General features: G+C 69.4%; 59 protein-coding genes and 3 pseudogenes (1 of these 62 cut by a window edge). 24 read left to right on the top strand and 38 right to left on the bottom strand.

Annotation, left to right across the window (positions count from 1 at the left end; translation table 11 throughout):
• The 5 genes from IH50_RS0116475 to IH50_RS39800 form a co-directional block, all read right to left on the bottom strand.
• A protein-coding gene (locus IH50_RS0116475) for a TylF/MycF/NovP-related O-methyltransferase (RefSeq protein ID WP_030861975.1) crosses the window boundary here: on the bottom strand, positions 1-276 show its 5' portion. The gene continues 411 nt to the left of window position 1, outside the view; only the first 276 of its 687 coding nucleotides appear in the window; the start codon lies at positions 274-276; its stop codon lies beyond the left edge, outside the window.
• Between the two features lie 2 nt (positions 277-278).
• Positions 279-749 (bottom strand): NUDIX domain-containing protein, encoded by a 471-nt coding sequence (locus IH50_RS0116470; RefSeq protein ID WP_030861973.1) that lies wholly within the window; start codon positions 747-749, stop codon positions 279-281.
• A gap of 110 nt (positions 750-859) precedes the next feature.
• Positions 860-1735: an isocitrate lyase/phosphoenolpyruvate mutase family protein gene (locus tag IH50_RS0116465; RefSeq protein WP_234328174.1), complete on the bottom strand. Its 876-nt coding sequence runs from the start codon at positions 1733-1735 to the stop codon at positions 860-862.
• Entirely contained in the window at positions 1732-2403 is a 672-nt protein-coding gene (locus IH50_RS0116460; RefSeq protein WP_030861968.1) for a dTMP kinase, read from the bottom strand. Before IH50_RS0116460 ends, IH50_RS0116465 begins: the two co-directional genes overlap by 4 nt.
• A gap of 4 nt (positions 2404-2407) precedes the next feature.
• Positions 2408-3646, bottom strand: a complete 1239-nt coding sequence (locus IH50_RS39800; protein WP_158801250.1) for an ATP-binding protein — start codon at positions 3644-3646, stop codon at positions 2408-2410.
• A gap of 399 nt (positions 3647-4045) precedes the next feature.
• On the opposite strand from IH50_RS39800, the gene IH50_RS0116440 reads away from it, so the two are divergent.
• The 3 genes from IH50_RS0116440 to IH50_RS0116430 all read left to right on the top strand — a co-directional run bounded on the left by IH50_RS0116440 (position 4046) and on the right by IH50_RS0116430 (position 7353).
• Positions 4046-5359, top strand: a complete 1314-nt coding sequence (locus IH50_RS0116440; protein ID WP_030861962.1) for a hypothetical protein — start codon at positions 4046-4048, stop codon at positions 5357-5359.
• Between the two features lie 26 nt (positions 5360-5385).
• Entirely contained in the window at positions 5386-5943 is a 558-nt protein-coding gene (locus tag IH50_RS38785; protein WP_051767335.1) for a GNAT family N-acetyltransferase, read from the top strand.
• A gap of 396 nt (positions 5944-6339) precedes the next feature.
• Positions 6340-7353: an NAD(P)H-dependent glycerol-3-phosphate dehydrogenase gene (locus IH50_RS0116430; RefSeq protein WP_030861959.1), complete on the top strand. Its 1014-nt coding sequence runs from the start codon at positions 6340-6342 to the stop codon at positions 7351-7353.
• A 135-nt stretch (positions 7354-7488) separates the two neighbouring features.
• Here the strand turns inward: IH50_RS0116430 and IH50_RS0116425 are convergent, their stop codons facing one another.
• From IH50_RS0116425 to IH50_RS0116410, 4 genes are all read right to left on the bottom strand, one after another.
• On the bottom strand, positions 7489-8082 hold the full coding sequence (locus tag IH50_RS0116425) for a hypothetical protein (RefSeq protein WP_030861957.1): 594 nt from the start codon (positions 8080-8082) through the stop codon (positions 7489-7491).
• Entirely contained in the window at positions 8072-9271 is a 1200-nt protein-coding gene (locus IH50_RS0116420) for an MAB_1171c family putative transporter (protein ID WP_030861955.1), read from the bottom strand. The genes IH50_RS0116425 and IH50_RS0116420 overlap by 11 nt, the downstream gene beginning before the upstream one ends.
• Positions 9268-9822, bottom strand: a complete 555-nt coding sequence (locus tag IH50_RS0116415) for a hypothetical protein (RefSeq protein WP_030861952.1) — start codon at positions 9820-9822, stop codon at positions 9268-9270. The genes IH50_RS0116420 and IH50_RS0116415 overlap by 4 nt, the downstream gene beginning before the upstream one ends.
• Before the next feature lie 180 nt (positions 9823-10002).
• Positions 10003-10455: a helix-turn-helix domain-containing protein gene (locus tag IH50_RS0116410; RefSeq protein WP_030861950.1), complete on the bottom strand. Its 453-nt coding sequence runs from the start codon at positions 10453-10455 to the stop codon at positions 10003-10005.
• A gap of 686 nt (positions 10456-11141) precedes the next feature.
• On the opposite strand from IH50_RS0116410, the gene IH50_RS0116405 reads away from it, so the two are divergent.
• The 12 genes and pseudogenes from IH50_RS0116405 to IH50_RS0116350 all read left to right on the top strand — a co-directional run bounded on the left by IH50_RS0116405 (position 11142) and on the right by IH50_RS0116350 (position 22258).
• Entirely contained in the window at positions 11142-12038 is an 897-nt protein-coding gene (locus IH50_RS0116405) for a DNA-binding protein (protein ID WP_030861947.1), read from the top strand.
• Between the two features lie 2 nt (positions 12039-12040).
• A complete protein-coding gene (locus IH50_RS0116400) occupies positions 12041-12754 on the top strand; it encodes a hypothetical protein (protein ID WP_030861945.1) in 714 nt (237 codons plus the stop codon).
• 158 nt (positions 12755-12912) lie between these two features.
• Positions 12913-13554, top strand: coding sequence for a WhiB family transcriptional regulator (locus IH50_RS0116395; protein ID WP_030861944.1), 642 nt, complete (start codon positions 12913-12915; stop codon positions 13552-13554).
• Positions 13551-15109: pseudogene (locus tag IH50_RS37755) on the top strand (hypothetical protein). The gene IH50_RS0116395 and the pseudogene IH50_RS37755 overlap by 4 nt, the downstream one beginning before the upstream one ends.
• Positions 15106-15297, top strand: coding sequence for a hypothetical protein (locus tag IH50_RS0116385; RefSeq protein WP_030861942.1), 192 nt, complete (start codon positions 15106-15108; stop codon positions 15295-15297). Before IH50_RS37755 ends, IH50_RS0116385 begins: the two are co-directional and overlap by 4 nt.
• Positions 15298-15615: 318 nt before the next feature.
• The gene (locus tag IH50_RS38780; protein ID WP_234328173.1) at positions 15616-16227 is read left to right on the top strand and encodes a plasmid mobilization protein; all 612 of its coding nucleotides are present in this window, start codon (positions 15616-15618) and stop codon (positions 16225-16227) included.
• A 14-nt stretch (positions 16228-16241) separates the two neighbouring features.
• A complete protein-coding gene (locus IH50_RS0116375) occupies positions 16242-17975 on the top strand; it encodes a relaxase/mobilization nuclease domain-containing protein (RefSeq protein ID WP_030861938.1) in 1734 nt (577 codons plus the stop codon).
• Positions 17976-18192: 217 nt separating this feature from the next.
• A complete protein-coding gene (locus IH50_RS0116370) occupies positions 18193-18636 on the top strand; it encodes a hypothetical protein (RefSeq protein ID WP_030861937.1) in 444 nt (147 codons plus the stop codon).
• A gap of 79 nt (positions 18637-18715) precedes the next feature.
• Positions 18716-19342: a hypothetical protein gene (locus IH50_RS0116365; RefSeq protein ID WP_030861935.1), complete on the top strand. Its 627-nt coding sequence runs from the start codon at positions 18716-18718 to the stop codon at positions 19340-19342.
• Positions 19343-19487: 145 nt separating this feature from the next.
• On the top strand, positions 19488-21086 hold the full coding sequence (gene istA, locus IH50_RS0116360) for an IS21 family transposase (protein WP_030861933.1): 1599 nt from the start codon (positions 19488-19490) through the stop codon (positions 21084-21086).
• Positions 21083-21847, top strand: a complete 765-nt coding sequence (gene istB / locus IH50_RS0116355; protein ID WP_030861931.1) for an IS21-like element helper ATPase IstB — start codon at positions 21083-21085, stop codon at positions 21845-21847. Before istA ends, istB begins: the two co-directional genes overlap by 4 nt.
• Positions 21848-21883: 36 nt before the next feature.
• On the top strand, positions 21884-22258 hold the full coding sequence (locus IH50_RS0116350; protein WP_030861929.1) for a hypothetical protein: 375 nt from the start codon (positions 21884-21886) through the stop codon (positions 22256-22258).
• A gap of 264 nt (positions 22259-22522) precedes the next feature.
• Here IH50_RS0116350 and IH50_RS41660 read toward each other — a convergent pair whose 3' ends face one another.
• From IH50_RS41660 to IH50_RS0116325, 5 genes and pseudogenes are all read right to left on the bottom strand, one after another.
• Positions 22523-22684: a hypothetical protein gene (locus IH50_RS41660; RefSeq protein ID WP_158801248.1), complete on the bottom strand. Its 162-nt coding sequence runs from the start codon at positions 22682-22684 to the stop codon at positions 22523-22525.
• 362 nt (positions 22685-23046) lie between these two features.
• Positions 23047-23865 carry a DUF317 domain-containing protein gene (locus IH50_RS0116340; protein ID WP_030861927.1) on the bottom strand — a complete coding sequence of 273 codons (819 nt, stop codon included), beginning with the start codon at positions 23863-23865 and terminating at the stop codon, positions 23047-23049.
• Positions 23866-23880: 15 nt separating this feature from the next.
• On the bottom strand, positions 23881-24171 hold the full coding sequence (locus IH50_RS0116335; protein ID WP_030861925.1) for a hypothetical protein: 291 nt from the start codon (positions 24169-24171) through the stop codon (positions 23881-23883).
• A gap of 101 nt (positions 24172-24272) precedes the next feature.
• Positions 24273-24536: pseudogene (locus IH50_RS37745) on the bottom strand (DUF317 domain-containing protein); the annotation flags it as partial.
• A 191-nt stretch (positions 24537-24727) separates the two neighbouring features.
• Complete coding sequence (locus IH50_RS0116325; RefSeq protein WP_030861920.1) at positions 24728-25969, bottom strand: IS4 family transposase; 1242 nt, start codon at positions 25967-25969, stop codon at positions 24728-24730.
• A 759-nt stretch (positions 25970-26728) separates the two neighbouring features.
• Here IH50_RS0116325 and IH50_RS0116315 point away from each other — a divergent pair.
• The gene (locus tag IH50_RS0116315) at positions 26729-28669 is read left to right on the top strand and encodes a hypothetical protein (protein WP_030861917.1); all 1941 of its coding nucleotides are present in this window, start codon (positions 26729-26731) and stop codon (positions 28667-28669) included.
• On the opposite strand, the gene IH50_RS38775 is transcribed toward IH50_RS0116315, so the two are convergent.
• The 23 genes from IH50_RS38775 to IH50_RS0116200 form a co-directional block, all read right to left on the bottom strand.
• Positions 28664-31849 carry a tetratricopeptide repeat protein gene (locus IH50_RS38775; protein WP_030861915.1) on the bottom strand — a complete coding sequence of 1062 codons (3186 nt, stop codon included), beginning with the start codon at positions 31847-31849 and terminating at the stop codon, positions 28664-28666. The two genes, IH50_RS0116315 and IH50_RS38775, sit on opposite strands and share 6 nt — an antisense overlap.
• 20 nt (positions 31850-31869) lie before the next feature.
• Positions 31870-32193 (bottom strand): hypothetical protein, encoded by a 324-nt coding sequence (locus IH50_RS0116305; protein ID WP_030861913.1) that lies wholly within the window; start codon positions 32191-32193, stop codon positions 31870-31872.
• Between the two features lie 766 nt (positions 32194-32959).
• On the bottom strand, positions 32960-33463 hold the full coding sequence (locus tag IH50_RS38770) for a hypothetical protein (protein WP_158801244.1): 504 nt from the start codon (positions 33461-33463) through the stop codon (positions 32960-32962).
• A 334-nt stretch (positions 33464-33797) separates the two neighbouring features.
• Positions 33798-34820: an MSCRAMM family protein gene (locus IH50_RS0116295; protein WP_030861908.1), complete on the bottom strand. Its 1023-nt coding sequence runs from the start codon at positions 34818-34820 to the stop codon at positions 33798-33800.
• 30 nt (positions 34821-34850) lie between these two features.
• Positions 34851-35651: a DUF317 domain-containing protein gene (locus IH50_RS0116290; protein WP_030861906.1), complete on the bottom strand. Its 801-nt coding sequence runs from the start codon at positions 35649-35651 to the stop codon at positions 34851-34853.
• A gap of 54 nt (positions 35652-35705) precedes the next feature.
• The gene (locus tag IH50_RS0116285; RefSeq protein WP_030861904.1) at positions 35706-36185 is read right to left on the bottom strand and encodes a hypothetical protein; all 480 of its coding nucleotides are present in this window, start codon (positions 36183-36185) and stop codon (positions 35706-35708) included.
• Positions 36186-36214: 29 nt separating this feature from the next.
• On the bottom strand, positions 36215-37081 hold the full coding sequence (locus IH50_RS0116280) for a DUF317 domain-containing protein (RefSeq protein ID WP_030861902.1): 867 nt from the start codon (positions 37079-37081) through the stop codon (positions 36215-36217).
• A gap of 28 nt (positions 37082-37109) precedes the next feature.
• Positions 37110-37739 carry an HAD family hydrolase gene (locus IH50_RS0116275; RefSeq protein WP_030861901.1) on the bottom strand — a complete coding sequence of 210 codons (630 nt, stop codon included), beginning with the start codon at positions 37737-37739 and terminating at the stop codon, positions 37110-37112.
• A complete protein-coding gene (locus IH50_RS0116270) occupies positions 37736-38887 on the bottom strand; it encodes an MFS transporter (RefSeq protein ID WP_030861898.1) in 1152 nt (383 codons plus the stop codon). Before IH50_RS0116270 ends, IH50_RS0116275 begins: the two co-directional genes overlap by 4 nt.
• Positions 38884-40128, bottom strand: a complete 1245-nt coding sequence (locus IH50_RS0116265) for an ATP-grasp domain-containing protein (protein WP_037872476.1) — start codon at positions 40126-40128, stop codon at positions 38884-38886. The genes IH50_RS0116270 and IH50_RS0116265 overlap by 4 nt, the downstream gene beginning before the upstream one ends.
• Positions 40129-40177: 49 nt before the next feature.
• Entirely contained in the window at positions 40178-40480 is a 303-nt protein-coding gene (locus IH50_RS0116260; protein WP_030861895.1) for a hypothetical protein, read from the bottom strand.
• Between the two features lie 26 nt (positions 40481-40506).
• A complete protein-coding gene (locus IH50_RS0116255) occupies positions 40507-41742 on the bottom strand; it encodes an MFS transporter (protein WP_030861893.1) in 1236 nt (411 codons plus the stop codon).
• A complete protein-coding gene (locus tag IH50_RS0116250; RefSeq protein WP_030861891.1) occupies positions 41739-42254 on the bottom strand; it encodes a hypothetical protein in 516 nt (171 codons plus the stop codon). The genes IH50_RS0116255 and IH50_RS0116250 overlap by 4 nt, the downstream gene beginning before the upstream one ends.
• The gene (locus IH50_RS0116245; RefSeq protein ID WP_030861889.1) at positions 42251-43093 is read right to left on the bottom strand and encodes a winged helix-turn-helix transcriptional regulator; all 843 of its coding nucleotides are present in this window, start codon (positions 43091-43093) and stop codon (positions 42251-42253) included. Before IH50_RS0116245 ends, IH50_RS0116250 begins: the two co-directional genes overlap by 4 nt.
• Before the next feature lie 43 nt (positions 43094-43136).
• On the bottom strand, positions 43137-43550 hold the full coding sequence (locus tag IH50_RS0116240) for a hypothetical protein (RefSeq protein WP_030861888.1): 414 nt from the start codon (positions 43548-43550) through the stop codon (positions 43137-43139).
• A gap of 10 nt (positions 43551-43560) precedes the next feature.
• Positions 43561-44004, bottom strand: a complete 444-nt coding sequence (locus IH50_RS0116235; RefSeq protein WP_030861886.1) for a hypothetical protein — start codon at positions 44002-44004, stop codon at positions 43561-43563.
• Positions 44001-44483: a hypothetical protein gene (locus IH50_RS0116230; protein WP_030861884.1), complete on the bottom strand. Its 483-nt coding sequence runs from the start codon at positions 44481-44483 to the stop codon at positions 44001-44003. Before IH50_RS0116230 ends, IH50_RS0116235 begins: the two co-directional genes overlap by 4 nt.
• A 97-nt stretch (positions 44484-44580) precedes the next feature.
• Positions 44581-44901, bottom strand: a complete 321-nt coding sequence (locus IH50_RS0116225; RefSeq protein ID WP_030861883.1) for an SH3 domain-containing protein — start codon at positions 44899-44901, stop codon at positions 44581-44583.
• Positions 44902-45081: 180 nt separating this feature from the next.
• Entirely contained in the window at positions 45082-45822 is a 741-nt protein-coding gene (locus IH50_RS0116220) for a hypothetical protein (protein ID WP_030861882.1), read from the bottom strand.
• 17 nt (positions 45823-45839) lie between these two features.
• Complete coding sequence (locus IH50_RS0116215) at positions 45840-46538, bottom strand: hypothetical protein (protein ID WP_030861881.1); 699 nt, start codon at positions 46536-46538, stop codon at positions 45840-45842.
• A gap of 18 nt (positions 46539-46556) precedes the next feature.
• The gene (locus IH50_RS0116210) at positions 46557-47042 is read right to left on the bottom strand and encodes a hypothetical protein (RefSeq protein WP_030861879.1); all 486 of its coding nucleotides are present in this window, start codon (positions 47040-47042) and stop codon (positions 46557-46559) included.
• On the bottom strand, positions 47039-47590 hold the full coding sequence (locus IH50_RS0116205) for a DUF4913 domain-containing protein (RefSeq protein ID WP_030861877.1): 552 nt from the start codon (positions 47588-47590) through the stop codon (positions 47039-47041). Before IH50_RS0116205 ends, IH50_RS0116210 begins: the two co-directional genes overlap by 4 nt.
• Positions 47591-47838: 248 nt before the next feature.
• Positions 47839-48594 (bottom strand): DNA-methyltransferase, encoded by a 756-nt coding sequence (locus IH50_RS0116200; RefSeq protein WP_030861875.1) that lies wholly within the window; start codon positions 48592-48594, stop codon positions 47839-47841.
• A 513-nt stretch (positions 48595-49107) separates the two neighbouring features.
• Here IH50_RS0116200 and IH50_RS0116195 point away from each other — a divergent pair.
• From IH50_RS0116195 to IH50_RS39790, 8 genes are all read left to right on the top strand, one after another.
• Positions 49108-50241 carry a C40 family peptidase gene (locus IH50_RS0116195; protein WP_030861873.1) on the top strand — a complete coding sequence of 378 codons (1134 nt, stop codon included), beginning with the start codon at positions 49108-49110 and terminating at the stop codon, positions 50239-50241.
• Positions 50242-50364: 123 nt separating this feature from the next.
• Positions 50365-50679 (top strand): DUF6112 family protein, encoded by a 315-nt coding sequence (locus tag IH50_RS0116190; RefSeq protein ID WP_011031268.1) that lies wholly within the window; start codon positions 50365-50367, stop codon positions 50677-50679.
• Positions 50679-51371, top strand: a complete 693-nt coding sequence (locus IH50_RS0116185) for a hypothetical protein (protein WP_030861870.1) — start codon at positions 50679-50681, stop codon at positions 51369-51371. Before IH50_RS0116190 ends, IH50_RS0116185 begins: the two co-directional genes overlap by 1 nt.
• A gap of 36 nt (positions 51372-51407) precedes the next feature.
• The gene (locus tag IH50_RS0116180) at positions 51408-52796 is read left to right on the top strand and encodes an SCO6881 family protein (RefSeq protein WP_030861869.1); all 1389 of its coding nucleotides are present in this window, start codon (positions 51408-51410) and stop codon (positions 52794-52796) included.
• Positions 52797-52876: 80 nt separating this feature from the next.
• The gene (locus IH50_RS0116175) at positions 52877-54349 is read left to right on the top strand and encodes an SCO6880 family protein (RefSeq protein WP_030861867.1); all 1473 of its coding nucleotides are present in this window, start codon (positions 52877-52879) and stop codon (positions 54347-54349) included.
• A gap of 99 nt (positions 54350-54448) precedes the next feature.
• A complete protein-coding gene (locus IH50_RS0116170) occupies positions 54449-54910 on the top strand; it encodes a DUF6238 family protein (RefSeq protein WP_030861865.1) in 462 nt (153 codons plus the stop codon).
• Positions 54911-54938: 28 nt separating this feature from the next.
• The gene (locus tag IH50_RS0116165; protein WP_030861863.1) at positions 54939-56453 is read left to right on the top strand and encodes a VirB4 family type IV secretion system protein; all 1515 of its coding nucleotides are present in this window, start codon (positions 54939-54941) and stop codon (positions 56451-56453) included.
• 53 nt (positions 56454-56506) lie between these two features.
• Positions 56507-56770: a ParB N-terminal domain-containing protein gene (locus tag IH50_RS39790; protein ID WP_324617146.1), complete on the top strand. Its 264-nt coding sequence runs from the start codon at positions 56507-56509 to the stop codon at positions 56768-56770.
• Here IH50_RS39790 and IH50_RS40960 read toward each other — a convergent pair.
• Positions 56767-56889: pseudogene (locus IH50_RS40960) on the bottom strand (IS5/IS1182 family transposase); the annotation flags it as partial. The gene IH50_RS39790 and the pseudogene IH50_RS40960 sit on opposite strands and share 4 nt — an antisense overlap.
• Between the last annotated feature and the right edge of the window lie 100 nt (positions 56890-56989).

Raw genomic sequence — 56989 nt, 5'->3', positions numbered from 1 at the left:
TTCGCTGCGTTCGGGCAGTCCCTGGAAGGAGTCGTAGACATGGACGGGGCGTTCGTGCTGTGCGGTGGCGTCCAGCACGGCCCGCATCCACAAGGCCATGGCACCCTGGTAGCAGCCGAGTTCCACGACGGCTCCGGCAACCTGACGGGTGGCGAGGTGTTCCAGTTCGGTGCGGATGGCGGGCAGCCGGTCCGCGTCCACGGTGTCGCCGTGGTGATCGAGGAGCCAGTCGCGCAGTTCGGCGAGGTTCAGCACGGAAGCGGGGCGGGAGTGCATGGTCACCACCGGTCCACGAGGACGTCGCGGTCGGCCGGGTCCCCGGCAAGCGCGTTGAGCAGTTGCTGGTTGACACGCGGCAGCAGGTACTTGTCCCCGAACTCCTCGAGTGGCACCCATTCGAAGCCGACTTGGATCGGGTCCGGCGGGTCGGACTTGCGCGGCGCGGTGTCCTCGTCGAGGAGCTCGGCGAGGAAGTTGTGCTGGGTCTTGTGGACGGTGCCGAATTCGTCGTTGTACTGCTCGGGGACGTACTCGACGACGAACAGCAGCCGTGAGGTGCGCACCCGGAGCCCGGTCTCGTCCTTGACCTTGCGCACCACGGCGTCGCGCAGCGGCTCGCCGGCCTTCGCCTTGCCGCCGGGCAGGTTGTAGTGGAAGCCGGAGTGGTCGTCGTACGACATGAGCAGGATGCGGCCTTGATGGACGATCGCGGCCTTGACCGACACGCTGATGCGGGGCAGGGCTGTCATGGCGCGGTGTGTTCCTTCCCTCGTCGAGCCCGCCGCGGCCGGTGCCCGGCGGATGCTGGTGGTGCGGGGTTGGAGCGGGACGAAGTCCGTGAAGCAGGGCCCGGCGGCATCTACAGGCAGGCGCGGGCAGCCGGGTCGGCGACCTGCAGCAGGTCGGCGACGTCGCTGAGCGGGATGCCGTCGGCGGTGAAGGAGCCGGTGGCGGAGAAGGAGGCTGCGACCTGGCGCATCGCGGCGAGCGCGGCGCGGGAGAGTTGGTTGGCGTAGATGGCCAGCGCGAAGCCGGCCTCGCCGAGCCGCTGGGGTGCCAGGTGCGGGAACGCGGTGGGCACGGTCACCAGAGGCACGGCGCCCGTCCAGGCGGCGCCGGTGGCCAGGGCCTGGCGGCCGGTGGTGTCCTTGGAGTGGATCAGGATCGCGTCCGCTCCGGCCTGCTCGTACGCGCGGGTCCGGCTGATGGCCTCCGGCAGATCGGTGCCGCAGATCAGGGCCTCGGTCCGCGCGATGAGCAGCATCTCGTGCCCGGCTGCGGCCCGCATCACCGCCAACTGTTCCTGCATCAGCACGGGTTTGGCGAGCTCCTGGGTGCGGTGCAGGGCGAACGAGTTGGTCTTGGGATAGGCACTGTCCTCCAGGCACAGGGCTGCGGCCCCGGCGTGGGCGAGGTCGTCCGCGAAGCGTCGGGCGGTGGCGACCTGGCCGCCGGCGTTGTCGACGTCGACGATGACCGGCAGCGGCGCGGTGCGGGTGAGGGCCCGTACGACGTCGGTCAGGTCGCGGGGGCCGAGCACATTCTCGTCCGGCAGGCCCAGGGCCGTGGAGACTTCCAGGCCCGACACCCACAGGGCATCGAACCCGGCCTCCACGGCGACCTTGGCCGCCACCGCGCTCGCGGCGCCGACGGCGCGCAGGGGCGTGCGGGCTAACCGGGCCTGGGCGAGGCGGTCCTTCAGCGCGGATATGTCCACGTCCGTGTGCGTGCTCACTGGGCTCCTTCGGACAGTTCGGGGAGCAGGCCACGCTGGTCGAGGGCCTGCCAGGCGGTGTGCAGGACGGTGGCGCGGTCCTGGGCGGCGTCGATACGGACCACCGGGCCCAGGGCCGGGTAGGCGGCGGGTTCGGCGGTGACCGTCTGGTAGACCTCCCGGACGCGGGCCTGGATGTCCAGGACGTCCCAGTCCGGGCGGGTGGCGTCGCCCGAGCGGGCGGCGGCCCGCTCCATGGCGGCCTCGGGTGAGATGTCGAGGACCAGCGTGAGGTCGGGGATGACGCCGAGGTGTTCGGCGAGGTGGGGATAGGTCTCCTTCGGGCTCCGGTCGTGCTTGACCGCGAAGAAGGCGAGTTCGGACAGCAGCCACCGGTCCGCGATCACCGGGCGCGCCGGCAGCGACGGCGCGATCAGTCGGGTGGCGGTGGCCTGCTTGTCCGCGGCGAGCGCGGCCAGATAGCGGTACTGGTTGTCGGCGGACGGCTGGTACTTGCCCTCGACCAGGTCGGCGGCCACCGATGCGTCGAGGAAGTTGGTGGTCAGCACCGCGAGCGGGGTGACCCGGTACAGGCCCTCGAAGAGGCGGAAGAGCCCCTTGCGCAAGGTGGTCTTGCCGGTGCCGTCCAGGCCCTCGACGACGATGAACGGGTTGCGCGCGTTCTGCATCGGCTCACTCCACCTGCCCGGCGCCGGTGCCTCCGGCGTACTTCGCGAACCGGCCGCGCCAGGGGATCGACGTGGTCACCAGGTCCACGAGCCGCAGCTCGCCCAGCTCCTCCAGGAGCGCCGGCAGCTTCGGCTCGATGACGATTCCTTCGGTGACGGCCCGGCAGTACGCGAGCCGGACCGCTTCCTCACTCGCGTCGTGCCGCAGCTGGTGGGCGAGGACGCGTTGAGCGGTGCCGAGTGCGACGACGCGGACCGCCTGGCGCAGTGTGTCCGGGCCGACGGTGTCCTTGATGGGCGTGAGGCTGCTGTGGTGCACGCCGAGGTGCCGGATGGCGGCGAAGGCGCCGACCCACCAGGCCGAGGCGGCGGTGACCGCCCGCACGGCGCCGCGCAGCGCGTCGTCGGTGACGCCGGGCAGAAGCAGGGCGTGGACGTCCTCGGCGGCGCCGGCCAAGGGGCTGACCGCGGCGTCGGACCGGCCGTGCTCGGCGGGCAGATCTACCCAGGCACTCAAGCCAGCCGCGTCGATGAGCGCCAAGGTCTGTGCGGTGGGCACCTCGGCAGGACGGGCGACCAAGGCAGAAGCCCGGATGCCGGTCCCCGCTGTGTGCGTGGTGAGTTGCTCGCGCAGCTGCGGCAGGTGCAGGGCGAGGCGCTGGACGTGAAGGCCGTCAGCGAGTACCTCCCACGACTCGTAGAGCGTAGGCGGGGGCGGCGGGGAGGGCTGCACGAGGTCTCCTTGGAATGGCACAGGTGCGGGGTGTACGGGCATCGTGGCCACGGGCCGAGGCAGGTTACCGGCCTCGCAGGGCTGTTCCGGGTCGGCGGCACGATCGTGCTGAGCCGGTTCGGCGCCAGGGGCCGGCAGGCAGGCCCATGTCACCGAGCCGCAGCGATCGACATCGGGCCGTCGGCCCCAGCGCAGGCACAGAGCCTCGACGATCTCCAGGCCGCGGCCGTCCTCAGCGTCCGGGCCCGGCCGCGCGGCTACCAGCTCACCGTGCGGCTGTGGGTCGAAGACCTCCACATGCAGCAGCGCGTGCTGGCGGCGCAGGCGCAGACGAATCCGCTTGGCCTGTGCGTGCTGCACCGCGTTGGTGAACAGCTCTGAGACGACCACCTCGGCCGCCTCGACGGCGTCCACCTCCACGGACCAGGCCGTCGCGGTGCGCCGCAGGAACCGACGGGCACATCCGGCCATCTTCGCGGTGCCTTCCAGCGTCGTCTCACGGGAAGTCACCGGCTGTGCCGGTCGCGGGTGAGCATCGGTCGGCTCGGGGCGTCGGGTCACGGTGACGCTCATCTCGGCGCCTTCGGGCGCAGGATCACGGACACGGGCATGTGGGGGTCCTTCGTCGGCATGGGGGCGACCGCGACGGTGCGCGGCCGGTGCTTCAAGGACACCGCCACGCTGAACCAGTGCCCAGGTCTTCCAACGGCCCCTCGCCGTCCGGGAACCGGCCCTCGATCGGCCTTTTAGCGGCCTTCTCACCGGTCATCGGCCTTTTGATCAGGCCGACGGCTCCCATCGGATGCAGGCCGCCACTACGGTGGGTGAACACACGTGAGGACTCCCGCCGGGGGACGTATGAGCGAGGCAGCACGCGGTAACCGCCACCTCAAGCGGGAGCGCCGACGCATGCACCTGACACAGGAGCAGAACGCCGAGAAGCTCACCAAGCTCGCCGCGGCGATGTACGAGACGGGCGAACTGACGAAGCGCACGTCCGTCAGCCCCCGGCAGTTCCGCCGCTGGGAGAGCGATACTCCTCCGTGGCCCCACCCCGACCACCGCAAACTCTTAGAACGCTTCTACGACAGACCGATTCACGAGCTCGGCTTCAGCCCGACCGGAGACACCGCCCCGAGCACTCTCGCCGTCACCGAGCCGGTCCCGCCTGTCATCCGCACGGAATTCGAGACCCACGATCCAGTGAACCGCCGCCAACTCTTCGCCACCGGAGCCGCCGCGCTCGGCTCCGCTGCCGGCGCCGGCCTGCCCTGGCTCTCCCCCACCGCCTCGGCAGCACCAGGCGATGACGAGCTGCGGGTCAGCCACGACGACGTGGAAAACCTCCGCTCCGCCGCACACGACCTCGACGCCCTCGACCAGCAGTTCGGCAGCGACCGGCTGTGGCGCGGCGCCCGCAACCAGCTCCTGTGGCTCCACCACCTCATCGACCACGGCACCTACAGCGAACCCATCGGCCTGGAACTCCATGCGATTGCTGGCCAGTTGACGACCTCGCTCGGGTGGTTCTGCTACGACGCCGACCGGCAGACCGAGGCCCGCGTCTTCTTCTCCGAAGCCCTCAACACCGCGATGCTCGACGGCGACGACGCCCTCGCCACCCGCACCCTGTCCAACATGGCCCGCCAGTCCGTCGACCTCGGCAAAGCCCGCGAAGCGATCCGCTTCTCCCGCATCGCCCAGGCCCACGCCACCGAGTGGTCCGCGCCGCCCCGCGTCGCGGCACTGCTGGCCATCCGAGAGGCCCAGGGGCACGCTCGCCTCGGCGACGAGATCTCCGCGGGCAACGCCATCAAGCGGGCCTGGAACCACTTCGAACACGGCACCAGCCAGCGCGATCCCGACTGGACCGGCTTCCTCAACGAGGCCGAACTCACCTGTCTGGAAGGCATGTGCCGCCTCGACCTCGGACAGCACCGGCAGTCCGTCAAACTCCTGGACCGCTCGGCGCAACTCCAGGACATCGCGCGCTCCCGCAACCGCGGCATGTGCCTGGCCCGCCTCGCCTACGCCGCCCTCCAAGGCCACGACCTCGACCACAGCGTCCACGCGGTCGACGAGTCCCTGCAGCTGATCGAAGGCGGTATGACCTCCACCCGCAACATCAAGCAGCTCACCCTCGTCCGCAACGGCCTGAGCCTACACAAAGCCCACCAGCCCGCCCGCGAGATGGCCGAGCGTCTCACCGCATACACCGCGTAAGCACCCGATGAAGGGAACCCAACACCGTGGCGGATATCGACCTCGCTCTCCAGCACTACGGCGGGGACGCGGCCAAGGCGATCGCCGACGAACTAATCGACACGTACGCCGAGATCTATAACGTCCCGCCGTACGCGGACGATCCGTTCTTCTCAGTCGCCTCCTACGCGGACCGGCTGCATGCCGCGTTCACCATGACGGGCTTCGAAACCGTCACGGCACGCCTCGACGGGCAGCTGATCGGCTACGTCCACGGCGTTACCCTATCCGCCGACAAGCCCTGGTGGACCTCCCTCGGCGACGCTCGGCCAGCCGACGCACAAGCCGCCGCCAAGGCCAAAGAGATCTTCTGGCTCCGTGAACTCATGGTCCGCCCCGCCCACGCCAACCACGGTGTTGGCCGCCGCCTCCACGACGCCGTCATCGCCGGCCGCCGCGACCAGCCCTGGACCACCCTCACCTGCATCATCGACAACGAGCCGGCGCACGGTGCGTATCTCCGCTGGGGCTACCAGATCATGGGACGCATCAAGCACGCCCCCGAATCCCCCGTGTACGACGCGATGCTCCTCCGCCCCGCCTGATCGCTGGAACACCTGCCGCCTGCGTACAGCCGCAGGCGGCAGCATCGCCATGCCCGCCGCCCATAACGCTTGAGCAGTATCTCTCCAGTGCGACTTCACAGAATCGGTCTCGTGGCGCCGAGCAGGATCTCTGCGATCGGCGTCCAGGTGCAGCAGCGGCGGTCGAGGTCCTGGTGCACGTGGACAGCTACGAGACGGCTGATGGTGATCTCGACGCACTTTGACCATTCTCGGGGAGGCACACGAGATGCTCCCCACCCTCTCCGGCCGCCGGGCTGTCCTGCTCACTCGGCGCCGCCCCACTGCGAGCCCGGAGACATCGGGCACAATCGATAGGGTGGCCGGACCCGACTGCTGCCCCGGCGGCAGGCCCACCCCTCTTGGAAGGACCCCGCAGTGAGCCAGCACCGTCTCGCCCGCGCGGCGGTGTTCTCTGCCGGATCCTGGGGCACCGCCGTTGCCAAGATCATGGCCGACGCGGGCAGCGACGTGACCGTGCACGCCCGTCGTGGCGAGATCGCCGACGCGATCAACCGCGGGCACCGCAACCCCGGCTACTTCCCGGACGTGGACCTGCCCCCGACGCTGACGGCCACGACCGACCCGGCCACCGCCCTGGACGGTGCGGATTTCCTCGTACTGTCCATCCCTGCGCAGTCCCTTCGGGAAAGCCTCGCCTTGTGGACGCCGCACATCGGACGCGACACCGTGATCGTGTCGCTGATGAAGGGCATCGAACGCGACACCGACCTGCGGGCGAGCGAGGTCATCACCGAGGTGACCGGCATCCCCGCCGAGCGGGTGGCCGTGCTGTCGGGGCCGAACCTCGCCCGCGAAATCATGGCCGGACAACCCGCCGCCGCGACCGTCGCCTGCCCCGACGAAGCCACCGCTATCCGCGTCCAGCAGGCGTGCCACACCAGCTACTTCAGGCCCTACACCAGCACCGACGTGACCGGCTGCGAGCTCGGCGGCGCGGTGAAAAACGTCATCGCGCTCGCCGTCGGCATCGCCTCAGGCATGGGCCTGGGCCACAACGCGCAGGCCATGCTGATCACCCGTGGCCTCGCGGAAACCACCCGGCTGGCCGTGGCGCTGGGCGCGCACCCCGCCACCCTCGCAGGACTGGCCGGCCTCGGCGACCTCGTCGCCACCTGCTCATCCCCGCTCTCCCGCAACCGTACCTTCGGCAATCACCTCGGCAAAGGGCTCAGCGTCGAAGAAGCGATCGCCGCCACCCGGCAGACCACCGAGGGTGTCAAGAGCGCCGAGGCGATTCTCGGCTTGGCGCAGGCCCACGGCGTCGACATGCCGATCACCTACGTCGTCACGGCACTGTTGAGTGGCAAAGTCACGCTGGAGCAGGCCACGGCCGCGCTGATGCAGCGTCCGCCCAAGCCCGAGCGCTGACCCTGACGGCTCCGCGACCACGGGGTCGCACCCCACCATTAAGCTCCCCAACCACGGATGTCGTGCCCGCGTCAGTAATGTCCGCCGCTGAGATCACTGTCTCGGCAGCTCCCTCAGCTACGCCCCGAAGTCGGATCAGCGCGCCAGGTGGAAGACGGCCGCCGCGACGATGGTGCCGAGGATGGTGCCTGCGATCACCTGGTTGCGCGTGTGGTCGCGCAATTCAACGCGGGACCATCCGACGACGATGACCAGAAGGAAGCCGAGGGCCATCCACGGGCCGTAGGTCTGCACGAGCATCGCGCAGGCGCCTGCGGACACGGCCTGGTGAACGGAGATCTTCCAGGCGAAGGTGATTGCGGTGAGGATCGCGAGCGTCACCAGCATCGAGACTATGAGGCCAACCATGGTGCGCGGCGCCCCCGCAACGAGCATCAGGACGATGCCGGTGGCTACTGAGAGCAGAATGACGGCCATCACGACAAGCCGTGCCGGCTTCTCCCCGACATGTCTGTCGCCCCAGTGGCCCTTGCGGATGCCGGACTTGATGAAGGCGATCGGGATGGCGGCGGCGAAAAGGGCGCCGACCACTCCCCAGGCAACGCCTGTCCATTGCGCGGTGTGCCAACCGACCAGCAGGGTGACAGCGATGATCCAGTTCTTCGGCTCGAGCCAGTCCGTAATGCGGCGCGCCAGCCGCGACTCGCTGGGGCGGACATCAGTTGTCATGTGAGGAGATCCTTTCCGAATCGCCCTGCCCGTGGGAAATAGTCGACTGCTCTTGCCGGACGAATTCCGAAACGATTGGAGAGGAGAGGTATGCATCGGCAACGGTACGCAACCATGACAGTTCACTCACTCTGTCCCGCCCAGTGACGCCGAGGGATGGGTATTCAACTCCCCTCAAACGTTCCCCATTTCGGGCGCTCTGGACGGCTGCACGCAACCAACAGGCTTCCGCGACTGCGTCAGAGTGTTGCGCATCGACCCCTTTCTGGCGGACGAACTTCCGAGCCTTTGCGTGTGTGTCGACTGACACGTACTCGCGAAGCGCCAGGCAGGCATCCTCGATCTCGATGACGCACCGCTCCAGCCGGAAGGGGACGCGCCTTCTACGCACGGAGGTCGCCAGCACCACGTACGGGGCTGCTTCCGTGAGTTGTGCCCACAGGGGCCGCAGCCTGCGCAGGGTGCTCCACGCCGCGACGTACTCAACGGCGACGGAGAGAGGAGGCAAGCAAACGCCGAGCGCGACCGACAGGACCGTGGCCTGCTTGAGCGTCGTGGAGAGAAGGTTCTCCAAGCCTGGGTAGTTGGTGCCCGAGACAAGCTGAACCGTCACAAAGACGATGCGTTGGAGGGCGTACAGGCTTCCGAGTAGGGTTCCCAAGCCCAGAAATCCGAGGCCGGCCTTCCCAAGAAGGGTTCGGCTGTGACGTACGCCGCCGAGGAACAGCCACGTAGCTACAACCATGGCGATGCCGATGTAGAGCGTGAAGACCGCCATGTAGAGGACAGGGAAGAGGGCGCCACGGCCCTCTCCGAGCCTGACCGGCCCTCCCGGCGTCCAGTTGGCCAAGGCGTAGAAGGCGAGCATGAGGGGCAGCGTCACGCCGGCTGCCACCAATCGGGTGCGCCGTGCCAGGCCCTGTGGTCGAACGACTGCGATGACGAAGTCGAGCAGGTACGCCGCCGAGGTAACGCCGAGCACGTGTTTCAGCAGCGGCGACAGTCTGGCGTCTGTACCGACGGCGGCATCGACTGCCTCTTTGACCTGCGGAACCTCGAACGTCATGGCAGCCGCGAGAGTCGCCAGGGTCAGCGCCAGGCTTCGCTGCTTGTGGGAGTGCCGGATGGACGGCAGTCGCCACAGAGCCACCAGCCAGAGGACGCCGGCGACGATGGTGGATGTACTCATGAGCGGCGGTTCCTCCGGGGGTGGACCAGAGCGTCGTCGAGCCGCGACACCGCGCCGGACCGGCCTCGTTCCCGGATCGAGTGGGCGAGATCCTGAAACAGCTCCCCCAGGCAGGAGGCAGCCATCTCGGCGTCGTACTCGGTTTCACGGTCGTAACTCGTCCGACCGAAAGCGGAGAGCACGGCCGAGGGATCGACTCCGTCGGGGAGGACCTCCAGCAGGGAGTTGACGACGCTTTCGTTACTCCCGGCATGCCCGAGCAGTAGGTGCGCTAGCTCGTGGCGCACGATCTGCGCACGATGCCGTTCGCTGGTAGCCGCGACGTGAAAGATGTGGTCCCCGTGGTCGAAAGAGAGGACCATTCCACAGGGGGCGTTAGCCCCTCCGGTTTCAGGCAATTCGTGGAGGTGCAGAGGGCGGCCACGCTTGATGGCGAGCTGCCGGCATATTTCATCCACCGCGTAGGGATCAGGTATCTCGATCCCCCGCAACTGCTCCTCGCACAGTCGCCTCAGCTGCGCCTCTCTGCGCGCAAATTGCCGATTGAACATGGACGAGATCCTTGCTGTAGCCCCCGAATGAGCGCTGACACGGCCTGCGCTAACCGGAATCCACCGTTCCGCGTGGTTCCAGCGGAGCTTTGCACACGCATAGATGGTTACCCAAGGCGATCTTGAAGGACTGGGTGCGGCATACCAGTCATATCCACCCAGCCGGTGAGAGAGGTCACATCACTGCTCGGGCTTGTCCAGCCCTTCCCATCGGCGCGCCTGGTTGATCACGTCAGTGATCATTTTCAAGCTGCCTGCCGAAAGGCCGTTGGCCCGCAGCGCGAGTCCGCGCACTTCACTGTCGACCACGGCCTCGATGAGTTCCATGGAGGCGCGCACCTTCTCAGCCTCCTCGTCGTCGTAGTCCGAGAAGAAGTACTGCTCTTTGACGTGGAAGTGACCGGCAAGTCGTTCCACCGTCGTGTAGGTGGGGTTGGGCTTCGCCCCGGTCCGCAGCTGCGAGATCGCGCTCTCGGACACGGAGATCGCCCGGGCGACCTCGGCATTGGTGTAGCGCTTGCCGGTCTCCGGGTTCGTCACGGTCTGGAACAGGTGGTTGAGCTTGTCGGCGAATGAGCGCCGAGCGTCGGCCGCGCCGCCGGGCGCCTCTGCCGGTCCGCTGGACTCCACCATCACCGACTCCTCTCATCTAGACGCCGACTCCGGACTGTACTGCAGTGTAGTTCTCAGAACCAAAAGCCGAGGGGCTTCACTTCAGTGTTGACAGGCAGGGATCACTTTGGCGTAGGTTCTCGATCACAGCTTCACTGAAGTGTTGCGACGCCGACGGGACGCAGTAAGCGCTCCTTGCCCGGCCTTCGTGATCTACGTACGCGCTAGGACCCGCCCATGATCGCTCCACCCCCATCGCAGCAGCTCACGCGACTTCTACAGGGTTTAAGAACCAACTCTGGACCTTGACGCGGAGCCGTGCGTATGTTCGTCGTCCCTCGCCGGGCAGACCGCCCGCATGGACGAGCACAGGAGCAATGACGTGCACAACCTCCGGGCCTCATAGGTCCCTGAACACAGCGACGGCGCCCGAGAGCAGCAACTCCCGGACGCCGGACGCTTAACGGCTGTACCGCCCCGGCAAGGGCGGAGATCGCCACCGTCACCACGCTGATCCCTTCCACGGGGGCGTCTCAGCGTGGCAACACCAAAGGAGATTCTTGCATGCGCTCCGCCCTGCGCAAAAGGCCCTTCCGCCCGGCCTGCGCGGCAGCTAGCCCCGCCTCGGCGCCTCAGCGCCCCGAGCCGGACCCAACCATCCTGACCCGGGCAAGCCGCCGCTCCCGCCTGCTTGCCGGGAGCGGCCGATGAGCAGCGAAGCCCGCGAGTGGGTGTGGGAGCACAGCTCCAGCCGAGGGGCCGCGCGTCTGGTCCTCCTGTCGATCGCCGACCGGGTGGCCGACGATCAGTGCATCTCCTGGGCCTCGCTGTCCAGCCTGGCCAAGCGCACGCGCGCCTCGGTCTCCACAGTGCGCGAAGCCGTCGAGCGCCTGCTCCTCGCTGGCGAGCTGGAACAGCTCGACGACCTGGTGGGCCCGCAGCGCAGCACGGTCTACCGCCTGCCTCTCGCCGCCGAGGCGGTCGCGCAGGCGCTGCGAGAGCAGCGGGAGGAAGCGGGCGACACCGCAGTGCCGGACGAGCCCGCCGGCCCTGCGAAGCTCCGGCTGTCGGCTCTGCGGCGGTACGGGATCCGCCCGCGTGAGGTGCCGGAATCCCCCGCGAGGGTCCGGAAACCGGCAGTACCGGAAACCGGCAGGTCGCGACGGAAACCGGCACAGCGGCGTACCGGCCACCGGCACAGCGATGTACCGGCCACCGGCACACAGAACCGTAGTGAACCTGATTTGAACCGGAGGTACAGCAGTGGTGGTGCTGCGGTCACCTCGGCTGCCGAGTGGCAGGTAGACCCCGCCACCCACACCTGGGCCCGCCAGCAGGGACACCTCGACCGCCTCAGCGAGCAGGGCCTGCAGGCCGCCGACGCCAAATGGCGTGCCCACCGGGCGGGCCATGCTCCGAGGCCGGCGGAAGCCTGGGCGGCCGACTGGCGCTCCTGGATCACCCGGGAGCACTCCCCCAACCGCCCGAACCTCTACGCCGTGCCCGGCAAGAACACCGCCTCGTCGAGCGGGATGACGCGGGCGGAGACCCACACCGCCGCCCTTCTCGCCGCCCTCGACGAGCCGACCGGAACGGAGGGCTGACCGTGGACCGCCGCGAAATCGCCGCCCTGCTGGCCTACATCGGCCGACTCGACCCCCGCAGCATCCGCACCGACCAGGGCGAGGCCCGCGACCAGCTCGCCCAGTGGCACGAGCTGCTCGGCGACGTGCCGATGGCGACCCCGCACGGCTGGGACGCCCGCGTCGCCACCCGCCAGCACTACCGCACCTCGCCGTACCAGATCCAGCCCGCGGACGTGGTCCGCCCCTGGGAGAGCTACCGGCGCAACCGCCTGGCCCTCCACTCCGACCCCACACCGTCCGCGGACCCAGACGACCAGGCCGCCTGGACCGCAGAGCTGGTCGGCACCCGCCACGCCGTCGCCACCGGCATAGCGCAGCCCGCGCAGGCCCGGGCCATCACCAGCAGCCAGGAGGGGATCAACCCGAGGCTGCAGGCTCGGCTGGACCAGATCGGCTCCTGCATACCGCCCGCCGCCCGAGCCGCTCTCGCACCGTTCCGGCCCGCCCGGGCAGCCCGTGAGGCCGCCGTCGCGCAAGGGTTGCCTGATGCCCTGAGCGTGCGATGCGAGTGGTGTCTGGCCCCGGTCGGCGAGCCATGCCGCCGCCGCCGGATCAGCCCCAACGACGGGGTACGCGCCATCGCACCGCGCGCCACCCCGCACCCCGGCCGTCTCGACCTCGCCTCCCAGCAGGCACAGCGCACCGAGCAGGCACGGCAGCCCGCCCCTGCTTGACCGGCGCCTCCGGCGCGTGCATCCCGTCCGCTGCAGCGCCGCAACATCACCGTCCCGCACCGGCTGCGGCGCACGCCCTGCGCCGCGGCCGGCGCCCAACGCCGCGCCCCGAGTACCGCCCTAGCCCGGCCGGTGCGGCAGCACATCGGAGACTCGCCTTGCGCCACATCACCACCCACGACGCGCCGGCCACCGGCCTGCGCGGCATCGGAGACACCAGCTGGCACGTCCGCGGAGCGTGCCACGGCATGGACGTCGAGGACGCCGACGCCGTGTTCTTCCCCGGGCCCCGGGATCACGAGGAGATCGCGGAGGCGAAGGAGCTGTGCGGCTGGTGCCCCGTACGCCGCGAGTGCCTGGACTTCGCCCTGGAGAACGTCCTCAAGGAGGGCGTCTGGGGCGGGCTCACCGAAGCCGAGCGGCGCCCACTGCACGACAACCTGCACCGGCGCCTGGACTACCGGCGTGTGACCGCGTTCTTCCAGGGACGCGACGTGCACCTGACGGAAGCCGAGCGGCAGGTGGTCATCGACCACGCCTACGTCCGGGGCTGGCAGCCCGACCGGCTCGCCGCCGCCCTGCAGATCAGCCACAAGCACGCCCGCGACCTGCTCCGGCAAGCGGCCAACAAGGTCTTCGACCGCGACCGCAACTACGGCGTGCCCCGCTCCAAGAAGAAGCGGAAGAAGACCTCCAAGGCCAAGGGCACCCCCGCGCCCGCAGCTCCCGGTACCCAGCAGCCGGCAGGCCGCCCGGCTGCGTCGACCTCGGCGCACGCCTCTCTCGGAAAGGCAGCATGACCCACCCTGTCCTCGCCTTCGGTGCTACTTCGGACCTCCCTCTCCTCCTCGCCGCCCTCGTGCCCGCCGCCCTCGCGCTCGTGCTGACCGCCTGGACTATCCGGCGCCGGGGGACCCGCTCGCAGAAACGTCTCGGCGGCCCGGCGGTCAAGGTCGCCGCCGTCGCTGCCCTGGGCTGCACCGCCTACAGCGCCGACACCTCGTGGCGGTTCGCGGCCGACTACCTCGACATGGCCGGCACCGCCGAGCGCGCCGGCATGTTCGCCGCCGCCGAACTCGCCCTGTTCGCCACCGCGCTGATGGCACGGCAGAACCTCGCCGTACAGGGCGCTCCCGGCTTGCCGGGCACGCTGGTCTGGGTGATCACGACGGTGCAGGTGATCCCCGCTTACGCCGAGAGCGGCCCCATCGGCGGCACGGTCAGGGCCTTCGTCGGACCAGTCATGGCAGCGATGCTGTGGCACCTGGCCATGGGCATCGAACTGCGCCTACGCACCCCGGGTGCAGCCTCGCATGGACTGATCGCCGTCCTGGGCCGGGAAGCACGCGAACGGCTGCTGTCCCGCCTGGGCATCGCCGCACGGGACCGCGACGCCGCGCAGATCACCCGGGACCGGGCCACCGCCCGCGCGGTCACCCTCGCCGCCCGCCTCGCCGAGCGCACACCCGAGCAGCAGCGGAGCCGTCGAGGCCGGCGGCTGACACGACGCCTGTCGAAGGCGGTCGGCAGGGCCTCAGTCGGAACCGACCCCCTTCAGCGGGCACAGCTGCTCGACCAGCTCGCCGCCCGGCGACACGCGCTCGCGCTCGCCACGGTCCCGCTCCCCTCTCCCTGGTCTCCGGCGCACAGCAGCGCATCGGCAGCCACGGTCCCCGCACAGCCGACATCGCATGTGCCGGTCCCCGTCACCGGTCCCGACGGTTCCGGCGAGCCGGTCCGGGACCGAGGACCGAGGTCTCCTCGGGGACCGGTCCCCGAGGAGGCGGACCCGGAAGCCAAGGTCGGCGCGAGGACCGGGGGCGACGGATCGGGAACGGCCGCGGGGACCAAGCCCGCTGAAGACGGTGCGGTCCCGGGGACCGGACTCGCCGGTCCCGCAGCGCGGGACGCAGCGGCCACGAGGACCGACCGCAACACGCGAGAAGTAGCACCGCCCCACAGTCCGGGACCGAGACCACCCAGGACCGAGGACCGACCGCCCCACAGTCCGGGACCGAGACCACCCAGGACCGAGGACGCAAGGTCCCACTCCGCCGGAAGCCGAGCAGGACGCCCCGGACGAAGAACAAGGACAAGCGTGCCCTGTCCCGCTCTCCGCAGACGGAGCGCCAGGCACGCGAGCTGGGCGAGTCCGAACGCCAGCTTGTCCGCGAGGTGCGCCCGCATGTTTCCGCCCTGCTCGAACGGGACGGCAACGGCGCGATCACCCGGGTGCAGCTGCGCGAAATCATCCGCCGCCAGGGCCTGACGGGTGTCGGTAACGACCGACTCGGCCTCGTCCTCCAGGCGCTGCGGAACGAGGACATCACAACGACGAGGAGCACCGCCCGATGAAGACCTGCCGCCAGTTCAACACCGTCCGCGCAGAGTACGAGCGAGAGATCGGGTTCATGCTCGCTCACTCCGAGCGGCACGCGGGCAGGCCGGCGGCGAAGTCCAGTGCGAAGCAAGCTGCCTCGGCGAAACAGCGGATGGCCCGCGCGCTCAACAGTCACGTCGGGCGCTGCCCCGAGTGCGGCTGAACCGGCAAAGCCCCAGCTCAAGGCCCATACCCGTAAAGGTGGCCCGGCTCCACGCCGGGCCGCCGCTCCGCTTAGGAGGTACGCCGTGATTCCTCGTCCCCCTCGCTTTTCCGAGCCCACCACCGCCGAGGCCGATGCCTGGGCGGACGTCCTGGTCCGTCGCCGACTTCTCCACGCCGTCGTCCTTACGCCGACCGGGCAGTGGCTCGTCCAGGACCGTCCCAACAGACCGGTCCGCGTCCTTGCCAGCCCTGCCGATGTCCTCGCGCTGGCCGCAACCATCCAGCAACGCACCCGCTCGACGAGGCCCGAATCCCGATGACCAACGCACCCAAGAACGGCACCACCCCGGAACCTGCACTCGATTCCAACTCGGTCTCGGGGCGAGCAAGTTATCCCCTTGGATACTCCGCCTTGAGCGGAGTATCCAAGGGCTCCCCCGCCCCTGGAGGGCCGGGGCTCGTCCGGCGCCGGGGGACGCCAGACGAGGAGGCTGCGACCGAGGGCGGATCGCAGCCAGAAGGGACACAGGACACACGCGAGCAGCCGCGTACGCGCCGCCGCAAGTACCAGCGTCGCCAGCGTCCGCACGTCCGCAACACCCGCTTCAGCGATGACGAACTCATCCTCGTGACCGCCGGCGCGAAGGCTGCCGGCCTCACCCTCGCCGGTTTCCTCGCCCGTGCTGCTCTCTCTGCCGCCCAGGACCTTGAACGGACCGCAAGTGCCGTTGCGGACGAGCGCGAGGTGATCGCCGAGTTCTTCGCCGCCCGTCGCCACCTCGGCTACGTAGGCAACAACTTGAACCAGATCGCCCGAGCAGTCAACGCCGGAGCGCACCCGGGCGAACTCGACGTGGTCATCGCGGCCACCGACCGCGCGATCCAGCGTGTCCAGCACGCCACCGACCGGCTATTGCACCAGGACTAGGACTCATCGGCTCCATGATCCCCAGGATCCAGAAGCGCGGACAGCGCACCATCGGTCTCCTCTACTACCTCTACGGACCGGGCAAGTTCGAGGAGCACACCGATCCTCACCTCGTCGCCTCCTGGGACCACAACGCTCCCGACCCCGGCCGCGATGCCACCGCGACCCTCAAGCAGCTCCAGCAGCTCCTGGACCAGCCCGTCGAAAACATCGACCCCTCAGAGCGCCCGAAGAAGCATGTGTGGCATCTATCCGTGCGCAACGGCAGCGAGGACCGGATCCTCTCGGATCAGGAATGGGGCGACGTGGCCCGCCGGATGGTCGCCGCGGCCGGGATCGACAACCCGGAGGAAGGAGCGGGCTGCCGGTGGGCTGCCGTGCGTCACGCCGACGACCACATCCACATCGTCGCCACTCTTGTCCGCGAAGACGGGTACAAACCTGACCTCGACAACGACGCCAACCGTGTGCAGGCCCAGGCCCGGGCACTCGAAGCAGAGCTGGGCCTGCGGCGCCTCAACAAGGGGGACGGCACCGCAGCGAAGCGGCCCACCAGCGCCGAACGCCACAAGGCGATGCGGCAGGGCCGCGAGCGCACCGCCCGCGAGGAACTGCGCGAAACCGTACGGCGCGCGGTGGCCGGCGCCAGGAGCAACGAGGAGTTCTTCGACCGGCTCGCTGCCGCCGGCCTCCTCATCCGCAAGCGCGTCGCGCCCTCCGGCGACCTGCTCGGCTACAAGGTCGCCCTGCCCGACGACCTGAACAAGGACGGCGAGCCGGTGTTCTACCCCGGCGCGCGCCTGGCCCCCGACCTGTCGCTGCCCCGCATCCGCGAGCGCTGGGCCGGTGACGCCCCGGATGCCCGGCGGAGGGATGCGAACCGTAACGGGCCGGGCAATCCGGCCTCCGCGCGCCGCGGCACGGCATCAGCCGTGTGGCAGGCCATGCTCGTCGTCGAGCACGGCGAGGACGGGGCCGCCGCCGCCCACATCGCCGCGGCTGGCGAGGTCCTGGACGCCCTCGCGAAGACGTCCGCTGCCCACACCCGCCGCGAACTGCACGACGCAGCAACAGCTTTCGAACGGGCCTCGCGCTCTCACGTCCGCGCCGTACGCGGGCACGATCAAGCCCTGCGACAGGCCGCCCGTGACCTCGTCCAGGGCGGCCCGGCCCTCGGCCGCGGTGAGGATGGAGCCACCACGGCGATGGCGATCGACATGCTGTTCTTCCTGATCACCGCCACCGCGCACTGGCACGCCAGGAAGGGGCACGCCCAGCAGGCCGAGGCCGCCGCCCGAGCCGCCGAGCACCTGCACGCCGCCTACCGGTCCGCCTCGGCCCAGCCGCTCGGTGTGCTCTACCAGCGGGGCCGGCGACTGAGCCGGCCCATGCTCCAGCGGCAAACGGTGCTGCTGCGCCAGGCGCTGCCGGAGCTGGCCGAGCAGATCCTCGCCGAACCCGGCTGGTTCGCCCTGGCTGCCACGATCGCGGAAGCCGAAGCCGCCGGCCATGATCCGGCCGCCCTCCTGTCCGACGTTGCCGCACGGCGCGAGCTCGGCACCGCGGACTCCGTCAGCGACGTGCTCGTGTGGCGGATGCGGCAGACAGCCGACCTGCCTGCCGATACCACCCACCTTCCCGAAACCAGCAGCACGGAGAACCGGTCCGCGACGCGCGGGACGACCACCAAGCCCTCCTCACCCGCCAGGCGGCGCAGTAGAGAGGAGACATCGCGTCAGACCCGGTAAGCCCACCGGATGCCGGCACGCAGTCTCACCGCATCGCCGCAGTGCCGTACCGAGACACGCATCGTGGCCGACTCACCATCCGGGCAACCGAGAGGCCGTATACCCCTGCTGACCTGGCCGAAGGGACTGTGAACTTTGTGAATTGAAACCGTCGAGGGCGTGGGGCACGATCATGAAACGCGCAGGACGAGGTGCCGATGTGGAGGAGGACGCCAGGGTGTTTCACCGGATACGCCGCAGGGCCAAGGAGCCGGGCGAAGCTCAGAAACGGTTCGCCGAGCTGCACGCGCAACTGCAGGGCCAGGTCCCGCCCGGCATCGGAGTGCCGGCGCCTGAGCCGCAGTCCGTCGAGTCGGCTGCCATCGTGGACGACTTCCTCCCGCCGGAACTGCGGGTGCCGAGCCACGACCAGGTCGAAGGCAAGGTGATGCCGTGGAAGCAACCCCTTGTCCTCGACGGTGAGATGGCCGCCTGCACCGAGTGCGGCGCGTACCGGGACTGGCTCATCCTGTCCACCCGCGGTGAGATATGGCTGCGCTGCCGGGCCGGACACCAGCAGCTGGAGACCCGCATCGACACCGCCTGGTACAACCGGCACTCCGGGCCGGCGGACGCGACACACGCCACGTTCGAGGACTGCCTGCGCCACCTCGGACACTGATCACCACTCCTACGACCTCACCGGGCCCGCGGGCCCGCACTGGCCACCCGTCGCCTAGCACCAAGGGGTCAGTTCCGTCATGCGCGTTCGCGTCACCACCGCACTCGGCATCACCGCCGCCCTCCTCGCCGTGCCCGCGTGCTCCACCGACACCACCGGAACCGAGCACCGGACCACCTCCTCCCGTACGGGAAAGCCGACAGAGGCCGCCCAGGAGCCGGTCGCGCTCTCCTCGGCCGCGCTTGAGTCCCGCCTGCTCGACCCGCGCGACCTCGGCAGCGGCTACCTTCCCAAGCCGGAGCGTCCGGCCAAGCACGACGACGTCACCGTGATCGGCTGCCCGGCCCTGAGCGAGCTGGGCGGCGACGCGGCGACTGGCGGCACGCTCGCCTTCCCGCACAAGGCGGAGGCGGACTTCACCTACGGCGGCAGCTCCTCGGAGATCTCCGAGGAGTTGTACAGCGACAGCGTGAAGAAGCTCTCCGACGGCATCGGCCGGATCTTCGACGCGATGACCGGGTGCCCGACCTATCAGGTCGTCGCGGGCGGCACCCCGGTCGGCGTGACCTCACAGAAGCTGCCCGCGCCCCACGGCCTCGGTGATGAGCAGTGGAGCCAGCTCCTCACGTTCTCCGCGGGAGGGCGGAGCACCGTGGTGTCGACGTTCAAGTTTTTCCCCAGGTTGGGCGGTTTGAGCGTCATGTAATTCCCCATCCCGAATTCTCCTAATTGGCCATGGGTAGCGCGGAGGTCGGGATCGAGGGACCTGGTCGTCGCGGAGCTGCTCAAGTTCCTCGTCCCGTGGTTCGGATGGCCGATGGGCAGCCCGGATGGCGAGGAGAACGTTCGTCGTGGTCGACATCACCGAGATCTACGTCCACTGGTACGCGGGCCGCTCGAAGAGCGAGCTGGCTGCGTCGCTGGGGGTGGACCGCAAGACGGTCAGGAAGTACCTGGCGCCGGCGGAAGCGGCCGGGATCAGCCCGGGTGGGCCGCCGATGAGCGAGGCCGACTGGTCGAAGCTGATCAAGGAGTGGTTCCCTGGGCTCATCGACAGAAGGCTGAGGCAGGTGACCTGGCCGGACATCGACCAGCACCGCGACTACATCAAGAGCCTGCTCGGGACAGTGACCGTCTCGACGATCCACCAGCGCCTGCGTGACGAACACAAACTGCAGGTGTCGATCTCCTCGTTCCGCCGCTGGGTGCACGCGACGCTTCCGGACGAGGTGGCGAAGTCGCAGGTCACAGTGTTGCGCGACGACATCGAACCCGGTTCGGAGGCTCAGATCGACTACGGATTCCTCGGGCCATGGATCGACCCGAGGACCGGGAAACGCCACCGGGTCTGGGCGTTCGTGATGGTGTTGCCGTGCTCGCGGCACATGTTCGTCCGGCCGGTGCTGCACCTGGACCAGCACGCGTGGACGGAGGCTCACGTCGCGGCCTTCCGCTACTTCGGCGGCGTCCCGCGCCGGCTCGTCCCGGACAACCTGAAGACCGGCGTCGACAAACCCGACCTCTACGACCCGAAGATCAACAAGGCGTATGCCGAACTCGCAACGCACTACGGAGCGTTGGTTGATCCGGCGCGGGCGGCGAAGCCGAAGGACAAGCCCCGGGTCGAGCGGCCCATGCCCTATGTCCGTGACTCGTTCTGGCGAGGACGGGAGTTCAGCTCGATCGAGCACATGCAGGCCGAGGCCGTGACCTGGAGCCAGCAGGTCGCCGGGCGGCGGAAGTGCCGGCCGCTGGGCGGGGCCGCCCCGATGACCGTGTTCGACGCCTTGGAGGCGGCCGAACTGCTGTCCCTGCCGCCGACTCCGTTCGTGCTGGCCCGCTGGTCGACGGCCACCGTCGGACCGGACATCCACATCAAAGTCGGCCGCACCCTCTACTCAGTTCCGTGGAAGCTGATCGGTCGGAAGGTCGACGTCCGCTCGACCGCCACGATGGTCCAGGTCTTCCACGACGGCTCCCTCGTCAAAACCCATGCCGCCCTTGATCAGGGCAAACGCACCGACAAGAGCGACTATCCGCCGGAAAAGATCGCCTTCCAGATGCGGACGCCGGTCTGGTGCCGCAGCCAGGCGTCCGAGGTCGGCGACGCCTGCCGCGAGGTCGTCGACCAGCTACTGGAAGTCAACGTCCTCTATCGGCTCCGCGCTGCCCAGGGGGTGCTCGGCCTGCGGAAGAAGTACGGCGAGACACGGCTGGAAGCCGCCTGCGCGAGGGCCATCGCGGTCGGTGACCCGTCCTACCGCACCATCAAGGGCATCCTCATCGCCGGCACCGAGACCGATCCCGAGCCCGAGACCAGCGGAGACGCCGGGGCCGCGGCCTTCCTCCACGGCCCCGCCCGGCTCTTCGCCACCGTCGCGACCCCCGACACGACGGACGACGACCACGACGACCAGGTCCACGACGAAGCCGAGGTGGAAGCCCGATGACCGTGATGGACGCCGCCCTGCGGGAGTCACTCAAGACCCTGCGACTGTCCGGCATGCTGGAAACCCTTGACGCCCGACTCGCCCAAGCTCACGGCGGCGAACTCGGCCACCTCGACTTCCTCCAGGTCCTCTGCCAGGACGAGATCACCCGCCGCGAGACCGTCGCCTTCCAACGCAGGCTCCAGCGGGCCAAGTTCGAGCAGCAGGTCACCCTGGAGGAGTTCGACTTCACCGCCTCCTCGAAACTGCCCGCCGCACAGATCCGCGACCTGGGAGCCCTGCGCTGGCTGCATGCCGGCGAGTCGGTCATCCTCTTCGGCCCCGTCGGCGTCGGCAAGACCCACATCGCCCAGGCCCTCGGCCACCTCGCTGTCCGCCAGGGCGCCCACGTCCGCTTCGCCAAGACCAGCCGCATCCTCGCCGACCTCGCCGGCGGCCACGCGGACCGCACCTGGGAGAAACGGATCCGCGAACTCGTCCGCCCCGACGTCCTCATCCTCGACGACTTCGCCATGCGACAGCTGTCCACAGCCCAGGCCGACGACCTCTACGAACTCGTCTCCGAGCGGCAGGGACGGTCCTTGATCATCACCAGCAACAGGGCGCCCAGCGACTGGTATCCCCTCTTCCCCAACCCCGTCGTCGCCGAGTCCCTCCTGGACCGGCTCATCAACACCAGCCACCAGGTGATCATGAACGGGCCCAGCTACCGTCCCAACAAGCGACCCAGGACTTCTGCTGCCAAACCGTCGACCAGCTAGGCCAGGCCGCTCGCGGCATATGAGAAGGTCATCCGCATGGCCGAGTCCTGGAGCTTCAGTGATGGCACCGTTCCAGCGTCGCCCGCGGCGGCGCTGGCGGTGCTTCGAGAGCGAATCGATGCCGGGCAGCTGGAAACATGGCTGACCAGTTCGCGAGGTCGTTCTCTGGCCGTCATCACGAACGCCAAGCGCGCGATGGTGATGCTGCTTGACGACGAGTCCGACCCCGGCGAGCACGCTGTCACACCGGGAGCTGCCGGCCGGAGCAAGGGCTTCATCCTGGCCAACGGCCAGCACGACGAGTACCTCGACGAGGACACAGTGCCGCTCCCCGACGCACTGCGGATCGTCGACCAGATCCTCGCGGAGGGCACCCCACCGGGCGACACAACGTGGTCGGTCGACAGATAGAAGAGCCAGCACCTGGGGAATTACGTGACCGCAGCCCTGGGGAATTACGCGATCGTCCACACGTGGTCAAGCAGACGGCCATCCGCGACGACAGCCTGCTGCTGATCGTCTCCGGCTCCCCGGCCCTCGTCGACCGCTACCTCGACAAGGCCCTCACCAAGGCCACGGCAGCCGGCTGACCGGCGCCCGACGCGCTGCTGCCCGACCAGGATGGTCGGGCAGCAGCGCTGTATGGCTTACCTCGCTGCACGGTCTGGCAAGGTCTCAACGAGATGTGAACCATGCGGCGAGTGAACTGCCCATCGTTGCGACGAGTGCCGTGACGACGGCGGCCACCAGCCAGGGCGAGATGCGTTGGACGACGACGTGCACGCCACCGAGGCGGAGTTCAAGGACAGGCTGCTGCTTCTCTTCGGTTCGAGGCATACGGCTATTCAGCCGCACGGGAACGTGGCACCGCTACGCCATACCTTCGCCACTTTGCCCCACTTCAACGAGCCTGCGAATACCACATGCTGAGCGGCACCACTACGCCAAAACGTGGCCACTTTCCCCAATTTGAGGCGCCAGAGATACCACACGGGAAGTCCCCACCGCTACCTTGGGACGACCCCACTTCACCCCACTCCACAGCCTGTGGCCAGGCAGGCCCGGCGCCTCATACCCGTCGCTACGGCTGTCCTCCTCCGGCTCGATGGCTCCCCGAGCCACGGACAGCAACGCCAGAAGCCCGGCCTCCGTTCGGGAGGACCGGGCTTCGTCTACGGGTTGAGGGGCACCGCCGATTGCTACGCCGGTGCCTGCAGCAGTCGCTCCCGTGTGGCCACGGGCAGCACCCGCCGCAGAACCGGTGCCGTCGAACTGAGGGAAGCCGCGAAAGCCGCCACGAGGTCGTGCGGCACGCTGCAACCGAAGGAGGCCGCCCACAGGCAGGAGGCATCGAGCGAAGGCTCCGCCCATGCCTGCCATCCGACAGGCCCCGCCTCATCGGCCGCAGTCGCAAGGACGCGCGGGTCGGCATCCTGGATGAGAGGCGGCACCTCCCCGAGGCTGATGTGCGAGGTGAACGTCGGGTCCGTCGCTGCCGCGTGGGGTTGATCGATGTCGCGGAGCCAGCCGTGTGCGGTGACGGCGTCAAGAACCAGCTCGGGGCCGGCGAGCGGCATGGCGGGCTCCTCGCGGGCGTCGAGCGCGACGAGGAAATCGGTCACAGCCTCGCCGGGGACGTCGGTGGTGAAGTAGGACGACCACGACGCGAGCGGACTGCTCGTATTCGCACGGGCCGAGATCTGCCAGGTGATCGGCAGGCCACCCAAATGGAACGGCTCGTCCGCAAGACTCCACTGCGCCCAGCGAAGGGCGTCGGGGCTGATGTGCAAGACGGTACTGCGCAGGACCTGGCGGTCCTCCGGTTCCTCGTCCGGCTCGTGCCGTCCACGGACGATCGTCAGGCTTGTCCAGCCCAGGCCGGAAAGCGTGCCAGCGACGGCGTCGTAGAGGCGCCCATCATCACCGGCCAGATGGCGGGGACCGACCCAGAACGCGGGCTGGCCGCCACCCGGAGTGGACGGGTCGAACGGAAGGTTGGGGTACAGGGGCGCCTCCAAAGGCTCGGTGCGGGTCTAGTTGCCGCCGGCACGGCGGCGGGGCCGGCGGGGGGGTGCTTGGACGGGGCCCTGCCACGTCAAGGCGATGGCGACCTCGGGCGGCAGGTGGCCGAGCTGTGCGTCCTCGTCCGGTCCCTCGGCGAGGTAGACGACGGTTCGACCGGTTTCATCCACAGACTGCACGACCTGCGCCAAACGGTGAGCCATCGGGAAGAACGGGTTCATGGCCTGGCGGACCGGAGCACTCCGGTCGCAGCCGGACAGCAAGTCGATGAGATCACCGACGGTCATCTCCGAGGACGTCACGAGCAGCCTCCTGGGGTGAGGGAGAGGGGGAGCGGTGGAATAGGTCGGCGGTCGGTAGTCGGCCGATCGGAGGGCGGGCACTCCCTGTCGGTGTCCGCGTGTCAGAGGCGGCGTGAGGTATCCAGCACGCACGCTACTGCGGCGGCCACGACGTCGGCCGGCGTTTCGGTGTCGAATGACAAGTGATAGCCGCGGACCTTGGCAGTGCCGGTGACGGCGATCTTCCATCCCTCGCCATCCGTACCGGGGCGCCCGAGCGGGAACCAGCCGAGGTAGAACCTGCCATCCTTCGAGCTGACATGCACGTCCGCACGATCGTCGACGATCAAGTGGAAGTCCTCCGCAGAGAACTGGTCTAGGACCAATACCGGTGATTTAGGTTGTTTTCCGGCTGGTTGAAGTGGCTCTGGTTGGCTCGACCAGCCGGACCGTCGGGGTGTCTGGCCGGGGTGGGCCGTGGTGCTCGGCTCGTTTGAGGGCTCAGTTGGACATTTTGCGTTTGATCACGCGGGGGTTGGAGCGTAACCGCCGTGCGGGCAGCAGCCGTTCGGTGATCTCACGCAGGCTCTGGGCGGTGGACCGGGCCAGTCGTGAGGGGGGAAAGCGCCGCCTGCCCGGTCACGTGGCGGCGGACGACGCGAAGGGTGCGGGTGAAGGAGATCCGGTCGGGATCGTGCCCGGCCTGGAGAGCGGCCTGGTGCATCAGGTCGCGCAGCGCGTGATGGACCAGCAGGAACGCGAAGATCTCCTGTTCGACGCCGCGTGGGTACCGGGAACGCAGCACCATCCCCGGGACGCCCTGGTGGTTCTTGATCTCGTCCAGGGTGTTCTCGATCTCCCACCGCTGGGCATAGAGGGCGGCAAGCTCCTCGGCCGGTGCCTGGGCGGGGTCGAGGAGGGTGGTGATCAGCCGGTAGACGGTGCCGTCACCACCGCGTGGGCCGAGGGTGTACTCGATCACCCGCACCCGCTCGGGGTCCGCGCGCCGATAGTGGTCCCGCTTGGCAACGATCTCCGACAGGTAGGACCCGTCGGGGAGGGCTTCGAGGACCGGCAGCACCACGACGCTGCGGACCCTCCACAGCAGGTCCGCGCCGCCCGCCTTCGCAGCACGCCACAGGTCGAGACCGCAAAAGCCCCGGTCGGCGAGCACCAGCATGCCCTTCGTCAGCACGGGGAACAGCCGCTGGGCCAGGACGCTCTCGTGGACCTTGAGCGGTCCGACCTCGGCCGCGAACACGGCATGAGTGCCGCACTCGGCCAGGGCCGCCACCCTCACCTGCGGATACGCACTGCGGCCCTGCCCGCGACTGGTACCGGGACGCCCGAAGAACTGGGCATTCGCCGCGGTGTCCGGAACGTCGAAAACCGTGCCGTCCACCGCGACCAGCCGCCACCGCCGGTACCAGGCACCCTGCGTTCGCGCGACCGCCACCGGCCGGCACACCCGCGTGAACAGGGCCCGCAACGGCTCCGGCCCAAGCCGCAGACGGGCCCGGCCGATCGCCGCCGTCGTGGGCACCCGCCAGGTCTTCACCCACCGGCCTTCGCGCTCCAGCCCCTGGACCAGAAGCCGGGCCACTTCTTCATAGCCCTGCCCGAAAAACAGACACATCGCCAGGACGAAGTAGACCACCACCCGTGCCGGCAGCAGCCGTGTCCGCTGTTCGACCCTGCCGCACTCGGCGACCACCTCGTCGACCAGTTCCGGCGGAAACGCCCGCGTCAGCACCCCCAACGCGATCCGATCCGAGAACCGATCAACCCCCGACGACTTCACCTGACCCGGTCTTGGCACAACCCACCCAACGACCAGAACCCACCAAAGTCACCGGTATTGGGTCTAGGACCAGCGTGGGCTGGCCCGGACCGAGCTGCCACTCACGCAGTCGCAGGGCTTCAATGGTGGTGGAGAAACCGGGGACCGCAGGGGTTGAGGCCATAGGCGACCACCTCTCTGACCTGGGGTTTCCTGCAAGGTCGTCTACGTTGACATGCCCTCGCGGCCGTTGGCCAGTCTTTCCGCGTTCTTTCCTGTCTGCCCCCGGCGAACTGTTGTCCTTTGTCATCCAATCGAGTCGTTTGACAGCGAACCCAGCCGTTTCGGCTTCTGTGACAGTGAACCTAGTCGTGCGGGTGAGCACGCTGGGGGTGTTGTATGGCCGTACCGGCTAGGACGAACGAGGCCGTGCCGTACGTCAAGGTGTCGTGCGTGGACGCCACAGGCACGCGTCGGCGGCGCCCCCTGCTGGACTGCGCGACGGCGAAGTTCGAGGACGTGGTTCCGGTACGGCCGTTTCGGTGGTCGCAGGGTTCGCGCCATTTCCCGGGCTGGTACTGGTCGGCGACGACCGGGCAGCACATCGGCTTCGAGTCGTGGCTGGAGCGGGATCATCAGCGGGCCCGAATCGCATGGCCACTCACCGAGGGGCAGGGGGCGCCGACGCAGAGACCCCGAACCTAATGAAGCACTACTAGGCTGCATCCGAGAAAGCTTCACCGGGACCTTCGTCGTGCCATTACACGGAGGCAATCACATCGGGCCGGAGGGGGCACGGTGACCGAAGCACGCGCCGCGTTGGAGCGTCGTTACGACCGCTGCGTCAGCGAAGGAGACCACGCGGCCGTTCTCGGACCGGACGTCCGGGCTCTGAGCGATCGGTTGCTGTACGACCTCCTGGAGCGCACCGCACGTTCCGACGAGGACCCGGAGGCCGCCTCGGACACGGCACTCGCCTTGCTGATCGGCTCCGTGCACTGGGCCCGCCACCAGCTCACGGGGGACGGCAGGGACATGCTGGTCGCTCTCGTCCTGCTGGGACACATCCACCGGATGGCATCCGACTTCCTGGATCCCGAGATCCGCGAGCGGGTTCTCGGAGGCGACAACGCACGGTACGCCTCGCCCGAGGGACAGGCGGAGCTTGGCACGATGCTGCTCCGCCTCTCCGCGGGCGGCGAGGACCCGGCGATGCTGACGCTCAGTCTGATCCAGTGGGGCAACCTGACCACCGAGGCCGGCGTTGACCACCCACAGTCGGCCAAGTGGTATGCCCTGTACTCTATCGCCTGGCAAGAGTGCTTTACGGTCACACGGCGCCCCTTCGCCCTGCGCTGCTCGATCCATCTCCACCAGGTAGCCGTGGACCACACACCAGACGATGATCCCCACCGTATCGAGCGCATCCTCTACCTCGTCCGGAGCTATCTGGGCTACGGCGAGGAATCGGGCGAAACGAAGGCCCTCGACAAGGCGGTCGCCCTCTGCGAGCCCCTGGACCCGCAGCACACCGTCGAGATCCCCAAGTTCCTGCGTGGCATCGGCACTAGGCGTCTCTCCACGTACGAACGCACGGCGGACCCTGCCGGGTTGCCGCTCGCCGCGGAAGCTTTCCGGGCCGCGCTGTCCTTCGACTCGGTGACGCTACAGGGCCGTATCGAGTGCCTCAACAACCTCAGCTATGCCCTCCGCGTACTCGCCGAGAACAGGGGGGATCGGGCCATGGCACAGGAAGCCGTCGACACGGCCCGAGCCGCCGTCGAAGCGTGCATGGAAAACCTCTCGGGTCTGGCGCTGTGCCTGGCCAACGTCGCTGCCGCACTCGTCGTCCTGAGCACCCTTGCTGGGGACGAGCCGCTCCTTTCGGAAGCGGTTGGCTTCGCCGAACGCGCGGTGACGTCTTTACGACCCGAGGACGACCGCGGATTCTGTCAGAGCATCCTGGCCCACTCACTCCACCGTCTGGGCGCCGCCACGGACGATGCAGAGGCCCTCAGGCGCGCCGGGGCTGCGCTGCGACTTGGGGCATCGGTTGACGGGAGCTACCGACGCCACGCGGCTCTCGAGGCCCGGCTCTGCGCCGCATGGCTCCAGTTCGGTCAAGCGGCAGACCAGGGCGGCGGCAGCGCTCGGGCAATCTCACCGGAAGCCTTGGAAGAGGTCCTCGGCCTCATCCGTGGTGTGATCGCCCGCGAGGACGACTTCCCATTGGACGACGAGTGGGGGCGGCTGGGTGCCCATCTGCTGGATGCGTTCCGCCGCACCCGCGCGCCGGACCTGCTCGACCTCACCGTCCGGTTGTTCCGCAACCTCGTCGAGCAGGCCCAGAAGCCGGAGTGCTTCGCAACCACGCGGGTCAGCCTGGCCACCGCGTTGTCGATGCAAGGCGCGGTCGAACGTGAGGGAGGGCCGATCGCCGAAGCGGTCCGAATCCTGGTCGAGGTCGCGACCTGGGCCGCGGTCCACCAGCGGGACCTCTTCCCCGCCGTCGTAAACAACCTCGCCTTGTCGGCCGCCCAACTCGCTGAGCACGGCGGGGCGGAGAGGGCGGAGCAGGCGGCCCTGACACTGCTGGACGAGGCGGTGACAGCCTTGCCAGCGGGCAGCCCCTACCGCGTCGTGCACCTGGTGAAGCTGGGACTCGCACTACGCCACCGCAGGGACGACGCATCAGGGGACGACCCGCGTCTGCCGGGGATCGTCATCCGGGAGCTATGACTCGACCTCGGCCAGCTCTCGCTGAAGCCGCTGTGCCTGGCTGGCGTTCCCCAGGTTCTGGAAGATGCTGATGCCGCGGCGATAATGCCTTCTGCTCTTGCGGTCCTTCTTCATGATCCGGTAGGCGAGCCCTAGCATCTCATGCGTCCTGGCCTGCTCGTGCGCGTCGTCCAGCTGCTGGTACAGGGCCAGGGCCTGGTCTAGGAACCGCGCAGCGTCGTCGGCGTATCCACTGCTCATACTCCACACGCCCGCCATCTGGTGGACTTCCGCGAGCTCGTGCCACTTCTCCAGCCGGACCCAGAGTTCTCGCGCTCGCGTGAAAACCTCGCCCGCTTCCTTGAGTCTGCCGCCACGCACGAGAGCCTGGGTCAGGTCGGTCAGGCCGCGGGCGAGCCCTTCCTCTTCACCTGTTTCCTCGTACCAGCTGACGGCATCGGCGAGCACCTCACCGGCCCGATCGAACTCACCACAGACGATGTGGGCTGCGCCGAGCCCCGACAGCACTTCGCCCTTGCGGTCCATCCCGTCGCCCATCGTGCCGAGTTCGATGGACCGGCGATAGGCGTCAACCGCTTCGGCGGATCGCCCGCAATTCTTGTAGGCAGCGCCCAGATTGGCGAGCACCATGTACGGCTCCACGGCACTACCAGCCTCCTCGGTCCCGTCGACCGCGCGCTCGTACCAGGGAACGGCCTCCTCCGGCCGCTGCAGCGCCTGAAGAAGCTGGCCCGTGAAGTAGCAGGCATCCCGTTCCCCTGCCAGGTCACCGCAGCTTCGATACGCGTCCGCCGCCCGGCCGTACCACTCTACGGCTCCCTCCCGGCCGCCCGATCCGTTCAGGCGTGCGGCGAATGTCATCGCAGCCCCGGCACATGCAGCGAGGTCACCGGTCAGTTCGAGGAAATCCGTCACCTGCGTCATGACCTCGACCGCGTCGTCCAGCAGCTCGTCCTGCAGCAGGAGCATGACGAGGTTCTGCGAACTGCGGACCGATCCGGCCACCTCGCCGGCCTCCAGGAAGATCTCCAGCTCGCTACGAAAAGCCGTACGTGCTTCTCCCCTGTCACCCCGTAGCTCCGCCCCCGCAGCGAGGAGTTCGAGCCCGAGAGCTTCGGCCCGTCGATCGTCGTTCGACCGGGCGACGTCCATCGCGCGGCGGGCGCAGTCCTGTACCGCGTCCGCGTCCTCGCGGGCAAGGTGGATCCGGCCGATGTCGAGGAGTGAGTCCACCTGACCGGGACGATCGTCGAGTTCGCTCCGCATGTCCAACGCCCGCTGGGCGTAGGGCAGCGCATCTTCGGGATCGCCTCCCCGTTCCAGTGCCACCTTGGCCATGGACTGCCAGATGTCGGGCAACTCAGTGGGATCGAACCAATCGGCAAGGATCTCCGCCAGCTCGTAGGCGGCGATCGCCTCATCCCACTTCTCCTGGAAGGCGCACGCCGATGCCGAGTTGTGCAACACCTTCAACTGCAAGGCGTAGTCGCGCCCCCGTACGGAGATCTCAGCGGCCCGCTCGAAGGTGCGGGCCGCCTGCTCGAACTCTCCGCTGTCCATATGGAATGTCCCCAGATTGTTTAGAACGCCAGCTTCATGGGATGGGTCTTCCAAGCCCACCGCCACGTTCAGCGCCTCCTCGTACATCTCTCGAGCACGGTCGAGCTGACCCCGCTTCTGCAGGACGTAGGCCACCGAACTCAGGGCATACATCTTCCCTGTCCGGTCGTCGATCTGCTGGGCTACGGCGAGCCGGAGCCCGGCCACCGCCTCGTCATGATCGAGCCACCCCCGCAGCTCGAGGAACTCGGTGAGCGGCGCAATCAGGTCGAGCGTTCGCTCGTGCCAGTTCTTGTCGGCCACCATGTCGAGCACCGCACGGTAGTTGGGAAACTCTGCATCGAACCAGCGGAGTGCGGCGGGACGGTTCGAAGTGGCTTCCGGCGACCGCTGATAGGTACTCAGAACGGTGCCGTGCACGTTTCCTTCGATGATGAAGTAGTCGGCCAGCCGTTCTTGAACCTCGTTGATCTCTCCTCTTCCATGCACGGCTCCCGCCTCCTCTCGCGCGAAGAGACGAAGCAGATCGTGGAAGCGATAGCGATCGACTTCCTCCTGTTCCAACAGGTTGGCGTCGAGGAGCGCTTCCAGCACCTCTTCGGCCTCCTTCAGTGCACACCCCACGGCCGCCGCGGCAAGGGCCGGCGTAAGGTCCGGCCCGGGATGCAGGCTCGTGAGCCGGAAGATCCGCGCCTGGGCATCCGGTAGCATCTGGTACGACAGCGCGAAGGCGGCCCGAATCTCGACGTCCGCCACCTTCAACTCCGCCAACCGGTGTCGCTCCTGAGCCATCGCGTCGACCATGCGTCCGACCGGCCACGACGGACGCGACCGCAGACGGGCTGCGGCAATGCGCAGCGCGAGAGGCAGATGTCCGCAAAGTCGTCCAAGCTCGCCGATCAGCGACCGCTCTACTGCCGCCCGTTCACTACCAATCAGTGAGGCCAGCAGATCTTCAGCCTCCACGGCGGAGAGCGTGCGGAGATGGATGCGCTCGGTGGGGTCGAGCCCGCTGAGGTTGCTTCGGCTCGTGACCAGCATCAGACAACCGGGCTGGCCGGGAAGGAGGGGGCGGACGAGGGCGGGATCAGCCGCGTTGTCGAGGACGATCACGATTTTCCGCCCCGCCATGTGACTTCGGAATGTGGCGGCCCGCGAATCAAGTTCGACCGGCATGTCCTCCTCGGCCACGTCCAGCGCCTTCAGGAAGTCACCCAGCACCTTGCCCGGCGACACGCCCACCGCGCCTGCCCGGCCACCGACGGCGTAGCTGCGCAGGTCAGCGTAGAGCTGCCCGCCGGGGAAGTGCCGGGCCAGCTCGTGCGCCGCGTGCAGCGACAGGCCGGTCTTGCCCACCCCTGCCGCCCCTTCGACCGTTACAACCACCGGACGGTCGGCTGCCTCCGCGGCGAGGTCCTTCAGTCTCGACAGTTCCGCTTCACGGCCGATGAAGTGGTCGGGAGCGGGGGGCAGCTGGGTCGGTGGTGGCGGCGTCTCCCTGCGCACGATGGTGAAGTGCTGCAGAGTCAGGTTCTCGAGCGTGGAGCCCTGGATGTTGATCCCGTGGACGTCTCCGCCAACGTAGTTGTAGACCGGGTCCGATCTGCGTGCGTCGTTCATGCTGACGAGCCCGACCGGGTTTACGTGGAAGGCGTGGGGCCGGCACCGGGGTCCGGGGTCGGCGGGTTAGGCGAAAGCGTCACGTTGCCGGTCACCGAGTTCCCCTGGAAGTTGGTACCCGAGATGTTGCCGCCCACGAGATTGACAGGCGGAGGCGGCTGATCGTCTTGCGTGGCCCACTGGTAGTAGGCCGCGACAAGCGCGTTGAACGCCACGAGGAGTCCGGTCAGGACGATCAGCCACCACGTGGCCGATTCAGTCAGCAGGTTGATCACGATCGCCAGCGCGGCGGAGGCAGCCGAGACGACTAAGTGCGCGATAACTTGCTGGATGTTGCGCGACAAGGAGATCCCATCCTTCCACTGGCGGCAGAGCGACCAAATCCTACGGGCGCGGTGATCGGCGTGCCAACAGTCCGTAGTGCTCGTAAGGTCCTTTAGACGGCAGTGGACCGTACCGAGGGGGTCTTGGTGTCGACGGTCTCCAGCTCGTCCGTAATCGCCGCGGACGATCTCGTTGCAGAACTACACACCACTGCCTGGTCGTCGCCGCCCAGTACCAGCCCGGGAAATGGTGGCCACCGAAACGGCCGTACCGGACGAGCGTCCTCGAACCTGACCGACACACAGTCCAACAGCGGACGTCGTCGACGCTCGAGCTTGCCCTCCACGCACCACACCTTGACGTACGGCATGACCCATCTGCCTCAGCCAATACCGACATACGACACCCCCAGCCTGCTCACCCCTCACGACTAGATTCACTGTCAGAGAAGCCGAAACAACCGGGTTCGTTGTCAAACGCCTCGATTGGATGTCAAAGGACAACTGTGTCCGTTCGTCAAACCTGGCCACCAATTGACCGGCCAGCCAAGCGCCGAAGCTCGGCAACCACGAAGGCAGTTCCTGGGTCCCTAGGCGTCGGCAGGACCCCTGTCCCATACCTGTGCGGTGACGCGTGATCACCACGAAATGTGGACCTTACGCTTCTCTCATGAGCACAGTGCGCACCTGCGGACGCTGACGCTGGCAGCGTGGCCGCCTCCCTAGCGGTGTCCGGCCGGGTCCGCAGGATCGCTGGAGTGCTCGCCTTCTGCGCTGGCACGATCGTTCATGAAACGCTGGCCCGCCAGAAACCACTAAGTTCGGCAAGATGCTGGCGAAGTGCGCCGCGCTGTTCCTCAAGGTCCTGCGAGGCGGGAGACAGAAGATAGACGTTGTCGCGGTAGGGACGGAAGCCCAGGCTCTCCCATCCTTGAGCGATCTTGGCAGTCACGCGGTCCCACTCGGCTCTGTCCGTCAGACGACGGCTGCTGAGGTCGGTGATGCCGGGCGAACAGGCGACGGCCCGGCAGCCAGCCATGAGCCGGGTGATCGCTTCGCAGGCGAGTACGGCCGCCAGGCCGTGCCCGCGCCATGAGGGATCCAGCGTCACGCGATCCATGACGAGCAGCGCTGAGCCGACGTACTCCAGTCGTTGGCTGACTTCGTCGGTGAAGGAGCCCGTCTCGGGATCGAGGAGGACCTGGGCGGTCTCGTACAGCTCCTCCGATTCCTCCTCCATAGCCCAATACGCGTTGCGACCTCGGTCGAGGTGCACCCGGTAGAACGTCATGGACCCGACGGCTACGTCCTCCACCGTGCACAAGGAGCAGTCAGCAGCTGCACACCTGCTGGAGCTGACCGGCTCGTGATGTCCACCGTGGGGGCGTCGGCGGTGCAAGACGGCCACGTTCCAGCATTCCAGCGTGTCAGCCTGTGGAGTGTCCCAGAGTCCGTCGTCGTAGGAGATGCGCAGGTGTAGCTCAGAGGGGTCGCCTGGCAGCAGGGAGGGCTCGATCACGGCCGCAGCGTAACGAGGCGTCCGTGCGTTCGTGGACAACGGAGCCCCCGGATTCCAGTCTGTGGAATCCGGGGGCTCCGTGTCGTGAAGAGGGGTGGGGTGCGGGTCAGCTCTCGGTGGAGTCGTCGGTGGGGCTGTCCGTGCGGCTGCGGCGTGCCATGGCGAGGGCGCCTCCGCCTCCCGCGATCAGCACGGCCGCTCCGCCAATCAGCCACGGTGCGGCGTCAGCGCCGGTGTGGGCGAGGGCGCCCGTCGGCATCTTCGGTGTGGAGTCGCCAACCGGGGTGGCGGCGACGGTGGAGGAGTCGGGTTCCGGTGTGTCACTGCCCGACGCGGACTGCGTGGCCCCTTCGGTACCGCTGTTCGGCTTGCCGGAGCTGGAGGGGGCGTCGGTGGGCGTGTGCGTGGGCTTGCCCGAGGGTTTGGGCTTCGAGTCGGTGGTGGTCTTGACGTTGGTGACGGTCACGGTCACCGGGTCGCCGGGCCCAGCGGTGAACGTCTTGGTCGGCTTGTACAGGTCGTAGCCGGCAGGGGCTTTGATCTCCTTGACCCAGAACTGGGCCCTCCGGCTCGACATGGGCAGCTCTCCGGAGGCCGTGCCCCTAGCCCCCGTGGTCAGGGTGAGCAGCGTCGAGGTGCCGGTGCCGATGTTCACGGTCGCGCCGGACAGGAGCTTGCCGGTCTTGTCGTCCTTGGCCTGCAGGAGGACCTTGGCGGCCTTGAACGGGTCGGTGATCGTCAGCCGTGTGGTCGCGTCTGGGGTGACGATGACGTCCTGGTCGGCGACGACCTCGTGGAGCGGGCTGCCGGAAGCCGTCTCCTTGAGCCGGTATACACCGGGCGCGAGGTCGGAGAAGATCAGCTTCCCCTGGGCGTCGGTCGTCCCGCGTCCGGCCTCCTGGCCAGCGGAGTCGAGCAGCAAGAACACGGCGCCGGGCAGGGCCTCTCCGGCGGTGTCCTTGGTGGTGATCTCGACGCTGCCCGAGTCCGGGGCCGGAGTCTCAGCGGGGGCGGCGGAGGCCGAGGGGCTCGGTTCGGAGGGCTCGGCGCTCGCGGCCGGCGCCCAGGTGAGGGTGCCGGCCGCGGCGACGACGAGGGCGGCGGCGGATCGGACGAGACGTGCGTGCACGAGGAAGAAGACTCCTTGATCGGTCGGGGGTCAGCGGGTGCGGCCGGTCGTATGGCCGGTGGGTGGTATCGCGGGGGTCGGACGGTTGAGCGGCTGCGGGGCCCCAGCGGGTGCGACGTAGAGGCGACGACGGGTGTGGAAGGGGATCTGTTTCACGGCCCGGTGCAGCGGTTCGGTGGAGATCAGCGAGGCAGTGAAGGCCGCGGCGAGGGTGGTGGGCGCGCCGGCACAGAACCGGACCTGCCAGTGCGGCTCGCTCGGGTATCCGCCCCAAGCCCGCCAGATCGGGCCGTCGGAACCGGTGGTGGCGTACCGGTGACCCACGCCGCCAAGGCCCTCCGGCGGGAGGAAGGTCTGTGTGCCGTCCGTATTGACGCTGTGGCTCCAGCCGTGGGTGAGCAGCGGCGTGTACACCTCGTACGGGGCCGTCGCGTCCTCGAACAGGTGGTCCTGGTCGCTGGGGCGATCTTCGAGATACAGGTCGAGCAACTCGGCGTGTACGTCGCGTAGGAGTTCGGCGGGGGTGGTGGCGTCGAAGGTGATCTCCCAGGCTCTCGGGCCGAAGGGGGCGCGGTCCATGCCGATGGTCCACGTCCCTTGGCCTCGTTCCTCGGGTTTGGGGGTGAAGCGGGTCCACAGCCGGGCGCAGGGGCTGATGGCGAACACCATTTCTTCGAGCCCCTGGTGCAGATGCCAGCCCTCGTCGAAGGGAAAGGGCCAGATCGTCTCCAGGTCTGCTTGGCCGGGACCGGCAAGGTGACGCGGGAGAACCCTCACGGTCTCGGCGGAGTCGAGATCCTTGAAGGGGTCGGAGGGAGGATCGAGCAACACGAGGAGAGGCTCCTGCTGGGTAGCTGGCGCGGGATGCGGGCATCGGGATGAGGATCAGCGGGTGCGGGCCCCGGCGGGGGCGGTCGGCGGGGGCGGAGTTCTGCGCGACGTGCGGCCGGCCGCTCGCTTGGGCGCGGAGGCGGCCCAGGCGCCGGGAAACCAGACGGCCGTGTACCGCTCGATGGCATCGCGCAGCCCGGTGGTGACGGCTCCCTCCCACGGGGGCTGCCCGTGCTTGTTGAAGGTGCCGTACTTGTCGCTGAGCCGGGAAGTATTGTTGGCTTCGTCGCGGCGGTGGAACGTTCCGTGGTCCACGAAGCTGAGCGCCACCGCGTCGATCTCCCCGCGGTCCGGGTGGACGACTGCGACACGCAACCCGCCATAGGTGTCCGCGTAGATGGTGCGGGTGAAGTCGATCCGCAGCCGTAGCGGCGTGCCCGGGACGGGAGCGGCGTAGTAGGTGTTGCCCACGACGGCGTGGTCGTGGAAAGGGAGGCACAGCTCGGTGAAGAACTCGGGGGCCTGCAGGGACACGAGGGTCTCCGGTCGGAGTTGGGCTGGGGTCAGCGACGTGGGCCGGGCAGGGCAGGTCGGCTCGTGGTGCTCCAGCGCGGGACGCTGGCCGCGGGAAGCGCGGCCGGGCGGCGGAAGGCGGCGGCCCGCCGGACGTCCAGCGGGGTGGGCGGCGTCGGACTCGGCGGGAGGATCGGAGAGAGCTGGGCGTGGCCCTTGACGTAGCTGTAGCTGTCGTCCCGCCAACGAGGAAGGGGGGCGGGGTCGGCCACGGCCTCGGTCACGGCCCGCAGAAGGGCCGCAGGGGTGTCGGTGCTGGCCGTGGCGTACCAGAAGGGCCGGGCTGAGGAGGTACCGGCCCACAGGTGCCAGCGCGCGTCGCGGGTGTCCAGTTCGATCGCTGGGTCGAGGTCGCCGGTGGTGTACTCCAGCGTGGCGAGCCCGTCGGGTGAGGTGACGGCGAAGGTGCTCAGGTGCGGGCGGTTGAACTGCCAGCCTTGGTTGATGAGCGGGTCGACGGCCAGGAACGGGTCGCGGTCGGGGCTTCCGGCGAGCGGCCGGGCGAGGTAGTGGTCCGGGCCCTGCCGGTACGCCTCGGCGAGAGCGGTGGCGAAGGCGGTGACGAACTCGGTGGGCGCGCTGTCGTTGAAGCAGACGCCCCAGGTCGGTGGGCCGAAGGCGTCCTTGTAGGCGTTGATGCGCCACAGTCCGTCGTCGTCGCCTTCGGGGAGGTAACCGAGGCGGACTTTGCCGTCGGGGGCCGTGAGGTAGGCGTTGCCGAGGTCGTCGTGGTGCAGGTCCCAGCCGAGGTCGCGCAGCGGGTCGAGGCCGGGATCACCGACCGCGGTGGCGCGGGCCAGGTGGCGTGGGAAGACGTAGACGTCGCCGTCGATGGTGTCGTGGTCGTCGTGAGGCACTGATTCCTGGGGGGAAGGGGGAGGCGGGTCAGTTCGGGGGCTGCAGGACGGCGGCGAGGTCGGTGGGACGGCCGGTGTAGTGCAGGGTGCGCAGACCCAGACGGCGGGCGGCGCGGCAGTTGTCGGCCCGGTCGTCCACGAAGAGGACGCGGTCGGGGTCGGCGGCGCCGGTGGCGTTCATCGCGTGCTGGTAGGCGGCCGGGTCGGGTTTGCAGACCTGGAGCCGGGCCGAGTAGAAGGCGTGGGTCATCAGGCGGCGCCACGGGTGGCGGTCGAGGACATCGCTGAGGTGGCGGGGTGCGTTCGACAGCAGGACCAGCGGCAGCCCGGACTCGTGGGCGTGGTCCAGGATCTCGACGACACGGTCGTCGGCGGACGTCCACATGTCGGTGTCGGCGTCGCGGAGTTCACGCAGCCGGCGGGCGCCGGGGTGGTGGCCGAGGACCGTGGCCCAGTACGCGAGGTCGCTGAGCTGGCCGGCGTCGTATGCGGAGCGAGCGTTCCAGAAGGCGTTCTGGAAGGCGGGGAGGTCGTCGTCGAAACACAGGGCGGTGCGGGCCAGGCGGAGCCACTGGGCGGTGGTGGGCTGCAGGCCGATGACGCCGTTGTAGTCGAGGATGACGGCGTCCAGGCCCGCCTGGGCGGTGGCAGGTGTCAAGGGGTGGTGTTCTCCAGGGCGTGGTGGGCGAGGGCGGCGACGGCGACTGCGAGGAGGACGGGCAGCAGCAGGGCCGTGGGCAAGGTGGTGGCGCTGGCCAGGGCGCCGATGAGGGCCGGTCCGGCGAGGAGGCCGAGGTAGCCGGTGGCGGTGACCGTGGCCACGGCCTTGGCGCCACTGGCTCCGGCCGCGGTGATGAGCGAGGGCACGGTGGTGGACAGGCCGAGTCCGAAGACCGCCCAGCCCGTCAGCGCCAGCGGGGCACTCGCCCCGGCAACACCGATCGTTAGACCGGCGGCGGCGAGAACGGCTCCGGCCCGTACGACCGTCGGGGCGCCGAAAGCTGCGGTGAGCCGGTCTCCGGTCAGCCGTCCAGCGGCCATGGCCGCGCTGTACAGCGCGAACGCGGTGGCGCTCGCGGCCGTCGGGGCGCCCAGGGTATGCAGGTGCACGGCGGCCCAGTCGGCGGCGGCCCCCTCCCCCAGTAGGCACGCTGCGGCCAGCGCGGCCAGAAGCCAGAGTTTTCCCGGCGACGCGAGCGTGGGCAGCTTGTCAGCGTCGGCGTGGATTGTGGGGCGGTCTGAGCCGCTCAGACTGCGGGTGAGGGGCACGGCAGCGACCACGGCGCCGGCTAGGAGGGTGCCCGTGGCGGTGAAGAGGGCGCTGTGCGCGGCGTGGGCAGTGAGGGCGGCTAGGGCGGCGCCGGTGAGGGCGCCGAGGGAGTAGGCGGCGTGGAGACCGGACATGATGGGCCGGCCGAAGGCGTTCTGGCAGCGCACGGCCGCGGTGTTGGCGGCGACGTCCAGGACGCCGTGGGCGAGACCGAAGGCAAGAGCCGCCGCCAGCAACGCGGACAGGCTCTCGCCTTGTCCCACCAGGACGAGGCATCCGGTCAGGGCGAGGGATCCGGTGGTGAGCAGCGTCGGGAGCCGCTCCGGGCGAGCGCAGCGGCCTCCGAGCTGCAGTCCGGCGACCATGCCGACGGCGGCGGCCAGCAGGACCAGGGCCAGCCCTCCGGTGCTGAGGTGGGCAGCCTGCTGCACGGCGGGCATCCGGGCGCCCCAAACCGCCATGATGGCCCCGAGACCGAGGAAGTACCCGGTCAGGAGCATCCGGCTGTGCCGGTCGGCCCCAGACTCGGCGCTCACGCTGCGGTGCTGCGGGTGCCGGGGGCCTGGTCGAGGACCGCGACGACGGCACGAGCAGCCCGCTCGGCGCGTGCGCGCGCCTGCTGGCCGGTCGGTGCGGTGGTGGTGAGGTAGCCGATCCGGCCGGTGTACAGGTTTCCCCCGTCGTTGGGGAGGAGGAGCCGGTCGCCGGGGCGGCACTGGAACTGCAGCCGGTCCAGCCACGTCGGGCAAGTTCCGTCGTAGGTGAGGTGGGTGAGGGTGCCGGAGGTGTCCGGGTAGAGCAGCCGGATGGCGGCGGCCGAGGACCTGGTGGGCGTGAGGTCGGGGGCACGGTCGCAGGCGATGTCGGCGGCGGCACGGGCCAGGTCGATGCCGGTGGCGAGACGCACGAGGTGGCCGATCATGTCTCCGGCCAGGCGGGCGTTGACCTCGATGAGGCGGGGTCTGCCCTCGACGAGGCGCATCTCAATGTGGCTGACGCCGTCGGTGATGCCGAGGGCGTTGATCGCCGCCCGGGCGGCCGGCGCGGCGGTCTCCAGGAGCGGGTCGCCGGCGTCGACGCTGTGGGCCAACTGCTCGAAGTGCGGCGGAGGGCTGATGGTCTTGCGGTTGACCGCGACCACCGTGGTGGCGCCGCGGTAGGTGACGCACTCCACGGAGATCTCCGGCCCGTCGAGGAACTCCTCGACGAGCACGCGGGTGCTCTCGGTGCCCTGACCTGCCGTCCGTTCGGCTGCCTGGTAGGCGGCCGTGAGCTGATCACGGTCATCGACGCGGAGCACGCCGATGGCACCCGCATGTGAGGCAGGCTTCAGCACCACGGGGTAGCCGATCCGTTCGGCGGCGGCTTCGGCCTCCTGGCGGGTACGCACGCTCACCGAAGCGGCCGAGGGCACGCCGTGGCGGGCGAACAGCGACCGAGCGGTGGCCTTGTTTCGGCACCCCTGCATCACTTCGGGTGCGGTGGTGGACAAGCCGAGCTGGCGGGCGAGGCGAGCGGTCGGGACCACGCTCCACTCGTCCCAGGTCATGACACCGGCGAGGTCGTGGCGTCCGGCCAGGGCTCGGCCCCCTGACAGCAGCGCGGCAGGATCGCTGAGGTCCACGACGGCGTGATCGGTGATGTGCGGCTTCTCCCACGACGGTTCGGTGCCGGTGAGCAGCACGACGTCGTAGGCATCGGCGACCTGCTCAAGGCAGTAGCCGCGGTAGTTCTTATCTCCGGGAGAGACGACAAGTACAACAGGGCGAGCGGGCAAGAGGGGATTCTCCGTTTCGAGGGACGGCAGGGCAGGAAAAGGGGGTGTCTCATGCGGCGCGGCGGCGGCGCAGCTCGAACGCGTGGGCCCAGTGGGGGTGGTCGTCGATCAGACGGCGGGCGTAGAGCGCGGTGAAGTTGTTGTTCAGCCCGGCAACGCCGTACGGGAGTTGGCGGCGAAGGTCTTCGAAAAGGTCCTTGAGGCTGACCCGGGTGGCGCCGACGGCCATGCGGCGGTCGGCCATGCGTTCCAGAGCGCGGTATACGTGCGGGTAGCGGGCGTCGAAGGCGTGGAACTGCTCGGTGATGGTGCGGCCGGTCGCTCGGTGCGACCCGAGGGCGGCGATGGTCATAAGGGTTCTCCACGGGCGGGGGCGCGCTAGGTGCGCAGGGCGGGGTCGGTGCGCAGGCGGGCGAAGGCGCAGAACAGGCCGAGGGTTTGCAGGGCGGCGCAGGCGGTGATGACGTGGCCCAGCGCGTCGGGTGGGGTGAGCGCGGTGAGCACGCCGGCGACGGGGAAGGGCAGCAGGAGGATGAGGATGGTGGCCGACAGGGTGCTGCCGAACGTCTCTGGGGGGATCAGTCGGGAGCGCAGGGTGCGCAGGACGACCGCCAGGCCGCCATCGGCTGCCATGAGGACGGCGACCATGACCAGGTAGGACAGGTAGTCGGGGGCCAGGGCGGCGGCGAGACAGGCGAGTGAAGCGATGACGGAGCAGGCGGTTCCGACGGGCCACAGGCCCCGGCGGTCCAACGCGAACCGGCAGATGGTCACGGCCACGAGGGTCGCCGCCGCTGCGGCGGACCACACCAGGCCGACGGCTGTGGTGGACTGCCCGAAGTGCTGGACGACGATCACGGGACCGGCGGCCTGGAGAAGGCCGGTGGCCAGGTTGGACAGGGTCAGCCCGGCCACCAGCCAGCCGAGAGCGGGAAGCGCGCGGATGGTGCGCCACCCGGTGACCAGCCCCGCCCCGGGCCGCCCCTTCGGCGCGCGGGCCGGAACGACGGGCGAGGGCGGGGTACGCAGGGCGAGCATCGCGGCGAGCAGCGAGAGCACGGTGACCACCGCGAGCATCGACGGCGGACCTGCGAGCAACAGCACGCCGGCGAGCGCCGGTCCGGCCAGGGGCGCGGTCTGGTCGATGCCGAGCAGGACGGCCTGGACACGGTGAGCACGAGGCCCCGCGCGGCGGCCGGCGGCGGCACCTGCGGTCTCGGCCGCCACGTAGCTGAACTGGGTAAGCACACCGGTCGCCGCCGCCAGCGTCATCACCGTCACGCTCACCACGGCACCGGACGGGTAGAGGTAGAGCAGGATCCCGCCGACCGCGAGAACCAGCGCCCGCCCCATGGAGGCGAGGTGGAAGACCACCGAGGCACCGCGCCGGTCGACCATCGATCCAGCCCACCCGAACGCTGCCAGGCGTGGGATCCACTCCAGGGTGAAGGCGGCACCAGTCAGCGCGGCGGAGCGGGTCGTGGATAGGACGAGCAGCGGGATGCCGTAGGTGGACATCGCGAACGCCAACGCGTCCGCCGTGCGCGGCAGGTAGATGCTGCTCATCAGCCCGGCAGTGTGGCGTGCGTGCCGGGGTGTGACCGCTGCGCTCACGCGGCCTGCTCGGGATCGGCCCTGGCCACCTGCAAGTTGCCAACCAGCCACTGGATCAGGAGCGTGCGGGCACGGGCCAGTTCCACCTCGGCCTCCACACTGATGGGGCGCACGTCGGGCAAGGGTCCGGGGTGGTCGGCGTTCTCGGGGATGAGCGATGGTGCCAGCAGGCCGAGGACATGCCGGACACGGCTGCTGAACTCGCAAACGGCGGCGGGGACCGCGTGACGCCGCGCCCACCGGGCTAGCGCGTCGTACAGGTCGGCCAGCTCCATTCCGGAGTCCGTGAGTTCCAGACCGGCGCCGGGCGCGACCCGGACGAGACCGTGGGCGCGGGCCGCGTCGGTAGCGCTGCGCAGTTGGTGCGTGGAGAGGTCGGACAGGGTGCCGGCAAGCCGTCGCGACGGTATGGCGCCGTTGTCATCGATTTCGGTGACCAGACGGATCAGGGAATGCGAGGCCAGCAGGTCGATGGCGTGGTGCGCCTCGGCAGGGGTGAAGAAGGCGCTCATCGGCGCGGTCCTCCCATCGGGAGGGCCGCCGTCGGGCGGCTGGTCGCGGCGTGTGAGAAGAGGTCGCGACTGTGCCACGCCGGCCCGGCCCCGGTCGTGCGGGCGGGTGGGAGCGCTGCGGGCGCCGGCCGTGATGGGCTGCTGACCCACGGCCTCGCCGCGCTCTTGGCCCGCAGCTGGCCCCAGACGGGGTGGCGGGCCGCCTGGTCAAGGGGCTGCCCCGCGGCCCAGGCGGACAGCGTGCCGAGGACGGGGCCCAGGCCGTCGCCGGCGGCGGACAGCCGGTAGGGCCGGCCGTTTCCCTCGGTGTCGACCAGGCCGTCGGCAACGAGCTGGCGCAGCGGCGGATAGATGTTGGTCCAGTCGCTGCTGGGCATCACGATCCGGGCCAGAACCCGGCCGCTGACCTCCTCACGCGACTTGAGCACCCACAGGATGGCGGCGGCGTGGCGCCGGGTGAGCAGGGTGAGGCTGTCCTCGATCTGCTCGATCGCGGCCAGCGGGCGCTCAGCCTTCTCCAAGTGCTCCTCGGCCCAGGTGACGATCATCGGCAGGATCGGCAACAGGGCAGTGGCTCGCTCGGTGTGGCCGTAGGTCACGTGCCGTGCGGTGTGTTCGGTGCGTTCGACGAGTCCGGCGTCGCACAGCGCCTTGAGCTTGGGGTGGAGCTGACCGTTCTGCAGCCAGGACACCTTGGCCGCCAGCTCGCTGTAGCGCAGCGGCGGGCCGGAGAGGGCCAGCAGGATCCTCACGTTCCAGCGCGGGGTGATCATGGCGAGGACCTCGGTGACCCGGGCGATGTCGGCGTCGGCATCGGGGGGCAGAGCGGTGATGGCCAAGGGAGGAACTCCTGGGTGAAAGGAAAGGTGGATCGCCTGGGGGTCAGCGGCTGTGCGCCGCGCTCTGTGCCTCAAGGGGCGCGGCCGGGGCAGGCGGCGTGGGAGTCGGCGAGGCAGAGGTCGGGGCCGGGATGCGGGCCAGGCTCTGCAGGACGGCGGCGACCGACTTGGCGTGGGTCTCGCGGACGGCGACGGCTTCGGCGAGCCGGCGGGTGCCGTCGAGGAGGTGGGAGACCTCGTGCGGGCCGATCTGCCGCTCGGGGTGGATGAGCCGGGCAAGGTGCTCGCGGTGGAAGTCGATGCTGCGCTCGGCCAGGGCGAGGGTGTCGTGCATGCCGAGCAGGGCGGAGAGCATGCCGGGTTGCTGGTCCTGTGCGTGGGCTTCGAGGTCGGCGAGCGGTGCGCCGTACAGGTCCTCGATCCGTCCGGCTATGTCGGTGGACGTGAGGTGGGGCAATCGAGGGCTTTCACGGTCGGCGGACCCGGGCCGCCCCTGCACGCTGGGGCGCCGGGGCGGCAGACGGGGGCAGGGTGGCGGTGGCCCTGAGGTGCGCCGTTCGTACGGGCCGGGCCTGCTGGGCAGGCGGGGGCATGGTACGCAGCAGCTCGCCGAGGGCTGCGCGGTAGCCGTCGCGGGCCTCCAGCGCTGCTTCCAGCCACTGGGCGTCGAAGCGGAGCGTGTCCGCCGACAGTTCGTCCATGTTGCGGTCGGGGTCCATGTCGGCGTGGACGCGGTCGCGGACGCGGGCGACCTGTTCCTCGGTGAGCGCCAGGAACGAGCGCAGTTCCAGGGCACGGGCGAGTGCGGGCGAGGCATCGTGGCCGGCAGCCGCCTCGTACAGCTCGGGTACCGGGTTCCCGAAGATCCTCTGCAGGTCGCCGTCCATGGTGCTGGCCTTGTCCCGGCTCATCGGGCGGACCTTGCCGACCGCCACGCTGACGCCGGTGCGGCCGTACCCGCAGGCCGGTTAGGGGCGCTGGTCTGCACCGCCGGCCCGGTTCGGGGCCGAAGCCGGGCGAGACGCTGTGCGGCAAGGTCCTTCTTCCCCGCAGCGTCCGGGTCGAGAAGCCATCGCACGACCATGGCCCGGCCGTCGCGGGCGGTGACGGCCGCGTTCACCCGGTGGGCGAAGCCCATCGTCGGGTCGTCGACCTCGCTGGGCTGGGTCTGCAGGGCTGCGAGGAGGTCGTCCTCCGCGCGCTCCAGCACGGATTGGGCCTCGACGAGAAGGCCGTGCCACTTGACGACGTCGGTGGCGTCGCGATTTGCGGTCGGAGCGGCGGCGACCGCGGCCTTCAGTTGGTCCATGCCCATGTCGAAGCGGGCCTCGATCCGTTGGGTGAGCACGCCCACGACATCCGCAGACACATCGGATATGCCGTCGGTCAAAAGGAATCTCCTGTTCTGGAAAGGTCGATGCCTGGGGAATGCGAGGGGGCGGCCGTACTCAGCGCCTCGGCCACTGAGCGAGGCGTGCTGATTCCAGTCAGTCCAGGCACATGCGGACGTCGCGGTAGACGTACGTGCCGGAGACCCAGCCCTTGACGCCGGTCGTCTTGTCCGTGATGTAGAGCCAGTTGCCGCTCTTCTTGGCCACGCTGAACTTGTGGCGCTTGTAGAGCACGCCGAGCGCGGTGGACTTCGCGCTGGCCTTGGACCGGATGGTCACGGCACTGGCGTGCACCGCGTACGGGAGCGGCGGCAGGTTGTGGCAGTTCACGGCGGGGGCGGCGGTTGCTGCAGTGGGTACGGTCGCGGCGCTGGCGGGCGTGGCGGACAGCGCCGGCAGCGCGAGCGCGCCGAGCATCGCCGCGGATATGGCAATTCGGGTGGAGCGCATGCGGAAGAAACCTCCGTGAAGGCACAGGGAATGCGGGGAAGGGGCCGCGGGAGTTGTCCCGGCGGCTGTATAAGAGTCCGGAGAATCGCCGGTTTGGCTAACCGGCGATCGTCGGCTATGTTGCGCCGCCCGCGTGGGGCTGAGCGCTCAGCGTGAACGGCCTGGCGGGCGCGGGGCAGGGGCCTTGGCGGCACCGGCCGGGCAGCTGGCTGTGGCTGTCGGGTGGACTGACGGGAGAGGGTCGGCCTCGCCGGTGAGGCGGTCGTTGCACCACTGCAGGGCCTCACCGGCCGTGTCGAAGCCGCCCTCCCGCAGGGTGTGCGTCCACCTCTCGGTATCGACCTCCTCGACCACCACGCGGAACGGGCTGGGGGCTTGCTCGTCCAGGGCACGCAGAACCACGACAATGACCATGTCGTCCGGGTCGTCGCTGGTGTAGGAGTAGCTCATGGTGTAGTGGTCGCCGTCGCCTGCGAGGCGTCGCTCCAATGCTCGCGTGGCCTCGTCCGCCGGAGGCGGGCCCAGTTCGGGGTCGAGGCCGATGGCGTCGTGCGGGCAGCCGCGGTGGATGAGCCAGGACTGCGCCATCGCGGAGAGCGGCAGCGGAGCCTGCTCAAAGCTGAACGTCTGCTTCTCGTAGTCCCGTTGCAGATGAATGGCCAGCACCTGGGGCATGCCGGGGCTCCAGGTGGCGGTGCGGTCGAACAGCACGTAGTAGCTGTGCGGACCGTCGTGGTGCTCGGCGAGGGGGACGAGCATGTCCTCGTGGACAGCGACCTTGCGGTAGAAGTCGAGGTACCTCTCCTCGTCGGCGTCGAGGTCATCCAACTCGAAGTCGACCTGGGGAATTGGCTTCCGGACCGGCGCCGGTTCGGTGGGGGACAACAAGAGCCTTTCGGTGGAGTTCAGCGCCGCTTCGCCGGAGTGGACGGCGATGCGCCGGGGCGAGCTGGGCTCTTCGGCGCATGCGTCGTGGGAGTCCGGCGGGCGTCGAGCAGTGCGGCTCGTCCGGCGTCGGTGAGGGAGACGGGCTGGCCCGCGTGAACCGGGTGGCTGGTGTCCCGGACGATCAGGCCGGCGCGGTCCAGCTTCTGCATCTGGCAATAGGAGATGCGGGTGCCGGAGGCGGCGGTCACGGATGCCCGGCCGGTCAGGAGGTGTTCGTGAAGCTTGGCACCGCCGGCGATGGCGAGCAGTGCCGCCCGATCGTCGGTCGAAAGCGGTGGTCCGTCGGGCATCGATGCTGCGGCGGCGGCCTCGATGGGCTCCAGGGCGGCGAGCACCCTTTGCGCGGCGGCGTCGCGCGCGTCGGTGGCTTCCGCCAGATGGTCCACGGTGCGGTCGATGCGTACGAACAGGGCGCCGTCGACAGAGAATTCACCGCTCGTGAGCCGGTTGAGCAGCTTGAGGTAGAAGGTGACGCCGATCTGGGCGCTGGCCAGCGTGCGGTGCCGGTCGACCATCTGGGCATGCGGTTCGTCGAGGACGCCACGGTCGCGGTAGGCCCACAGGGTGTCGATGTCGTGGCCGGTGACCGCTTCGATGCGGTGATCGAGCTGCGTGACCGCACGCCGCATGGGTGTCGGCGCGGGCTGAGGAGGCATAGGCGACGCTCCGTGCGCTCAGCGGGTGGGACGGGGCGCGGGGTTGTGTGCGGGACGGGACAGACCCGGCAGTGCGGTAGGCGGCGGACCGGGCCGGGGCACGGAAGCGCGGGTGGTCAGCTGCGGGGAGCGCGAGCGGGCCGCGTGCGTGCGGGCGCTCAGCGGCCGGCGGGTCATCCCCAGGCGGCGGCCGACCTCGTCGTAGACGTCGTTGCCCGCACGCGGCCGGACCGCGACGACGTGGATCTCCTTGTGGTGGACGGATTCCGCAGGCGCCGGACGGACGCCATAGACGACGCGCCAGTCCTTGCGGGAGTCCACGAACAACTTTCGGAATCCCTCCAGGTCACCGTCGAGGCGCAGCCCGAAGCGCTGCGCGTTCACGACTTCCTGCAGACAAGCGAGGGTGAGGTCGCGGATGTCGCTGGGGGCCTGGAGGAGATCGGTCAGTGCGCGAGGGTCGAAGCTCAAGGCGAAGACAGGCTCTCCCACTCCCCCGTTCATGACGCCGACTCGTCCGGCCCGGCAGTGCCAGCGCCATCCGCCGTGGCCGCCGTTTCCGTGCGCACGGACGGCGGCGGGCCGGGCAGGAGACGGTGCGCGGGCCGGTCGGGGGAGGTCATGCAGGCCGACAGCGGTCCGCCCGGCGCGCGGATGGCCGCAACGGCGTGCGTGAGGAAGTCGCGGTGCCACACGAACAGGCCGCTCAATCCGGCTTCGGGATCCTTGTGCTGCTGGTAGGCGAGCCACAGGGCGTGGAGCCAGGCCACGACGTCGTCGTGATCCTGCCACTGCAGGCACCAGGGCGCCGCGGTGGTGACCTCCGCCCCGTAGACCGGGAGGAAGAAGTCGTCGACCCAGTCCGACAAGGCGTCGAGTTCGTCTTCCCGTTCCTCCCCGTCGAGTTCCAGGATCGGGCGGGGCTCCGGCGGAGCGGGCGCCGGGGGCCCGCCGAGGCCCGGCATGCCGAATGCGGCGAAGGGCGAGCCACTCGGTGCCGGCGCGGATGCGAGGTGGTCGAGCTGCTGAGCCTGTTGCGCCGACTGCTCCATAAGCCGCCGCACGCTCGCCTCGATTCCCTCCAACTGCGGATCCGGAATACGAACCGGCTCCAACTCTCCATCGTCAGACGGCTTTGTGGTTTCGGGCACTGGCAGTTCAGCCTCCTACTAGTCAGGGAAGATGAAAGGGCGAAAGCACTTCACGCGTGCCGCCCAGCAAGGTGCATGTCCGCTCCGGCGGTACTCCGCCGACGGCTATGCGAGGAGCCGGTTGCGTTGGTCGCAGGAGAGGACGCGGCTCAGGTTGCGAGAACCATGTCGTCCTGCGTGAGGGTTGCGCGGATCGTCTCGGTGAGCCGGTCGGCCGCGATCGACGCGTAGTGCTCGGTCTTCTCCACGCCGATGAAGTCCCGGCCTTCCAGCAGGGCGGCAACGCCCGTGGAGCCGGAGCCGGCGCAGAAGTCGAGGACCGTGCCGCCTTCGGGGCTGATCTTGACCAGTTCGCGCATCACCTCGACCGGCTTCTGCGTGATGTGCTGGCGCTTCGCGCCCGAGGGCTGCGAAGCCGAATACATGCCGGGCAGGTAGACCGGGTTCCGGGAGCCGTCGATCGGTCCCTTCGACGCCCAGACGATGAATTCGCAGTTCTGGGTGAACCGGCCCTTCTGGGGCCTGGCCTGCGGCTTGTGCCAGGCCAGCACACCGCGCCACAACCACCCGGCCGCCTGGATCGCGTCCGTTGTCGTGGGAAGTTGACGCCAGTCGGTGAACAGCAGCGCGGTCCCGCCGGTCTTCGTGAGGCGGTGCGCTTCGGTCATGATCTGCGTCAGCCAGAACGAGTAGGACCTCTGGTCCATGTTCTCGCCGGTGAAGTCGGCAAGGTCGTTCTTGGAATCGGCGGAGGTGTACTTCTGCTTCGCAGAGCGGGTGGTGCGCTCCTTCGCGGTTCGGCCGCCGCTGTTGTACGGCGGGTCGGTGATGACGGAGTCGACGCAGCCGTCCGGGAGACCGGAGAGAACGGCCAGAGCGTCGCCCTGGTGCAGGGAAAAAGGCAAAGAGGAACCCCTATTCGGGTGCGGAAACGCGGAGGGAATCGCCGCCTCGCGCAGGAGTCCTCGCGGGCCGGAAGTGGGCATGCAGAAGCCCGTGGCCGCAGACCGAGGAGGGCGAGGGGGAGTCCAAAAACTGTAGAGGCGGATCCGCCGACGACCAAGAAATGCCGTGCTGAGGTGCCGGTTTCCGGCACCTCACGCGGACTTTTTGGTCAACCGCCGATCCGCACCTACTGTTTTTGAACCGCCCGGCGCACACCGCCACTGGCTACTCCCCTGCCACACCTCACGGAGGTACCCCCTGCCCTGGCACACCTAGCTCACGGCCCGGCCACACGGAGCGAGCGGCAACTCGCCCACACCGGCCCGCCTCCGATCGCCCACCCCGGCCGCCGCGCCCTTCCACCACGCTTCGCGCACGCGGCACGCCGGACACCACATCTTGAAGGACTCGTTCATGACGTCTCGTTACCCACCCATAGCCGAACCCGCTGACCGGCGAACGGTCCGCTCGGGTTGAAGGGGCTCGCCGCCGGTATCGGCGTCGTCTTCCTCTCCCCGATCCTGCTCGCCGGCGCTGGCATGATGCTGGCCTCCTCCGCTGACGCTGTGCAGAGCAGCGGCTCCTTCAGCAGCTGTCTGAACGACATCGACAGCGGCAAGGTCGCCGAGCAGGTGACCAAGATCCTCGACGGCGCGTCCGGAAAGGACGTGCACGTCGACGGCCTGGACCTGCCCGCCGAGCAGGTCCCCAACGCGGCGACGATCGTGGCCGCCGGCCTCTCGCTCGACGTCCCGAAGAAGGGACAGATCATCGCGCTCGCCACGGCGATGCAGGAGAGCCGGCTGCGCAACCTGGGCTACGGGGACCGCGACTCCCTCGGTCTGTTCCAGCAGCGTCCCTCCCAGGGCTGGGGCAGCGCCCAGCAGATCCGCGATCCTGTCTACGCCTCCGAGCAGTTCTACAAGCACTTGCTCAAGGTGGACGGCTGGCAGCAGATGACCGTCACCCAGGCCGCCCAAGCCGTGCAGAAGTCCGGCCTACCGGACGCGTATGCGCAGTGGGAGAACCTGGCCACCGCGCTGCAGGGCGCCATCGTCAAGACCTTCCCCGGCGCCGGCGATGACGCGGATGACAAGGACACGAACCAGGGCGAGACGCCGTCGCCCAGTACGACCGGCTGCGCGCCGAGCCAGGACGGTTCAGGCTTCGGCCGCATCCCCGAGGGAAGCGTCCCCAAGGGTTACTCGATCCCCAAGGACGCCGACCCGAAGGCCCGTAAGGCCATCGAGTGGGCGATGCACCAGCTCGGCACGCTCTACCAGTGGGGCGGATCCTGCACGAACGCGCACGGCCCCGACCCCATGGGCCGCTGCGACTGCTCCAGCCTGATGCAGCAGGCGTACGCCCATGCCGGGATCACGCTCACCCGTACCACGTATACGCAGGTCAACGAGGGCCAAGCGGTCTCGCCCGCCCACCTCAAGCCCGGCGACCTGATCTTCAGCCGCGGCACCGCCGCCCGGCCCGAGCACGTCGGCATGTACATGGGCGAGGGCCTCGTCATCGAGGCGCCGCGCACCACTAAACCGGTCCGGATCACCCCGATCAAGGACTGGAACATTCTCGCCGCCCGCCGCGTCCTCTGACGCTACCCCGCCCGGCATCGCATCGGACGGGCCCGCTTCCGCGCCCCTCGCGCACCTCCCCTCCGCTCTCCCCTTCCCGTCGGCCCCCGCCTGGCCGCGTATGCAAGGAGCCCCGCCACACCTATGTCCGTCCCTCTCGCAGACCGCGTCATCCAGCTCGCCTACGACCCAGGAATCTCGCCCAAGGGCGGCGGCCTGCCCGGTCTGAGCGTGCTGAAGAACGTCGTCAACAGCATCAACATGTTCGGGATCATCGCCGTCGTCGGTGCCCTCGCCGTCTCGCTCGGTGTATGGGCCTGGGGCCACCACACCGGCGGCCACCAGGCCGAGGCCAACGGAAAGAAGGGCGCGGTCGTCGCCGCCGGCGCCGCCCTCGGTCTAGGTGCCGCGAACGGAATCGTCGCCTTCTTCTCCGGCCTGGGGTCTCAGGTCCACTGATGCGAAGCCGTTTCCTTTCCCTTTCGCTGCCCTCGTACGGCTCGGGCTGGTCGGCCAACCGGCGCATCGCCATCGGCGCCGTCGCCATCGCCGTCCTGCTCGCCATCGCCGCGATCGTCGCCCTGCTGACCGGCGGCGACAACGGCCACCAAGCTCCGGACAGCGTCGCGCCAGCCCCGACCGGCAGCCCGTCCTCCTCCGAAGCCGCCCCCAAGCCTTCCTCCGGATCCGGGTCGGTACCCGAGCAGCCTCAGATCGCCGAGCCGGTCGCCTACGCCAAGGCAGCAGCCCAGATGCTCTGGTCCTACGACACCCGCGACACCAGCCGCGACCAGCAGCTCGCCGGCATGCACGCCTGGATGACCACCGAGACCAAGTACGCCGACTGGACCTCGGTCTCCGGCCAGGTACCCGACCCGGTGCTCTGGTCGCGCATGGCCGACCAGGACCAGCACGCCACCGCCCACGTCACCGAGGGCCACTACCCCGGCGCCTTCAAGCAGGCGCTGACCGACGACCCGTCCGCAATCACCGAGGCGTACATCTACGTCGTCACCGTCAACGGCACGCAGCAGATCGCCTGGAAGAACGGCGGCGCAGGGGCCGAGGAACGCGCCGTGACCCTCGCCGTCCAGTGCCGCCCCCACCAGGACTGCTCCCTGGCCGCCATCGCTCCGAGCGTCACCCAGTGACCCGCGCCTGACACGAGAAAGGAGGAGTAACTCCCCGTGGGTTTCTGCAATCTGCCTCTGGCAGACAAGTTGTGCGCCGTCGGCGACGCGGTGGATCTCGCCTCGAACCCTGGCAAGGCCATCGGTGACTGGATGGCGAAGTCGGCAGGTGAACTGGCAGCCGCATCGGCAGACCTGGCCGCCGAGGCGGTCGACACCACCACCAGGGTCGACTTGAACGCCGCGTGGTTCCGCGATAACTACGAGATGCTTCTGCCGCTGGGCCTGGTCCTGCTGGTCGCCACCTTCTGCGCGCAACTGGTCCGGGCAGCCGTCAGACGGGACGGTCAAGCCCTCACTCAAGCCTTCACCGGCACGGTCTCGGGCGTCCTGTTCGCCTTTTGCGCCATCGCCCTGACTACGGTCGCCATCGAAGTGGTCGACGCGGTCTCCGACGGCCTGTTCAAGGCCGCGAAGTTGGACATCGCCTCGGCCGTACGCCGCATCGTGAAGGTCAACCAGATCCCCGGTCTGGCCGGCCTCGGCTGGCTCGTCGCCGTCGTCGCCGGTCTGGGCGCCGCCGTCGGCGCCGTCCTGTACTGGTGCGTGATGATGGTCCGCAAGGTTGGCATCCTCGTCATGGTCACCCTCGCGGTCTTCGCCTCCGCCGGCGGCGGCTGGGAGGTCGCTCGCCGGTGGCGCAGGGGCTGGATCGAGGCCACCGCCACCCTCGTCGTCAGCAAACTCCTGATGACCGTGATCTTCGTCCTCGGCATCGCCGCCATGGGCAAGACCGAGTCCAAGGACGGCATCGCCGCGCTTGCCGACGTCATGTCCGGCATCGTGATCATGATCCTGGTATTGCTGTGCCCGTACGCGGTCTTCAAGTTCGTGCACTGGGCAGCCGACGGCACCGACGGCGAGTCCATCCACCGTGCCGGCGGCGCCGGAGCGCAGATCGCGAAGGCCCACGCCGAGAAGGCCGCCCGCAAGGCCGCCGCAGCCGCAGCCACCGCCGGAACCGGTGGCGCCGCAGCCGGAGCAGGTGGCGTCGCAGCCGGAGCGGGTGCCGCCCCACAAGGCCCCGACGGCGGCGGATTCCCCGGCGACATCGCCGCCAACTCGACAGGCGGAGGCACCGAAGGCAAGGACGGTGCGCAGGGCGGCGGATCGGGACGCTCACCCGGCGGCGATGCCGTGAAGTCCGTCCTGGAGAAGGCCGTCCAGCCTGCGCCGACAAGTGTGACCGACGACACCAGCGGCCAGGTAGGAGGCAGCTCGGGACCGGGCGGATCCGGCGCGAATGCCGCGTCCGGCCAAGGCGGCGGATGGCATACCACTCCGCCGACGACGACACCGCCTCCGCAGGGCGCACCCCCGTCTTCCGGCTCACAGAACGCCGCGTCGAGCGGGTCGGCTCCGCCGCCGCCTCCGACCGGCCTGTGACCCCTGTCCGACTCCCGGGGGTGGGACGTGCACGCCACCTCCCGCCCCGGACTCCACCCGCGCCTCCAGGATCCGCCCCCATGACTGATCTTTCTGTCGCTCCGGTCACGGTGAAGTTCCCGCACCGGTCCCGCCGCGGCATCCTCCTCGGCCTTTCCCTACCCCAGCTCGTCCTCGTCTCCTGCACGCTGGCCCTGCTGCTGATGACGGTGATCTCCACTGGGCTGCTCGGCGCCCTCGCCCTGGCACCGCTGTGGGCGGCATCCGGTGCGCTGGTCGCGATCCGCCGGCACGGCCGCTCCCTGATCGACTGGGCGCCGATCGTCACCCGGTACGCGCACCGCCGCCGTACCGGCCAGGCCCTCTGGCTCGCCCGGCCCGTCACCCGGCCCCGGCAGAACGGCGTCCTTCACCTGCCCGGCACCGCCGCCTCCCTGAAGGTGGTTACCCCGGGCGATTCCGCCAACGGAGCCGCGGCCGTCCACGACCCGCACCAGCAGACTCTGACTGCCATCGCCCGCGTCACCAGCCGTGCTTTCGCCCTCCTCGACCCGGCGACCCAGAACCACAACGTCTCCAGCTGGGGGCGCGCGCTGGCGGGTATCGCCCGCACCGGGCACGTCGCCACCGTGCAGGTGCTGGAGCGCACCGTGCCCGACAGCGGCGACACCCTCACCCGCCACTGGACCCACAACGGGCAGCCCCAGACCCCCATCGCTGGGCAGATCTACTCCGAGCTGGTCGCCTCTGCCGGCCCGGCCGCCGCCCCGCACGAGACCTACCTCGCCATCTCCCTCGACCTCAAGGCTGCCCGGCGCCTGATCTCGCAGGCCGGCGGAGGGCTGCCCGGGGCGTTCACCGTCATGCAGCAGACCACCGCGTCCATCGCGCAGGCCGCCCGCAACGCGGGTCTGCAGGTCACCGGGTGGCTGAGCGCGCGGGAGATCGCCGCCGTCATTCGCACCGCCTACGACCCGAAGGCCCTCGCCGCGCTCCAGCAGTGGTCCGAGACCGGCCGTGCCGAGGCCGACCCTGCAGCCGCCGGTCCCGTCGTCCAGGTCGAGGAGTACGACCGCCTCGCCACCGACAGCGCCCGGCACGCGACCTACTGGGTGGAGAACTGGCCGAGGACGGAGATGGGGGCCGGGTTCCTGCACGGGATCATGTTCACGGCCGGCGTGCGCCGCAGCCTCTCCCTTATATACGCGCCCCAGGGGCTCGAGTCCGCACTACGGGACGTCCAGCGCAAGAAGGCCGCAATCATCGCCGACGCCAACGAACGCGCACGCCGCGGACAGGTCGACTCCGAAGAGGACTCCGTCGAATACGCCGACGTCAAAACCCGCGAACGCCAGCTCATCGCCGGGCACGCGGACGTGGCCCTGACCGGCCTGGTCACCGTCACCGCCGAGACCGACGCCCTCCTGGACGCCGCCTGCGCCCAGATCGAGACCCACGCCGTCACCTCCGGCGTCGACCTCCGACGGCTCAACTACCAGCAGCCGGACGCCTTCGCCCTCACCGCGCTCCCGCTCGCCCGCACCGCCCTGTGAACCAGCCGCGCCCGCGCGCCCTGGCCCACTGCACTCCGGATCACCCGCGACGGAACCGCCCGTCGCCGCCCTGCCTACCGGCAGGAAGGACCACCACCTTTGACCTCTCCCCCACGCCCCGACGACGCGCACCCCTACCTCCGCGCCGCGAGCGCCGGCATCCGCCACCACGCACGAGCCCTGGCTCCGTCGGCCGCTGACCCGCCCAGGCCCGTGGACCGTCTGCACTTCGACGTGCTGCACGCCCACCTCACCGCTCTGCTCCAGCTTCTGGACCGGCTCGCCGATAACGCCCGGCCACCTCACCCGGCCGCGGGACGTCACCTGGCCACCGCTCACACAAGGCTCTGGCAGGCCACCACCGAAGTCCACGCTGCCTTCCACCTGCTGCCCGGCCCGACCGAGACCACCGTCAAGACGAGCGCCTGTCATCCGGAGCGGCTTCCCGAGGGCCCGCCCGTGCTGACGATCTGCCAGCGCCACCTCGCCGCCGGACACGTCGTCCGCCGCAAAACCACCCCCACCGACCTCCGCCCGCACACCACGGCCTGCGTGCGATGAGCACCACCCGCAGAATCGAGGGCCCCCGATGAGCCACCGGCCCGCCCGTCGCGCCCGCCGCGCGTCCGCCAGCCCGCTGTTCACCCCCCACGGCGCCGACCGCGCCAGCCGCAAGGCCGCCCGCCGCCGGCTCGCCGAGGCCACCGCCAAGGCCCGTGCTGAAGCCACTGCCCACCAGGGCGACAGCACGCCCGCCGAGCAGCAGATGCCCGCCGCGCTCTACCCACCGAGCGGACGCCCCGGGCCCGCCTCCTCTCGCGGGAACCAGCTGCGGCTGCCCGCCCACCGCATGACCACCGCGGTCGCGGCCGGCGCCTATCCCTTCCTCGCCGAAGGCGGACTCGGGGCCGAGGGCATCTACATCGGCCGCGACGTCCACGCCGAGGCCAGTTTCGTGTTCGACCCGTTCGCTCTGTACGGCAAGGTCGAGGGGTTCACCAACCCGAACCTGCTGCTCGCCGGCGTGATCGGCCAGGGCAAGAGCGCGCTGGCCAAGTCCTTCGCGCTGCGGTCGGTCGCCTTCGGATACCGCGTCTACGTACCGTGTGACCCGAAGGGCGAGTGGACGCCGGTGGCGGAAGCCCTCGGCGGCCGGTCCGTCGCCCTCGGGCCCGGACTGCCCGGACGCCTGAACCCCCTGGATGCAGCCCCTCGCCCGGAGGGCGTGGCCGAGGCCGACTGGGTCGGCGAAATCCGCAAGCGGCGCCTGCTCCTGCTCGGCTCCCTGGCCCGGACCGTCCTGGGCCGGGACCTGATGCCCATGGAGCACACCGCGCTGGACGTCGCCCTCGACGCCGTCGTCACCCGCCCCGCCGAAACGCACCGCACGCCGCTCCTCGGCGATATCGCCACCACCCTCAACAACCCGCACGCCCTCGACGAGGCCGCCGGGATGATGTCGGGCCAGCTCGGCGACGCAGCCCGCGACCTGGCCCACGCCATGCGGCGCCTGGTCCACGGCGACCTGGCCGGCATGTTCGACGCCCCCTCCACCGTGAGCTTCGACCCCAACGCGCCAATGCTCACCATCGACCTGTCCCGCCTCGGCGGGTCCGGGGACGACACCGCCCTCGTCCTCGCGATGACCTGCGCCTCCGCCTGGATGGAATCCGCCCTCTCCGATCCCAGCGGCGGCCGGCGCTGGATCGTCTACGACGAGGCGTGGCGCCTGATGCGGCACGTCGGGCTGCTTCAACGGATGCAGGCCCAATGGAAGCTGTCCCGGGGCCTGGGCATCGCGAATCTGATGGTGATCCACCGGCTGTCCGACCTGCTCACCGCCGGCGACGCCGGATCACAAGGCCGCGCCCTGGCCGAGGGCCTCCTGGCGGACTGCTCCACCCGAATCATCTACCGGCAGGAGACCGACCAGCTCCACGCCGCGGCCTCCCTGCTCGGCCTGACCTCCGTCGAGATGGACGCCATCGCCCACCTCAACCGCGGCCGTGGCCTGTGGAAGGTCGCAGGCCGCAGCTTCATCGTGCAGCACCTCCTGCACAGCCACGAACTGGCGCTCTTCGACACCGACGCCCGCATGCACTGAAAACGCGGCTCCGGGTTCACGAATCCTGACAACATCCCAGCAAGGAAGCCACCATCGAAACCTATCCGACCATCAACCTCTTCCCGTCACTCGACGAAGAGGACCTGAAGGCACTCGCCGATGACATACGCGAGAACGGGCTCCAGCACCCCATCGTCCTTGACCGGAAGGGTCGCCTTCTCGATGGACGAGGAAGGCTCGCGGCGTGCGAACTCGCACAGGTAGAGGCGGAATTCACCACCTATGACGGCGACCGTCCGGACGCCTACGTCCTCTCCGTCAATCTCCGCCGTCGAAGCCTCACTAAGAGGTCCTAACAAAGGCGTTGGACGTGTCGGTGGGTGATGAGGCAGGTGGCGAGGCCGAGGAAGGCCTCGTGGATGTCGTCGCGTCTCTCCCAGCGGACACGAAGCCTGCGGAAGCCGTGAAGCCAGGAAGTTGGGTCGGCCGCACGGTGAGGTTCCTGCCGTGGCAGGTCCTGTTCCGCGCGGCCTCCCGCCGAACCGGACATGACGGTTTCCCGGTCATCCGGCTCT

It is taken from the genome of Streptomyces sp. NRRL S-37 (genome assembly GCF_000721605.1).
Lineage (GTDB): Bacteria > Actinomycetota > Actinomycetes > Streptomycetales > Streptomycetaceae > Streptomyces.
The sequence above is the reverse complement of the archived record's forward strand: the minus strand, read 5'-3'. Positions and strand labels throughout refer to the sequence as shown.

Excerpts from the sequence above, each read along its gene's own strand:
- IH50_RS0116440 (WP_030861962.1), top strand. The coding sequence starts at position 4,046 with ATGCACCTGACACAGGAGCAGAACGCCGAGAAGCTCACCAAGCTCGCC.
- IH50_RS0116190 (WP_011031268.1), top strand. The coding sequence starts at position 50,365 with ATGTCCGTCCCTCTCGCAGACCGCGTCATCCAGCTCGCCTACGACCCA.
- IH50_RS0116210 (WP_030861879.1), bottom strand. The coding sequence starts at position 47,042 with ATGAACGGGGGAGTGGGAGAGCCTGTCTTCGCCTTGAGCTTCGACCCT.
- IH50_RS0116470 (WP_030861973.1), bottom strand. The coding sequence starts at position 749 with ATGACAGCCCTGCCCCGCATCAGCGTGTCGGTCAAGGCCGCGATCGTC.
- IH50_RS0116425 (WP_030861957.1), bottom strand. The coding sequence starts at position 8,082 with ATGACAACTGATGTCCGCCCCAGCGAGTCGCGGCTGGCGCGCCGCATT.
- IH50_RS0116185 (WP_030861870.1), top strand. The coding sequence starts at position 50,679 with ATGCGAAGCCGTTTCCTTTCCCTTTCGCTGCCCTCGTACGGCTCGGGC.
- IH50_RS38770 (WP_158801244.1), bottom strand. The coding sequence starts at position 33,463 with ATGACGTTCTACCGGGTGCACCTCGACCGAGGTCGCAACGCGTATTGG.
- IH50_RS0116175 (WP_030861867.1), top strand. The coding sequence starts at position 52,877 with ATGACTGATCTTTCTGTCGCTCCGGTCACGGTGAAGTTCCCGCACCGG.
- IH50_RS0116205 (WP_030861877.1), bottom strand. The coding sequence starts at position 47,590 with ATGGAGCAGTCGGCGCAACAGGCTCAGCAGCTCGACCACCTCGCATCC.
- IH50_RS38780 (WP_234328173.1), top strand. The coding sequence starts at position 15,616 with ATGACCAACGCACCCAAGAACGGCACCACCCCGGAACCTGCACTCGAT.
- IH50_RS41660 (WP_158801248.1), bottom strand. The coding sequence starts at position 22,684 with ATGCCTCGAACCGAAGAGAAGCAGCAGCCTGTCCTTGAACTCCGCCTC.
- IH50_RS0116225 (WP_030861883.1), bottom strand. The coding sequence starts at position 44,901 with ATGCTCGGCGCGCTCGCGCTGCCGGCGCTGTCCGCCACGCCCGCCAGC.
- istB (WP_030861931.1), top strand. The coding sequence starts at position 21,083 with ATGACCGTGATGGACGCCGCCCTGCGGGAGTCACTCAAGACCCTGCGA.
- IH50_RS0116375 (WP_030861938.1), top strand. The coding sequence starts at position 16,242 with ATGATCCCCAGGATCCAGAAGCGCGGACAGCGCACCATCGGTCTCCTC.
- IH50_RS0116215 (WP_030861881.1), bottom strand. The coding sequence starts at position 46,538 with ATGCCTCCTCAGCCCGCGCCGACACCCATGCGGCGTGCGGTCACGCAG.
- IH50_RS0116165 (WP_030861863.1), top strand. The coding sequence starts at position 54,939 with ATGAGCCACCGGCCCGCCCGTCGCGCCCGCCGCGCGTCCGCCAGCCCG.
- IH50_RS0116365 (WP_030861935.1), top strand. The coding sequence starts at position 18,716 with ATGCGCGTTCGCGTCACCACCGCACTCGGCATCACCGCCGCCCTCCTC.
- IH50_RS0116260 (WP_030861895.1), bottom strand. The coding sequence starts at position 40,480 with ATGACCATCGCCGCCCTCGGGTCGCACCGAGCGACCGGCCGCACCATC.
- IH50_RS0116420 (WP_030861955.1), bottom strand. The coding sequence starts at position 9,271 with ATGAGTACATCCACCATCGTCGCCGGCGTCCTCTGGCTGGTGGCTCTG.
- IH50_RS0116385 (WP_030861942.1), top strand. The coding sequence starts at position 15,106 with ATGAAGACCTGCCGCCAGTTCAACACCGTCCGCGCAGAGTACGAGCGA.
- IH50_RS0116250 (WP_030861891.1), bottom strand. The coding sequence starts at position 42,254 with ATGAGCGCCTTCTTCACCCCTGCCGAGGCGCACCACGCCATCGACCTG.
- IH50_RS0116410 (WP_030861950.1), bottom strand. The coding sequence starts at position 10,455 with ATGGTGGAGTCCAGCGGACCGGCAGAGGCGCCCGGCGGCGCGGCCGAC.
- IH50_RS0116350 (WP_030861929.1), top strand. The coding sequence starts at position 21,884 with ATGGCCGAGTCCTGGAGCTTCAGTGATGGCACCGTTCCAGCGTCGCCC.
- IH50_RS0116235 (WP_030861886.1), bottom strand. The coding sequence starts at position 44,004 with ATGAGCCGGGACAAGGCCAGCACCATGGACGGCGACCTGCAGAGGATC.
- IH50_RS0116460 (WP_030861968.1), bottom strand. The coding sequence starts at position 2,403 with ATGCAGAACGCGCGCAACCCGTTCATCGTCGTCGAGGGCCTGGACGGC.
- IH50_RS0116405 (WP_030861947.1), top strand. The coding sequence starts at position 11,142 with ATGAGCAGCGAAGCCCGCGAGTGGGTGTGGGAGCACAGCTCCAGCCGA.
- IH50_RS0116415 (WP_030861952.1), bottom strand. The coding sequence starts at position 9,822 with ATGTTCAATCGGCAATTTGCGCGCAGAGAGGCGCAGCTGAGGCGACTG.
- IH50_RS38775 (WP_030861915.1), bottom strand. The coding sequence starts at position 31,849 with ATGAACGACGCACGCAGATCGGACCCGGTCTACAACTACGTTGGCGGA.